Origin of the sequence: Pseudomonas lini (assembly GCF_964063345.1) — a bacterium.
GTDB lineage: Bacteria > Pseudomonadota > Gammaproteobacteria > Pseudomonadales > Pseudomonadaceae > Aquipseudomonas > Aquipseudomonas lini_B.
The window spans coordinates 3,327,530-3,385,200 of the sequence record NZ_OZ061318.1 but is presented as its reverse complement, the minus strand read 5'-3'; the positions used below and the strand labels follow the sequence as shown (position 1 = coordinate 3,385,200).

45 protein-coding genes (1 of these 45 cut by a window edge) are annotated in these 57,671 nt (G+C 60.9%); 23 read left to right on the top strand and 22 right to left on the bottom strand.

All coding sequences use genetic code 11. The features are described from left to right. Positions 1 to 610 precede the first annotated feature (610 nt). The 4 genes from AB3226_RS15420 to AB3226_RS15405 are packed head-to-tail and all read left to right on the top strand — an operon-like array spanning position 611 to position 6,240. A complete protein-coding gene (locus AB3226_RS15420; protein ID WP_367373662.1) occupies positions 611 to 1,387 on the top strand; it encodes a DUF3050 domain-containing protein in 777 nt (258 codons plus the stop codon). Further along, positions 1,384 to 2,313 (top strand): diiron oxygenase, encoded by a 930-nt coding sequence (locus tag AB3226_RS15415; RefSeq protein ID WP_367373661.1) that lies wholly within the window; start codon positions 1,384 to 1,386, stop codon positions 2,311 to 2,313. The genes AB3226_RS15420 and AB3226_RS15415 overlap by 4 nt, the downstream gene beginning before the upstream one ends. 13 nt (positions 2,314 to 2,326) lie before the next feature. Beyond that, positions 2,327 to 5,743 carry an amino acid adenylation domain-containing protein gene (locus AB3226_RS15410; protein WP_367373660.1) on the top strand — a complete coding sequence of 1,139 codons (3,417 nt, stop codon included), beginning with the start codon at positions 2,327 to 2,329 and terminating at the stop codon, positions 5,741 to 5,743. A 29-nt stretch (positions 5,744 to 5,772) separates the two neighbouring features. Then, positions 5,773 to 6,240, top strand: coding sequence for an SRPBCC family protein (locus AB3226_RS15405; RefSeq protein WP_367373659.1), 468 nt, complete (start codon positions 5,773 to 5,775; stop codon positions 6,238 to 6,240). A gap of 135 nt (positions 6,241 to 6,375) precedes the next feature. Here AB3226_RS15405 and AB3226_RS15400 read toward each other — a convergent pair whose 3' ends face one another. From AB3226_RS15400 to tagH, 13 genes are all read right to left on the bottom strand, one after another. After that, on the bottom strand, positions 6,376 to 8,256 hold the full coding sequence (locus AB3226_RS15400; RefSeq protein WP_367373658.1) for a methyl-accepting chemotaxis protein: 1,881 nt from the start codon (positions 8,254 to 8,256) through the stop codon (positions 6,376 to 6,378). A gap of 424 nt (positions 8,257 to 8,680) precedes the next feature. Beyond that, positions 8,681 to 9,610, bottom strand: a complete 930-nt coding sequence (gene tagQ / locus AB3226_RS15395; RefSeq protein ID WP_367373657.1) for a type VI secretion system-associated lipoprotein TagQ — start codon at positions 9,608 to 9,610, stop codon at positions 8,681 to 8,683. An 84-nt stretch (positions 9,611 to 9,694) separates the two neighbouring features. Beyond that, on the bottom strand, positions 9,695 to 11,422 hold the full coding sequence (locus tag AB3226_RS15390; RefSeq protein ID WP_367373656.1) for a formylglycine-generating enzyme family protein: 1,728 nt from the start codon (positions 11,420 to 11,422) through the stop codon (positions 9,695 to 9,697). After that, positions 11,415 to 12,611 (bottom strand): ABC transporter permease, encoded by a 1,197-nt coding sequence (locus tag AB3226_RS15385; RefSeq protein ID WP_367373655.1) that lies wholly within the window; start codon positions 12,609 to 12,611, stop codon positions 11,415 to 11,417. The genes AB3226_RS15390 and AB3226_RS15385 overlap by 8 nt, the downstream gene beginning before the upstream one ends. Then, entirely contained in the window at positions 12,611 to 13,327 is a 717-nt protein-coding gene (locus AB3226_RS15380; protein WP_367373654.1) for an ABC transporter ATP-binding protein, read from the bottom strand. The genes AB3226_RS15385 and AB3226_RS15380 overlap by 1 nt, the downstream gene beginning before the upstream one ends. Then, positions 13,327 to 16,383 carry a serine/threonine-protein kinase gene (locus AB3226_RS15375; protein WP_367373653.1) on the bottom strand — a complete coding sequence of 1,019 codons (3,057 nt, stop codon included), beginning with the start codon at positions 16,381 to 16,383 and terminating at the stop codon, positions 13,327 to 13,329. Before AB3226_RS15375 ends, AB3226_RS15380 begins: the two co-directional genes overlap by 1 nt. Continuing rightward, positions 16,380 to 17,111, bottom strand: a complete 732-nt coding sequence (locus AB3226_RS15370; RefSeq protein ID WP_367373652.1) for a PP2C family serine/threonine-protein phosphatase — start codon at positions 17,109 to 17,111, stop codon at positions 16,380 to 16,382. The genes AB3226_RS15375 and AB3226_RS15370 overlap by 4 nt, the downstream gene beginning before the upstream one ends. Further along, positions 17,112 to 17,765: a type VI secretion system-associated protein TagF gene (tagF, locus tag AB3226_RS15365; protein WP_367373651.1), complete on the bottom strand. Its 654-nt coding sequence runs from the start codon at positions 17,763 to 17,765 to the stop codon at positions 17,112 to 17,114. Further along, positions 17,762 to 21,262, bottom strand: a complete 3,501-nt coding sequence (tssM, locus tag AB3226_RS15360) for a type VI secretion system membrane subunit TssM (RefSeq protein WP_367373650.1) — start codon at positions 21,260 to 21,262, stop codon at positions 17,762 to 17,764. The genes tagF and tssM overlap by 4 nt, the downstream gene beginning before the upstream one ends. Then, positions 21,259 to 22,557 (bottom strand): DotU family type VI secretion system protein, encoded by a 1,299-nt coding sequence (locus AB3226_RS15355; RefSeq protein ID WP_367373649.1) that lies wholly within the window; start codon positions 22,555 to 22,557, stop codon positions 21,259 to 21,261. Before AB3226_RS15355 ends, tssM begins: the two co-directional genes overlap by 4 nt. A 6-nt stretch (positions 22,558 to 22,563) precedes the next feature. Continuing rightward, complete coding sequence (tssK, locus tag AB3226_RS15350) at positions 22,564 to 23,898, bottom strand: type VI secretion system baseplate subunit TssK (RefSeq protein WP_367373648.1); 1,335 nt, start codon at positions 23,896 to 23,898, stop codon at positions 22,564 to 22,566. 15 nt (positions 23,899 to 23,913) lie between these two features. Continuing rightward, on the bottom strand, positions 23,914 to 24,426 hold the full coding sequence (gene tssJ, locus AB3226_RS15345) for a type VI secretion system lipoprotein TssJ (protein WP_367373647.1): 513 nt from the start codon (positions 24,424 to 24,426) through the stop codon (positions 23,914 to 23,916). 75 nt (positions 24,427 to 24,501) lie between these two features. Then, positions 24,502 to 25,908, bottom strand: a complete 1,407-nt coding sequence (gene tagH, locus AB3226_RS15340) for a type VI secretion system-associated FHA domain protein TagH (RefSeq protein ID WP_367373646.1) — start codon at positions 25,906 to 25,908, stop codon at positions 24,502 to 24,504. A 404-nt stretch (positions 25,909 to 26,312) separates the two neighbouring features. Here tagH and tssA point away from each other — a divergent pair, with 404 nt between their 5' ends. The 14 genes from tssA to AB3226_RS15270 all read left to right on the top strand — a co-directional run bounded on the left by tssA (position 26,313) and on the right by AB3226_RS15270 (position 45,203). Continuing rightward, positions 26,313 to 27,332: a type VI secretion system protein TssA gene (gene tssA, locus AB3226_RS15335; RefSeq protein ID WP_367373645.1), complete on the top strand. Its 1,020-nt coding sequence runs from the start codon at positions 26,313 to 26,315 to the stop codon at positions 27,330 to 27,332. An 80-nt stretch (positions 27,333 to 27,412) separates the two neighbouring features. After that, positions 27,413 to 27,928, top strand: coding sequence for a type VI secretion system contractile sheath small subunit (gene tssB, locus AB3226_RS15330; RefSeq protein ID WP_367373644.1), 516 nt, complete (start codon positions 27,413 to 27,415; stop codon positions 27,926 to 27,928). A 15-nt stretch (positions 27,929 to 27,943) separates the two neighbouring features. Further along, positions 27,944 to 29,437, top strand: coding sequence for a type VI secretion system contractile sheath large subunit (gene tssC, locus AB3226_RS15325; protein ID WP_367373643.1), 1,494 nt, complete (start codon positions 27,944 to 27,946; stop codon positions 29,435 to 29,437). Positions 29,438 to 29,595: 158 nt separating this feature from the next. Beyond that, positions 29,596 to 30,084 carry a type VI secretion system tube protein Hcp gene (locus AB3226_RS15320; protein WP_007894494.1) on the top strand — a complete coding sequence of 163 codons (489 nt, stop codon included), beginning with the start codon at positions 29,596 to 29,598 and terminating at the stop codon, positions 30,082 to 30,084. An 82-nt stretch (positions 30,085 to 30,166) separates the two neighbouring features. Next, a complete protein-coding gene (locus tag AB3226_RS15315; RefSeq protein ID WP_367373642.1) occupies positions 30,167 to 30,625 on the top strand; it encodes a type VI secretion system amidase effector protein Tae4 in 459 nt (152 codons plus the stop codon). After that, the gene (locus tag AB3226_RS15310; RefSeq protein WP_367373641.1) at positions 30,622 to 31,062 is read left to right on the top strand and encodes a hypothetical protein; all 441 of its coding nucleotides are present in this window, start codon (positions 30,622 to 30,624) and stop codon (positions 31,060 to 31,062) included. Before AB3226_RS15315 ends, AB3226_RS15310 begins: the two co-directional genes overlap by 4 nt. Beyond that, positions 31,056 to 31,568, top strand: a complete 513-nt coding sequence (tssE, locus tag AB3226_RS15305; protein ID WP_367373640.1) for a type VI secretion system baseplate subunit TssE — start codon at positions 31,056 to 31,058, stop codon at positions 31,566 to 31,568. The genes AB3226_RS15310 and tssE overlap by 7 nt, the downstream gene beginning before the upstream one ends. After that, a complete protein-coding gene (tssF, locus tag AB3226_RS15300; RefSeq protein ID WP_367373639.1) occupies positions 31,565 to 33,424 on the top strand; it encodes a type VI secretion system baseplate subunit TssF in 1,860 nt (619 codons plus the stop codon). Before tssE ends, tssF begins: the two co-directional genes overlap by 4 nt. Next, positions 33,388 to 34,440 carry a type VI secretion system baseplate subunit TssG gene (gene tssG / locus AB3226_RS15295; protein WP_367373638.1) on the top strand — a complete coding sequence of 351 codons (1,053 nt, stop codon included), beginning with the start codon at positions 33,388 to 33,390 and terminating at the stop codon, positions 34,438 to 34,440. Before tssF ends, tssG begins: the two co-directional genes overlap by 37 nt. Then, entirely contained in the window at positions 34,433 to 37,111 is a 2,679-nt protein-coding gene (tssH, locus tag AB3226_RS15290) for a type VI secretion system ATPase TssH (RefSeq protein WP_367373637.1), read from the top strand. The genes tssG and tssH overlap by 8 nt, the downstream gene beginning before the upstream one ends. 172 nt (positions 37,112 to 37,283) lie before the next feature. After that, positions 37,284 to 39,221: a type VI secretion system tip protein TssI/VgrG gene (gene tssI / locus AB3226_RS15285; RefSeq protein ID WP_367373636.1), complete on the top strand. Its 1,938-nt coding sequence runs from the start codon at positions 37,284 to 37,286 to the stop codon at positions 39,219 to 39,221. Positions 39,222 to 39,239: 18 nt separating this feature from the next. Beyond that, positions 39,240 to 39,674 carry a DcrB-related protein gene (locus tag AB3226_RS15280; RefSeq protein ID WP_367373635.1) on the top strand — a complete coding sequence of 145 codons (435 nt, stop codon included), beginning with the start codon at positions 39,240 to 39,242 and terminating at the stop codon, positions 39,672 to 39,674. A gap of 12 nt (positions 39,675 to 39,686) precedes the next feature. After that, on the top strand, positions 39,687 to 44,045 hold the full coding sequence (locus tag AB3226_RS15275; RefSeq protein ID WP_367373634.1) for an RHS repeat-associated core domain-containing protein: 4,359 nt from the start codon (positions 39,687 to 39,689) through the stop codon (positions 44,043 to 44,045). Next, positions 44,046 to 45,203 (top strand): ankyrin repeat domain-containing protein, encoded by a 1,158-nt coding sequence (locus AB3226_RS15270; RefSeq protein WP_367373633.1) that lies wholly within the window; start codon positions 44,046 to 44,048, stop codon positions 45,201 to 45,203. A gap of 155 nt (positions 45,204 to 45,358) precedes the next feature. Here the strand turns inward: AB3226_RS15270 and AB3226_RS15265 are convergent, their stop codons facing one another. From AB3226_RS15265 to AB3226_RS15255, 3 genes are all read right to left on the bottom strand, one after another. Further along, entirely contained in the window at positions 45,359 to 45,634 is a 276-nt protein-coding gene (locus AB3226_RS15265; RefSeq protein ID WP_003213368.1) for an HU family DNA-binding protein, read from the bottom strand. Positions 45,635 to 45,826: 192 nt separating this feature from the next. Further along, positions 45,827 to 46,975, bottom strand: a complete 1,149-nt coding sequence (locus AB3226_RS15260) for an NAD(P)/FAD-dependent oxidoreductase (protein ID WP_367373632.1) — start codon at positions 46,973 to 46,975, stop codon at positions 45,827 to 45,829. A gap of 18 nt (positions 46,976 to 46,993) precedes the next feature. After that, positions 46,994 to 47,161: a rubredoxin gene (locus tag AB3226_RS15255; RefSeq protein WP_007896465.1), complete on the bottom strand. Its 168-nt coding sequence runs from the start codon at positions 47,159 to 47,161 to the stop codon at positions 46,994 to 46,996. A gap of 200 nt (positions 47,162 to 47,361) precedes the next feature. Here AB3226_RS15255 and AB3226_RS15250 point away from each other — a divergent pair, with 200 nt between their 5' ends. Beyond that, positions 47,362 to 47,925, top strand: coding sequence for a chorismate lyase (locus AB3226_RS15250; RefSeq protein WP_367373631.1), 564 nt, complete (start codon positions 47,362 to 47,364; stop codon positions 47,923 to 47,925). Next, positions 47,925 to 48,815 carry a 4-hydroxybenzoate octaprenyltransferase gene (ubiA, locus tag AB3226_RS15245; protein WP_367373630.1) on the top strand — a complete coding sequence of 297 codons (891 nt, stop codon included), beginning with the start codon at positions 47,925 to 47,927 and terminating at the stop codon, positions 48,813 to 48,815. Before AB3226_RS15250 ends, ubiA begins: the two co-directional genes overlap by 1 nt. An 89-nt stretch (positions 48,816 to 48,904) precedes the next feature. Here ubiA and AB3226_RS15240 read toward each other — a convergent pair whose 3' ends face one another. Continuing rightward, positions 48,905 to 49,288 (bottom strand): hypothetical protein, encoded by a 384-nt coding sequence (locus tag AB3226_RS15240; RefSeq protein ID WP_367373629.1) that lies wholly within the window; start codon positions 49,286 to 49,288, stop codon positions 48,905 to 48,907. Between the two features lie 152 nt (positions 49,289 to 49,440). Here AB3226_RS15240 and phoB point away from each other — a divergent pair, with 152 nt between their 5' ends. The 3 genes from phoB to AB3226_RS15225 all read left to right on the top strand — a co-directional run bounded on the left by phoB (position 49,441) and on the right by AB3226_RS15225 (position 52,957). Then, on the top strand, positions 49,441 to 50,130 hold the full coding sequence (gene phoB, locus AB3226_RS15235) for a phosphate regulon transcriptional regulator PhoB (protein WP_007896474.1): 690 nt from the start codon (positions 49,441 to 49,443) through the stop codon (positions 50,128 to 50,130). Between the two features lie 76 nt (positions 50,131 to 50,206). Further along, on the top strand, positions 50,207 to 51,493 hold the full coding sequence (phoR, locus tag AB3226_RS15230) for a phosphate regulon sensor histidine kinase PhoR (protein WP_367375802.1): 1,287 nt from the start codon (positions 50,207 to 50,209) through the stop codon (positions 51,491 to 51,493). Between the two features lie 123 nt (positions 51,494 to 51,616). Next, positions 51,617 to 52,957 (top strand): hemolysin family protein, encoded by a 1,341-nt coding sequence (locus AB3226_RS15225; protein ID WP_367373628.1) that lies wholly within the window; start codon positions 51,617 to 51,619, stop codon positions 52,955 to 52,957. 192 nt (positions 52,958 to 53,149) lie between these two features. Here the strand turns inward: AB3226_RS15225 and AB3226_RS15220 are convergent, their stop codons facing one another. The 5 genes from AB3226_RS15220 to pstA all read right to left on the bottom strand — a co-directional run. Beyond that, positions 53,150 to 54,046: a peptidoglycan DD-metalloendopeptidase family protein gene (locus AB3226_RS15220; protein ID WP_367373627.1), complete on the bottom strand. Its 897-nt coding sequence runs from the start codon at positions 54,044 to 54,046 to the stop codon at positions 53,150 to 53,152. Between the two features lie 153 nt (positions 54,047 to 54,199). Beyond that, positions 54,200 to 55,150, bottom strand: a complete 951-nt coding sequence (locus AB3226_RS15215; RefSeq protein WP_367373626.1) for a response regulator — start codon at positions 55,148 to 55,150, stop codon at positions 54,200 to 54,202. 195 nt (positions 55,151 to 55,345) lie between these two features. Further along, the gene (phoU, locus tag AB3226_RS15210) at positions 55,346 to 56,107 is read right to left on the bottom strand and encodes a phosphate signaling complex protein PhoU (protein WP_007896483.1); all 762 of its coding nucleotides are present in this window, start codon (positions 56,105 to 56,107) and stop codon (positions 55,346 to 55,348) included. Positions 56,108 to 56,178: 71 nt separating this feature from the next. After that, the gene (gene pstB, locus AB3226_RS15205) at positions 56,179 to 57,012 is read right to left on the bottom strand and encodes a phosphate ABC transporter ATP-binding protein PstB (protein WP_367373625.1); all 834 of its coding nucleotides are present in this window, start codon (positions 57,010 to 57,012) and stop codon (positions 56,179 to 56,181) included. Positions 57,013 to 57,231: 219 nt separating this feature from the next. After that, a protein-coding gene (gene pstA / locus AB3226_RS15200) for a phosphate ABC transporter permease PstA (protein WP_367373624.1) crosses the window boundary here: on the bottom strand, positions 57,232 to 57,671 show its final stretch. Its footprint extends 1,231 nt past the window's final position; 440 of the gene's 1,671 nt are visible here — the last part of the coding sequence; its start codon lies beyond the right edge, outside the window; the stop codon is at positions 57,232 to 57,234.

Here is a 57,671-nt window from a genome sequence, read left to right as displayed (position 1 = left end):
CATGCCTGTTCCCCAAAGCCCCCGCCATCTTCAAGCCCGACAATTGCACCTATCAGATCATGCAGGGGGTGATAGCGACTGCCGTGAATTACGCTCACTCTTGGGCAGCCAACAAATAATGACGGACGACGCATCGCACCCGCGAAGCAGTCGACGCACCAAGAACCTACGGAAGGAGTCTTGCCACGGGAAAGGAAGAACCGGCGTCACTCCCAGCCAACTTCCACCCCCTCAGATCACATCAACGAACCCAGTAGAAAGTTGCTTTGAGTGAGGCATTCACTCTTTATTTAAATTTTGGCCTATATAAGTCGAAAGGAGCAACTACGCCCAAATAAAACTTAATACAAAAGTCTTATTGGGACTTGTCGCACTCGAGAAAGTTAAACTTTAAATTAATTAAAAAATAACTTGCCCGGAACTTTATTCGTGTATTAGTTTTTCTCCGCTGCCCATGAACACTTGGCGCCACGTACCACTTAGTGATTACGCACCTGAAAAACATCAATTCAATTGAGGCCCCTGTTCGCCAATAAGAAACTTAAAGCAACCGTCACTTATTGATCAACACCCCCCTCAACGGTATTCCAGATCACTTATAGGCTCGCTCATGAAACCGACTAAAGATCGTCTTAACCAGAAGAAAGCAGAACTTAGTGCGCACCCGATCTTCTCTGAAATACATTCGTTATCGGTCCTTCAACGCTTTATGGAAACCCATGTGTTTGCGGTGTGGGATTTCATGTCGCTGACCAAGCGCCTGCAACAGGAACTGACCTGCGTTCAACTGCCCTGGCTGCCCCCGCGAGATCCTCAGGCCGCGCGGTTGATCAACGAGATCGTGCTCGGTGAAGAGTCCGATGATCGTCCGGCCCAAGGTCACTACAGCCATTTCGAGTTGTACCTGGATGCGATGCGCGAAGTCGGTGCCAGCACGGCCGCCGTCGAACGCTTCGTGGCGCTGCAAAAAGAAGGCGTGAGCTATGACGTGGCACTGCAAAGCGTGGACGTCGACCCGGCGGCTGCGCAGTTCGTGCGCCACACCTTGCACACCGCGATGCATGCACCGGGGCACAGTGTGGCGGCGGCGTTTCTGCATGGCCGCGAGAGTGTAATTCCGCAGATGTTTCAGCGGATTCTCGACGATTGGGGTATCGGCATCGAACAGGCGCCGATCTTCCGTTACTACCTGGAGCGGCACATCGAGGTCGACTCAGAAGACCACGGCCCGGCGGCAGAAAAACTCCTCGCCCGCCTGGTCGATGGCGATCCGCAGCGTGAAGAAGACGTCTACGCCAGCGCCATTGCCGCTGTGGAAAGCCGAATTGCCCTGTGGGACGGTTTGCGCCTGAGCATGAGCGAACCCGTTGCAGAGGTGAACGCATGAACGCCGCCGACTACCAATCCTTCGCCGATGCCTGGGAGAGCCGCGCGACCATTCGCACCCGCCCCCGGCGCGTACTGGAGAACGACGACAAACTGATCTATCCGTTGAGCCGTCAGCCGTTGGTGCTGAGTGAAACCTTCCTGCGCGAATGCCCGGAACAACGGGATTTCGCCTTGGTGCAAACACTCTACAAATTCATCAACGACGTGGTGATTTTCGAAACCGAGATCGTCGACAAGACCGCCCGCAGCATCGCCAAAAACCGCTTCAGCGTGGCGTTCCCGTTCGCCTGTCGCTACGACGCCATGACCGTGGTGGTGGACGAGGATTACCACGCGTTGGTGGCCATGGATTTCATGCAGCAAACCGTCGCCATGACCGGCATCGCGCCGATCGAGTTGCCGGATGAAATCGAACTGAGCCGTGCCATCCCGGCAGCCGTGGCCCTCGCACCGGAACACCTGCGCAGCGCCGTGGAGCTGATCTGCGTGGCCATCGCCGAGAACACCGTGACCGGCGATGTCGCGGCGTTCGCCAAGGACGACACGGTCAAGCAATCGATCAAGGGCCTGATGGCCGACCACTTGCTCGACGAGGGCCGTCACTCCGGGTTCTGGGCGCGGTTGGTGCGCATCTATTGGCACACCGCGAGCGAAGGCGACCGTCAGTGCATCGCGCAAATTCTCCCGGTGTTCATCGGCCATTACCTGACCAACGACATCCAGAAGTCCTTCGACTTCCGCCTGATCGACGCCTTGCAGATCAACGATGTGGCGCGTCGGGCACTCAAGAGCGAAGTGTCGGGGCTGGCCTTCCCGATCAATCGCCATCACCCGCTGGTCGCCAACATCGTGCGGTTTTTTCGCAGCAGTTCGCTGCTCGATTCACCGTGCGTGCAAAACGCCCTGAGCGACTACCTGGTTTAACGAGGAGAACATCATGAGACGTCTCGATATTTTGCTCATAGGGCAAAGCCAGGCCCTGAGCGACCTGGCGCTGGAACTCGAACAACACGGTCATTCACTGGCGCGGCTGGCGAATCTGGAGAAGTTGGCGCCAAGCACGTTTGATTTGCTGATTGACGATGCGAGCCTGCCATTTCAGGACTTCGGCGATGCACCGCGCCTGACGCTGCAGCTGGGTATCGGCGTGCCGGGCGCCTCAGGCCTGCCGGCATTGGACCTGCTGTGCACGTACAACTCGATGCAGTTAAGTCGCGTGCCAGTCGCCGAAGAACTGTCCGGTAACGGCCAGGCATTGCGCCTGCGAGCGGTGGCCGATCTGGTCGATCACGTGGCACTGCTGGTTAGCCGCTTCTCCCGGGATGCCGAGTATTTCCTGCAGGCAGAACCGATGGCTCCCGCGCACTTCGAGCAGGTGGAAAACCTGCTGTTTTTAGAGCACCTGGCCTTCGTCCATCGGCTCAACACCACGGCGCAACCCTGGCTGCTTCAACTGAGTCAGATCCCGATGATCGAGCGGCTTGAACAGCGCCTCATCCAGTCTGCCGAGCGGCCGGCGCTGAACATCGCCGGTACGTCGCTGAGCTATCGGCAATTGCACGCCCACAGCCGCGCCATCCAGCAGCGTTTGCAGCCGTTGCTCGATCAACATCAAGGACCGTTGGTGGTCGGGATCTGTCTGCCAAAATGCAGCGCGTTGTATGCGGGGATTCTGGCTATCCTGGGCAGCGGCGCGGTGTACCTGCCGCTGGAGCCAAGCCATCCGCTGCAACGTCAGCAATACATTCTGGAAAACGCCGGGGCGGTGTTGTTGCTGCACGACGGAGAACATCCGCTCAGCGAGACGATGCCGGGGCTGGACATCAGCGGCATCGACATCGGCGATGTGAATCTCGATCAACCCTTGATGCGCCAACGACCTGATCTCGACGCGCCGTGCATGGCGCTCTATACCTCGGGCACCACGGGGCACCCCAAAGGTGTGTTGCTCAGCCAGGCCAACCTCGCGCACTTCACCGCGTGGTACGCCGACTACGTGCAGCTGACCGAACAGAGCCGGGTATTGCAGTTTTCATCGTTGAGTTTCGACTCATCGCTGATCGATATTTTCCCGACCCTGCTTCAGGGCGCCGAGCTGATCGTGCCCAACGAGGATCAACGTCGCGACCCGTTGCAACTGGTCGAGCTGATCCGCCACCAACGACTCAGCCATGCCTTTTTGCCACCGGCGCTGTTGAGCATCCTGCCGCTGGATCAGTTGCAGGTCCTCGATCATGTGATGACCGGTGGCGATGTTTGCGAACCCTACGTGATCGAGCAACTGACCCGCCAAGGCAATCTCTACAACCTCTACGGCCCGACCGAAGCCACGGTGCTGATCACCGCGCGGCAACTGCGCCCCGGCGACAACAACCGGACACTCGGCGCACCGATTGCCAACAGTCAGGTGCTGATCCTCGATGAGGACTTTCAACCGGTGGCCGAGCACACCGTCGGTGAGTTGTACATCGTCGGCCCGGGGGTATGTCTGGGTTACCTGAACAACCCGCAGCAGACTGCCGAACGTTATCTGAACCTGAGCCTGCCAAACGGCCAGAGCTTGCGCCCCTACCGCTCCGGCGACATGGCCAAGTGGACCTGTGACGGTATCGAGCTGTGCGGACGGCGAGACAATCAGGTGAAGATTCGCGGCTTTCGGGTCGAGCCGGAAGAGATCGAACGCTGCCTGCGCGACAGTCAGCTGTACCGTCAGGTGGCGGTGGTCATCGACCGTCATCGACGGATTCTGGCCTTTCTCGCGCAGCCTCAGGAAGAGCGACCCGGTGCTGCTCGCGAAGCCTTGAAAGCTCACGCGATGCAGTTTCTGCCGGACTATATGCAGCCGACCGTATGGACCGAACTGGCGAGAATGCCGTTCGCCAGCAACGGCAAGGTCGACCGCAAAGCGCTGTTGGAACTGCCCGTCAACGTGACCGAAAACAACCAGCGGCGTTTGCCTGCCAGCGCCGATGAAGCGCTGCTACTGAATATCTGGGCCGAGCTGCTGGAGCTGCCCGCCAGCGACATTTCCACCGACGAAAGTTTCTTCAATCTCGGCGGGCACTCGATCTTGCTGTCACGCATGTTGCTGCGTTTGCGTGAGGAGTTCGGCCGCAGCATCTCGATCAACCGCTTCATCGAACTGCCGACGATTGCGAAGCTGGCGACCTTGGTGCGCGGCTCCGGGACCGAGGAAGTGCTAAGCGAAAAAGCCCTGGCCGATGCCTTCCGTGAACTGGATATCGAGCCGCTGCCGGTCAGCCGAATGGGCGATGTACACAAGGTGATCATCACCGGCGCCAACAGTTTTGTCGGTGTTCATATCGTCGAAGCGCTGCTGGCCTGGGGCGCCAGCGAAGTAGCGTGCCTGGTGCGCGATGGCGGCGGGCAATCGGCGGCGCAACGCTTCGCTGATGCGTTGCGGGAAAACCGGTTGGAGCATCTGGACTTGAGCCGGGTGCGGGTTTACGCGGCGGACATCACTCGTCCGCAACTGGGGCTCAGCGAAGATGTTTACGCACGGCTGGATCGCGAGTTCGGCGCATTGGTGCACAACGCCGCCAACGTCAATCACGTCCTCGATTATGAGTCGTTGGCGCGGGATAACGTCGAGCCGATTTTCGAGTGCCTGCGTTTGTGTGAAGGGCGCAGCAAGAAGATCTTCAACTTCGTCTCGACGCTCTCGGCGTCCAGCACGATTTCCGACGATGGCCGGGTCCTGGAATTGCCCGCCGCGCAGACACCGCCGATCTACATCAAGAACGGCTACAACCTGTCGAAATGGGTCGGCGAGCGGATCCTCGAACGGGCTCGCGAGCGTGGGGTGCGGGTCAATCTTTATCGCCCCGGCAACATCAGTTTCAACAGCCTCACCGGTGTCTGCCAACCCCACAAGAATCGCTTGATGCTGATGCTCAAGGGGTCGATCCAGCTCGGCCAGGTGCCGGAATTCGCGTTGAACTTCGACCTGATGCCGGTGGATTTCCTCGCCCGTTTCATCGCCTTCCACGCCAGCCGTTACCAGGCCGAAAAAGCGGTGTTCAACCTGCACAACCCCGAGCCGCTGAGCTGGGATTGCTACGTGGCGTCATTTCGCGAGGCCGGTCGGGAGTTCGCCATGGTCAGCGTCGCCGACTGGCAGCAGCAACTGGGCCGCGTCGACAGCGATAACGCACTGTTTGGCGTGCTGGGCTTCTACCTCAACGGCTTCGAAGAAGACATCGGCGACATCTCGATGATCGGCCACGACAACGCCCAGGCCGGCGTCCGGCAGATGGGCGCGCACTACCCGGAAAAATCCCCGGCGCTGCTGCGGCGCGGCTGCGACTACCTCAAAGAAATCAATTTCATCTGATTCACCCTACCCCTGCACGGAGCAAAACCATGAAGACTCTGCAACCCGATACCCTGATCAAAAACCCTCACGGCTGCCACGTAACTTCTTCGGTGGAAGTACCGGCCGATGCAACGCAAGTCTGGGCGGTGGTCGGTAATTTTGCCGGCTTCGACCAATTCATTCCGGCGCTGTCGCACATCGAGATGACGGGCGAAGGCGTGTCGTCGCTGCGCAAGAAATTCTTCAAGGACGGCAACCTGGTGGTCGAGCAACTCAACTCCCGGGATGACCTGGCGCTGAACATGACCTGGACGACGATCTACAACACGCTGGGCGTGGCCAATTTGTGGGCGGCGATGAGTGTTGAGTCCTTGGGGGCGAGCAATTCGCGGGCGACTTGGACCATCATCGCCGAACCGGCCCAGGGCGGTGCCGAGGCACTGCCGGGGTTCAAGGCGTTTGTTCAGGGGTTTGCCGATGATGCGATGGGGAATGTGTTGAAGCTGTTTGTGTAAGGCTTCGGTTCAGCGGTGACTGATCTACCGCTATCGCGGGCAAGCCCGCTCCCACATGGTTTGTGTCGTACACACATCCCCTGTGGGAGCGGGCTTGCCCGCGATTGAACGATAACGCGGTAGAACTGACCTCAATCAGATCTTGAAACTATCAACCAACTGCTTCAACCGATTGGCCTGCTGGGACAGTGCATCGCAATCCTTCAATGTTTCATTGAGGTTGGCCACGCTCTGCTGGTTCAGCAGGTTGATCTGGTTGACGTCGACGTTGAGGGTTTCCACCACTGCAGTCTGCTCTTCGGTCGCTGCGGCCACCGACTGGTTCATGCCGTCGATTTCGCCGATGCGCTGGGTCACGCTGACCAGTCGCAGGCCGGCCTGGTTCGCCACTTCGACGCTCTGTTCGCTGGAAACCTGACTGGCGTTCATGGTGGTTACCGCTTCGCGAGAACCGATCTGCAGCGAGCTGATCATCTTGTGAATCTCTTCCGCCGATTCCTGGGTGCGATGAGCCAGGTTGCGCACCTCGTCCGCCACCACCGCAAAACCACGACCGGCCTCACCGGCACGTGCCGCTTCGATGGCCGCGTTGAGCGCCAGCAAGTTGGTCTGCTGGGAGATACCTTTGATCACATCGAGAATGTGGCCAATGTTGTCGGTGCTCGCGTTCAGGGTTTCGATCTGCGTGCAGGACAGGCTGATTTTTTGCGACAGCTCAGTCATGGCCAGGATGGTTTTTTCCACCACCTGACGGCCGTCATCGGCCTGCTCGCTCGCGCCGCTGGCGTGTTGCGAAGCATCGGCGGCGTTGCGGGCGATTTCCTGGGTGGCGGCGCCCAATTGGTTGATCGCCGCGGCCACACTGTTGGTGCGGGCGCTTTGTTCATCGGAGCCGAGGATCGAGGCGTTGGACGATGCCATTACCCGTTGCGACAGGTCATGAACCTGACGGGTCGCCGAGGACACTTCGGAAATCGACGCGTGAATCCGCTCCACGAATTGGTTGAAGGAGCCGCCCAATTCGCCGAACTCGTCTTTGCTTTCTACGACCAGACGACGGGTCAGGTCACCCTCGCCCTGAGCGATGTCCTGCATTGCACGGCCCATTGTGGTCAGCGGACGCATCAGCACGCTGATCAGCAGGCTAAGCAGCACCGCGATGGCAGTCACGGCAATAAACATCGCGATCAGCGCCGAGGTGCGGAACTGGCTCAGTGGTGCGTAGGCCTTGGCCTTGTCGATCGACAGACCGACATACCACTCGGCATTCGGCAAACCACTCACCGGAGCGAATGAGAGGATGCGGTCCTGCTTGTTCAGCTCTACTTCCTGGATGCCTTTCTCGATGCGCACACTGGAACCCGGGTAGATGTCTTTCAGGTTCTTCATCACCTGATCCTTGTCCGGGCTGACGATCACCTGACCGTCGGCGCTGACGAGGAACGCATGACCGATGCCACCGAAGTCCACCGAGTTGATGATCTTCACCAGGGTTTCCAGACTCAGGTCGCCGCCGACGACGCCCAGCAGCTCGCCGTTCTTTTTCACCGGCATGGCGATGGTCACCACCAACCCGCCGACCGATGCCATGTAAGGCGGGGTCAGCATGGTCTTGTCGGCGACCACGGCTTGTTTGTACCAAGGGCGCTGACGCGGATCGTAGCCGTCCGGCATCTTCGCGTCAGGGCGCTGGGTGAACACACCATTGGCCTGCCCGACGTAGGTGAACTGGAAGTTCGAGGTGAGGGCAGGTTGGTCGACCAACCCCGGCAGATCGGCATTGGCGCCTTGATGAGCGACGTTCTGCGCGAGGTTTTCCAGGACCAGCACGCGGCCACTCATCCAGTTCTGCACGCTGCTGGCGGTCAGGTCGCCCGCTTGCTCAACGGAAGATTCAATATTTTGCCGAATGGTGTTTCGCTGCAGATAGTCGTTGTACAAAGTGAACAACGCAAAAGCCAGCACCACGACGCCTGAAGCGGCCAGCAGAATTTTATGGCTGAACTTGAGATTCATTTCATGGGACTTCTTATGCAAAAAGTGGGGATGCGTTCCGGATTGCAACATTCCATGTAACAGCGCAGACGGCCTTCTGGAGCCGCTCTACTTTGGTGCACGCATGTCTCATCAGTCTGTCGGCACGAGTGGGAGAAATCTTAGGGATTTGTACGAAAACCGTCAGATACCCGCCGAACGGCGGTGGCACCGACTCGCTTTATTCGCAAGCAACGGGGCTGGACAAGCAGGAGATTCCCGAACCTGCCCGGGAGATCACGCACATTAGCGTGCAGCAGAATGGCGGATGACCTGCAGTTGCCGGTGTAGCGAGCGCTTGATCATTTGCAAGCGCAGGAGAGGGCGGCGCATGGCGCCAAGGTGTAGCCAGTACAGATCACCCCCACGCAGAGCGTGGGAGTGATCAAGACCTACAGAAACTCAATCAAGCATTCGGGCAAGGCACCGGTGCCCAGTCGCCCAGGTCCGCGTTCTTGCACATGCTGTTGACCTGAGTGGTGCCGGCGCTGGCGACCTGCTTGCTTTCATCCTGTTTGACCTTGGCGGTCTGCAGGGTTTTCTCGGTGCTGACCGCTTCTTTCGGTACGGTTGGCAGCACCGGTTTTTTCGCCGGCTTCACCGCTTTTTTGCTCTTGGTCGGCGCCACGACCGGCGTGGTATCGGCGGTTGCCACAGTGACTACGTCAGTGCGCTGCACGCCTACTTGCTGCAGGTCTTTTTCATAGGCCTGGGTGTAGTTGTTCAGGTCTTCGCTGGCTTTACCGTTAACCGCGACGATCAGGTCGTTGGACTCTTTGAGGCCAGCGACGATTTCTGCCAGGCGCTTGCGGCCTTCGGTGTCGTTGACGGTCTTGGCCTTGCGGTCGGCGACCAGTTTGGTGAACGCGTTCTGGTAGCACTGCTGCGAAGTCTTGGCGTACGCGGTGCTGCGGTCGATGTCGGCGGCACTTTTGTTGACGTCGGAGGCGTAGGACGCGATGCGCTGGTTGTCATCGGCGATCTGCTTCTGGCGCTCGGTGTAGTAACCGGCCGCGCCGCCCGCCACGGCACCACCCGCTGCACCGATGGCGGCGTTGCGGCCACGGTTCTCGGAGTCGGTCAGGGCGCCCAGCAGTGCACCGCCGACAGCGCCGACGGCCGCGCCAGTGACGACCGACTTGGTCATGTTCGAATCAGTGGCGCGCAGGTGTTGCACCGGCTCGTAGCAGTTGGGGTAGTACTCGACCTTGGTGCTCGAGGCGACCTTGGAGGTCGGCGATGTCGCGCAACCGGTCAGTACGGTGCTGAAGCCGACGGCCATCAGCAGCAAGTGACGCTTGGAAAGCGAAGCAAAAGGTTTACGGGAGGAAAGCATAGTTGTGTTCTCTTTTAAGTTTGACCAGCTCAGCACGGCCCACCGCCGCCTGAGTCCCTTCCAAGCTCGCTGTACAACGAATGATCAAGACCGCTGAGCGTTCGATGCGAGCAATTCCTTCAATATCGCCGCTGGGTCGGCTCGTCGTTGCTGACGATAATCACCGACATGGCGAACGAATAACGTTGCGCGCGTTACCAGGCTCTTGCCCAGTACCGGCTTGCGCTCCAACTCTTCCTTGATGCGTTGAAATTGCGCCTGGATCACGGCATCGGTGTAGCGCGTGCCAGTCGCCAGGTTGTCGATATAGATCGCCACCGCGCCGTCCAGCGCGCTGCGGCCATTGTCGATGGCGGTAGCGAACAGCTTGGCGCTGGCCTCGTCCCTGGCGTCCACGGCCTGTTGGCGACTCTTCTGCAAATTGGTCAGGCGAATGTTGTAGTTGTTGATGGTCTCGGCCACCAGGGCCGCCGACTGGATCAGGTTGCCGGCCGCTTCTTCACGCTGCTGGGCGATGAGCGAGACGTTGCGCTTGAGCTCTTCGTTGACCAGCCCCAACTCGGCTTGCAGGCGCGGGTCGACGCTGGCGGCAATGATGCTGTCCAGGCGTTTGGTCGGGTCCTGGGCGTCGTCGATGGCATCGGTCAGCGAAGCCAGCCGACCTTCTTTCTGCCATTGGGCAAACAGCTCCTTGTAGCGCGAACGTGGCGCCGACAACGCGCCAATCGCGACCCGGAACCCGGTAGTTTCGTTGCTTTGCTCGGTGCCGTCGGCGGCGAACAGCGGGTACTCGCGACGCATCCCGGTAAACAAGGTGCCCTCGCCTTCCAGATAGTTACCGCCCTTGACCACGAAGCCGCCATAGGTGCCTTGGCGGCGTCCGGAATGCACAAGCTGGAAGGACTCCTGGACCATCTCGGCGGCGTTGCCGATCACGTCGAACAGGCCGATGGGGTTTGGCAGTTTGGTACCGATCGGCATCAGGCGCGCTGCCTGGCCGGTGCCGCCGGCGACCTGATTGAAGACTGCCCAGTCCGCCAGGGGCCCATCGCTTTCGCTGCCTTCCAGACGCCGGGGAAACAGACGCCCTTCCAGGTCCTGACGGCTAATGGCCTGCCCGCCACGGGCAGCAAATTCCCACTCGACCTCGGTCGGCAAACGCACAAAACCCAGCCCGCCCTCTTCCGCCGAGGTACCACGACCGCTCACCGGTAGCAGGTCCTTGTGGTATTTCATCAGCCAGGCGCTATACACCGCCGAGAAGCGTTCGGCCTCGAAGCGCGACAATTTCACCTTGGGCAAACGCCCGGCCATGCCTTGCGGCGCCTCGGCTTGCAATGCCTCGCAGGCCGGCGCCGGCTCGCCGCTGGCCAACGATTGCGCCTGGGCCATGACCTGGGCGTATTGACGGGCGGTGACTTCGTATTTGCCGATGAAATAGAGCATCGGTTTGAGCGGGGTCTTGGCGTCCGTCTTGGGCATCAACGGCGTGATGGTCTTGCCCCAATCCTTGGGCAGATCCTTGAGGGTGAACTGGCCGTTGATAAAGTCCCGGCGGTAACCGGAGATGAACGACTGTTGATAACCGGCCTCGCCCTCACTGAATGGATAGCCGAGACTGATCTCGCGGTCGTCCAGAGTGCCCTGCGCCAGGATGTAGACGTAACGGAACACCATTTGCCCTTCGCACGGCAGCGGCAGGCTGATGTCATCGGGCAGCGGCTTGGGGTTGTCCAGTTTGTCGGTGCTTTCATCAGCCCAGACCATGCTGGCCAGGCTCAGCGCCACAGCGGCGCCCAGTAACTTATACATCTCGGATTCCTTCAAACGCCTGGATACGCGCTACTCGCCAGCCACCACAGACTGCCGCCACGGCGCTGACGCCGAGCACGGCCGCCAGGGCCAACGCGTAGTGACGCGCCAGCAGATGGCTGGCGTACTCACCCGGCATCTGCGCAAATAAATGGTTCAGACCCGATTGCGCCAGGCCATACAGCCCGGCACTCAACAGGGCAGCAAGGCCGGCGCTGTACAGCGCCTGCACCACCACAAACAACAGCAATGCCGCCGTGGAAAACCCCAGCAGGCGCAACACCGACAACTCTCGGCGCTTGCGCTCGACTGCCGCCAACGCACCAGCAAAAATCGCCGCGAACGCTCCCGCCAAGGCCAACCCGGCGATGATCCAGAACACGATCGACAGGTTGCGGCTCAGCGATTGCACCTGGGCGATGGTCTGGGCCTGGGTCGAGACCAGCAGATTCTGTGCAGCGAAGTACTGACGCAGCGGCTCGACATCCTTGAGGTTGCGGGCATACAGGCGAAACGCCGGATACACCCGCTGCTCCGTCACGCCTACCGCATCACCTGGCCAACCGAACGCTGGCACGGCGCGACCATCCCGGTAATCTTCAGCCGCTTCCAGTAACGTCAATGAGGCGAACAATCCGTCCCGTGCGAAGGCTTCCAGCGGCAGAACGTGCAGCACCTGGACGCGAGTGCGCTGTGCCTCGCCACGACCAGCCACCTGCCGACCGAAACTGGCTTCCAGCCAATCACCGGCCTTGGCCCCGAGCTTTTCAGCGGCGGTCTGGCTGAGCAGCACCTGATCCAGCCCTTGGGGCACCGGCAGACTGCCGAGCAAGGGGTCGTTGGCGGCAGTGGGGATCATTTCGACGGTCACCGTCGAAGCGCCAGTGGTCAGCTCCGCCGTCGCAGCAATCTGCCGGGTGCGCGGCAAGGCGAAAGCCACGTCGCTGCGCTGGCTCAATTGTTCGATAAACGCGGCACTGAACCGACCGCCACCCAAGGGAATGATTTCCCGCGTGGCCGGGTCGTTTTCCAGGCGCTCGGTCAAGCTGCTGACCAGGCCGAATTTCAAGCCGAACAGCACCAGCAGCGGTGCGACCACCGCCACTAGCGCCAGTACCGAACAAGCCGACAGCCACGCATCGTTGCGGTAATCCTGCCAGGCCAGGGAAGCCACCAGCGCGCTGCGCATCAGCAGGCCTCCCCGAGAACGGCGGTGACACCGCCATCGATGTCGCGATGACAACTGATGCGCCGCACCTGCAAACCGCTGGCGCGGGCCAGTGACTCGTCGTGGGTGGCGACGACGCAGCACACGCCATGTTCGCGGGCCTGGGTCACCAGCAACTGCATCACGCGCTCCGCATTCAGCGGATCGAGGGCGGCGGTCGGTTCATCGGCCAGCAGCAGATTCGGTCCATGGGCCAGGGCGCGAGCGCAACTCACCCGCTGCCGTTGGCCGACAGACAAGTCACCCGGTTTTTTGCCCAATTGATCGGTGATATCCAATGCCCCGGCCAAGCGATCCACACTGCCGTCGTCTTTCAAGCCGAGCAGTTTGCGCGACAGGTCGATGTTGCCGCGCACGTCCAGAAAATCCAGCAGGCCACCGGTTTGCAGCACGTAGCCCAAGTGCCGGCGGCGCAGGTCCGCCAAGGCACTTTGCGCCTCTGCGCGCCACAGCCCGGTAATGTCCGTTCTGGTTTGGCCGAGCGCAAAATCAAACTGCCCGGCCTGGTCCGGAGCCAGCACCAGCGCCAGCAAATCGAGCAACGTGCTTTTGCCGCAGCCACTGGGACCGACCACCGCCAATTGTTCACCGGCATGCAGTTGCAGCCGTGGAATCACCAGGCTGTAACGCTGGCTGCCGACGCCCCGGTGTTTGTGCACTGCGCTCATGTTCAGCATCACGGCAGCGTCGACAACGGAACGCGGTACAAGGCATCACCCGGTTCGGCATCGCCGAAACGCACCCAGTTAGCCAAGTCGTTATGGAAGGTTTCGTAGAGGCGGATCTTCGAATCCAGCTCGTCGATAAAGTCCTCCTGCTCGGCCACGCTCAGCGAAAGCCACAAATCCTGGGTCATGTTCAGCGACTTGCTGCGGTAAGGCAGCCCCTCCAGGTACTCACCCAGAACCCCGCCATCGGCCAGGTTGCCACCCTTGCGCAAGGCCGAAGGATCGCGGCTCATGTAGGCACTGGCGCTGGCGATTTCCTGGAAGAAATTCTTCGGCGAGGTCTGGGTCTTGCGGGCGGCATCAACGATCAGTTTCAGCGATTGCTGCAAGTCGTTGAGCTGCAACTTGGTCAGCATCACGCACACCTGGAACGCCGGCAGCGCCGGGTTGGTCAGGTCGCGGTCGGCGGTCCAGGCGCTGACCAGTTGCGGCGCCTGGCTGGCGGCTTTACGCCCCAGAAAATCCATGTGCATCGCGTAACCGACGGCCGCCGATTTGTCAGTCAGGCTCGGCGCGGCGCTCAGCAGCGGCACGGTTTGCGGTTTGTTGCCACGCACCTGATGCACCAGGTCGGCAAACACCGAACCGATCTCGTCCACCCGCTCACCGAACTTGCGCACATCGGCGCCCGGCACCGGAATGTACAGGTCGCCGATCTGCGGGTTGGCGTCGGCGGTCAGGGTGCGATATTGGCTTTGCGCACCGCCATGGGTTTTCTTGCCGGCATCGCTGAGCAGGTGCAAGGCGTAGATCTTGATCTGCTTGCCCAGCGCGGCTTGGCGCACTTCGGCTTCGTTCATTTGCGTGGCGGCATACGGGTCGTTCTTGCGCAAGGCACCGGCATCGGTGACCAACAGGATCAAGCGCCCGCCATAGCCGGACCAGTCCATGCCCTCGACCGCTTCCATCACACCGGCAAACGCATCTTCGTTGAACGAATGGCTGGAGACCGTGGACGCCTTGACCTGCCGTGCCAGGTCCATGAAGCGCTGTGGGTCGCGGCCCTGTTCCAGGGTGATCAAGGTTTTGGCGACGTATTCCAGGCCCGGGGTTTTCTGCGTGCTGCTGCGAAACCCCACCAGGCCGAAGTTGACACTGTCCTGCTCGCCCCGCTCGGCGATGCGGGTTTGCAGTTGGTGTACGACGTCGCGAACCTGATCGATGTAGGGCTGCATGGACACCGTGGTGTCAACGACCAATACCACGGCGGTGCGGAACGCGTCGGCGTTAGCGGTAGTAATTGGCGTGTTGTTGGCAGCGGCCTTCGGAGCATCACCGGGGTCGATGGACGCCACGTTCAGCAACTGCACCGACTGGCCGTTTTCATCGAAACTCTCGCGCGAATCGAAAATCGGCAACAGGTAAAACTGGTTTTGCGGCACCGCGCTCGCAGCCGGTTCCAGGGCCAGTACCTGCTGGTTGTCTTCGCGATTCTGCTGGGCCTTGAGCAGCAGGTTTTTGGCTGCCGACGGATCGGCCAGCAGCTTCTCCACGTCGCCGGGCTGACGCAGGAACATCACCGGCGCACGGCCGGAGCGTTCGGTGAATTTAAGTACCAGGCTTTGCTTCCAGTCGCTGACTTGAGCGGCCGGCAACCAGCCGTCACTGCGCCCGTCGGTGGCGGCGCCGACACGCAACCACGCGCTGCCATCAACCTCTTTGCGCTGATAGACGTAAAGCACCGAAAACGCCGGCAAGGCCTTGTCGGGCGTGCCCCCCGGGTCGCTGGCGAGTTTCGCCCCCGGCTTGCTGAGCACTCGCTGGAACAAGGTTTTTTTGCCGGCCATCAGCAGCGGCCGCTGACCGCCATCGACCTCCGTTGCCACGGGGGGCTTTACGGGTGGCGCCACGGTCGGCGGCGCACTGGCCGGCGGTGCTGAAACCACCGGCACCTTGGCGTCGGCTTCGACGTCACCGGACAGCCACCAATAACCCGCGCCGCCCAAGGCCAGCGCCACGGCCACCGCGACGGCGGCGAGTGCAAACACCGGCCCCTTTCGCTGTTCCGAGACCGTGGACGACGGCGTCGGCTTCACAGTCGGCGGAACAGGCTTGTGTATAGGCTTGGATCGAGGTTGTGGCTGCGCGGGGCCGGTCGGTATATCGATGGACACCGGCGTCAGTCCCGCCAGGTCATTGCTCACCGCAATCGGCGATACCGGAATGGGCAATGGCCGGATGGTGGTCGCTTCAACCGACTCCCGAGGCAGATTATCCAGCGCCTGCAACAGCGCCGCTGCATCCGGAAAACGCTCGGCCGGATCCTTGGCCAACAACTTGCGCAGCACTTCTTGATAGCGACCGTGGTGCACCGGCAACTCCGGCAACGGTTCGGTCAAATGCGCCAGGGCCGTGGAGAGCGCGTCATTGCCGGTATACGGCAGTTTGCCGACGAGGATTTCGTAGAGCACCACGCCCAAGGCATAAAGGTCGGCCCGGCCATCAATATCCTGGCCGCGCGCCTGTTCCGGGCTCATGTAGCTGGGCGTACCGACGGCGAAACCGGCCTGGGTGAACTGGGTGCGGTCATCCATGGACTTGGCGATGCCGAAGTCCGAGAGCACTGCCGTGCCATCGGCACGGAACAGAATGTTCGCCGGTTTGACATCGCGATGAACCAGCCCCAACCCATGGGCGTAGCCCAGGGCCGAGGCGATCTGACGGATATAGATCAGGCCCTGCTCCGGCGTCAGGCCGGCGGCGATGCGCTCCTTGAGCGTGCCGTTGGGCAGGAATTCCATGGCCATGTAATACAGCTCACCGACATGGCCGATGTCATGGATGGTGACCGTATGCGGGTGAGACAGGCGCGCCAGGGTTTTGCCTTCGCGCAGGAAACGCTCGCAGAAACTCGGGTCGGCCGCCAGCGCGGCGGCCATGACCTTCAATGCCACCTTGCGTTCCAGCGAGCGCTGGGTCGCCAGGTAAACGCTGGCCATGGCGCCTTCGCCGATCTCATCGCCGATGTCGTAGCCCGGGATCAGAATGTTCAGGGTGGGGTTCATGAAGGCACCTTCACGACGATGACGGTGATGTTGTCCGGAGCGCCGCGCATCAGGCCCAGGGACACCAGGCTGCTGGCGATTTCCCCGGGGTCGTCGTGGCCCAGCACCTCGGCGATTTCATGGTCCTCGACGGTCTTGGTCAGCCCGTCGCTGCACAACAGGTAGCTGTCGCCGGGCTTCAACAGCAACTCGACCTTCGCCAGCTCCAGCTGTGCCTGGACCCCGATGGCGCGGGTGACAATATTGGACCGCGGATGCACCCGGGCTTCGGCTTCGCTGAGCAGGCCACTGTCCTGCAGATCCTGAACGTAACTGTGGTCCCGCGAGATGCTTTCGAGCAGGCCGTCACGCAGGCGATACAAGCGGCTGTCACCCGCCCACAGGCACACCCCGCGCAAGTCGCGCGCCGCCAGCACCACCACCGTGCTGCCCATCATGGTCACGCCGCGGTTGGCGGTTTCTTCACGCACGGCGGCGTTGACCCGCAGCAGGTCGGTTTTCAGCGCCGCGACGTATTCATCCAGCGAGCGGCCCACGGCAATGCTACGCAGACTGTCGACGATCAGACTGCTGACGTAGTCGCCCGCCGCGTGCCCACCCATGCCATCGGCGACCACCCACAGGCCGTTTTCCGGCCGGTCCAGGCAGGCATCTTCGTTAACCTGGCGGACCATGCCGACATGGCTCTTGCTTGCAGACTTGAACGTCTTTCCAAGGCTTGGACACATCTACACAACACCTTCTTGGCCGAGCAAAAATTGCGCAAAATCAGCGGCGGCCGGCAATCCCTGGCACCGCAACAAACCGGGCGCGATGCGCTCCGAACCCTGACCCCACCACAGGCTTGCGCCTTCGCAGGCCGACTCGGCGAGCGCATACATCCGCCGTTGCGGGTCGCTGCCATCGAAGCGATGCAGGCTGGCGAATCGGCTGCTCGGGGTGCGTGGGAGATACATCGGGCTGCCCAAGGTCTCCAGCTGCGCGCCGAAGGCTTCGAAACTGGCCTCCACGTTCAGCGTACTCAGCAACAGGTTCTCCACCCGCTCAAACCAATCATCCGCTCCGCCGACCACCGATGCCGGGTCCGCATCCGGGTCCAGCAGCACCGCGACGGTCAGCGGAAAATACCGGCCAACCCGATCGATGCTCGGCATCACCACGCCGACCGCAGCGTCCGGCCCGCACACGCCAGGCGCGACCATGAAGCGCCACAAGGGACTGACCAGATAGGCGTCCAGCCAACGCTCGCCGAGGCTCGTCTGGCTGGCGAGCAGGCCAGCCGCGAGCCACGAATCCCAGGGGTCGATAAAACTCTTCGGCAAGCCACGGCTGACAAAGTCCCCGCGACTGGCCAGCTTTCCATAGAAGCCCGGGGTGCTCATAACCGCTCCGGCAGGCTGAAACCGTTGAGCACACGACTCTTGAACGGGTTGAAGGCGCTGTTGGCCCGCAGCTCATAAGAGACGCTGGCGCCATCGACCCGCAGCCGCAGGTTGAAGCGGTCCGGCGAGTTGCCGGCGGTCAGGTCTGATTGCTCCAGCAGACGGAACCAGGCCCAAGGCCCGTCCAGGGTGATGCCCGAACGACCGCTGGCTGAAGGCGGCATGATCGAAATCCGCACCACGCCGATGCTGCCGGGGTTGGGCCATTGCATGGAGGTGGGGCGGCTCGGACCGTGGTCATAGCTCAATTGCTGGCCATCGAGGTCGAGCAAAAACTGGGTGATGGTGGCGTCCATCGCCACGGGCTTGAGTTCGAAGCGCACCATCGGCTGGGTGCCGCCGGAACGGAAAAACGCATCCCGGATGGTCGCTGCCCGCTGGAAGGTTTGCAGCACGCCCGGGGCGATGCCGAGCTTCTGTGCGGCACCCGGTTGCCAGCGCCAGGCCTGGGTCGAGGTATCCACGTACGGCTGCAGGTATTTGCGGAAGTAGTTATCCATCACCCCGCCCACGCCGAAGAACTGGCCGAAGTCGTCCAGGGTTGCGTCCCGCGCACTGCCCGGCGACATCGGGTAACGCCCGGCCAGGGACTGGCGATAGATGTTCACCACTTCGCTGGTCCAGGCCGCGTTCAGTTGATTGCGTACCCCGCCCATCATGCTGTTGGTGGTGGAGTTGACCACCGACTTGACCAGGCCCTGCACCAGCGGCGGCTGACGTTCAGCGTTAAGGCTGACCCGTGTCGCGGCCGCTGCGGCCTGGTTCTTGGCTTCGCCGAGCAAGGCGTCGCCGCTGGCGCCGACCATGGCGCTGACCTGCACATACAGGGCGTTCATGTCGGCCAGCAGACCGTCGATAGCCGCCGGCTCGCCTTCGTTTTTGCTGACGATGCTGTTGAGTTCGGCAAAATGCGCGGTGATGGGATCTTCACTGGCATCCGGGGTGTTTTGTGTCGCCTGCTCCTGGCCGAGCAAGGTGCCCAAGCGCTCCTTGAGCTTGTCGACCCCGCCCTCCACCGGTGCGCCCTTGGCGGCCAGCAGACGTTCTTCCTGTTGCAGGTCGGTTTCCTTCGCCACTGCTACCAGCAGTTTTTTCAACGGCGAGGTCGGGCCGGAAATCACCCGCAGCACATCGGCGGCCTGGGCCACGCTGGTGATCGGCACAAAGTCGATATCAGCCAACAAGGCATCCCACTGGCGCTGGTAATCCTGGAAATACAGACGGCGCACGTCGGCGGCCAGACTGGCGACGTTCTGTTGTTCTGCCTGGTCGCGACCGAGCACCCACTGCTCCTCGGCCAAGGTACCGGTCTGGCTCAGGCTGGTGAGCAAAAACCCTTGGCGGTAACCCTTGGCGGTGAAGAAACCACTCAAGGGTTCGCCCAGCGGCTTGCCGCTCTTGCGGCTGAACACCAGCGCGGCATCACGCCCGGCCGCCTCGTTGATCCGAAAGTCCGGGATGCCGTCCGGCAGTTTCTGCCGCTTGACCCGGTCATAGACGCGCTGGGCCACCGGCAGCTGCTGCAACTGTCGGCGCAGGTCGTCGATCAGGCGCGGGTCCAGACGTGCGGTGGGCGGATGGCGCTCGAACAGTGCCTGCAAATGCTCCCCGAGGGCTGCGCGCTGCTCTGCCGGCAAGTCGCGCGGCAGGCTGCGATCCCAATCCAGGGCGATCCACGCCTTGATGAAGTCGGCATCGTAATGCTCGCTGTCGGCGAGCATCAGGTAGGCCTTCAAGCCTTCGTAAAGGAAGTCCGAATTGCCGCCGCCGTGCAGTTGCTCTTCGATGCGCGTGAGCAAGCGTGGCGCGAAGACCGCGATCAACAGCTTGCGATAGACGCTGCCAGACTCGGCTTCAAGCATGTCGCCCTGATACAGGCCCAGGCCTTCGGCCCAGCTCGGCGCGTCGTCGGCCAAGTGCTTTACCGCGTTGAGCAAGGGCAATACCGCCAGCACCTCCCGTTGTGCCGGGCTGAGGTTCTGCACGGCCTGGCCCAGGGGCGCGACCTTCTGATCGACTTGCGCGATATACGCATGGTTGGCACGGTAGCTGACCCACCACAAGGTCCCGACCACCAGCACCAGAGCCACGGTCGAGGCCAGCACGCCCCGGGCAATCCACTTGCGCCGACGTTCGACTTTCGGGTTGACCCCCACCAGCCCACGCTCGGCAAAAGCCACGGCGCTGAAGAGTTTTTCGATGAAGTAACTGCGCCCGGTGCCGTTCTGGCGCGCCAGGTGCTGGCGGTCCAGGTTCATGCTCTGGGCCATGGAGCCGATCAGTCGGTCAATCGGGCTGCCTTCCTGGGTGCCGCTGGTGAAATACACCCCGCGCAACAGCACCCGCTCTTCAAAGGCGTTGGGTTTGAACACGCCCTCAAGGAAGCTTTGCAGGCAATCCTTCAACGCGCCGAACTGTTGCGGGAAGCCGTAGATCAGATCGCGTCGCGCCGGGTCGCGTTCCTGTTGCAAACGCTCCACCAAACGATCGTTGAGGCGCTGTTCCAGGCCGGTGAATTCGCTTTGCAGATGGGCCAGTGGGCTGTCATTGTTTTTGCCGTCGTCCAGGGCAAAGGTCATACCCCAGACTTGGGCCCGTTCTTCCTTGCTCAGGGTATCGAAATACTCCATGAACCCTGGCACCAGATCGAGCTTGGTCAGCATCAGGTAGATCGGAAAGCGCACACCGAGTTGCGTGTACAGCTCCTGGATACGCAGGCGGATCGCGGCGGCATGGGCGGCTCGCTCGGCGTCGCTGCCCAGCAGCAGGTCGGAGAGGCTGATGGCGATAAACGCGCCGTCGATCGGACGCCGGGCCCGCTGTTTTTTCAACAGGCCGAGAAAACCCAGCCACGCGGCTTTATCGACCGTCGCGTCGCTGTCCTGGGTGGTGTAGCGCCCGGCGGTGTCGAGCAGCACGGCCTGATCGGTAAACCACCAATCGCAATTGCGCGTGCCACCGACGCCACGGACCGCCCCGGCGCCCAACTGCGCCGCCAACGGAAAATGCAGCCCGGAATTGACCAGCGCCGTGGTCTTGCCCGAACCCGGCGGGCCGATGATCACGTACCACGGGAGTTCGTACAGGTTACGACGCTCGTCACCGCCCAGCTTGGCTTTCTTCAACAGCGCCAAGGCTTCGTCCATGCGCTGGCGCAGGGTTTCGAGTTCTTCTGCCGTCGCGATACTGGTAGGGTCCGGCGGGGTTTGCGCCGCCAGGCTGCGCATCACTTCGGCGGCCTGACGGCGAGCCTGGATGATGCGAAACACCCGATAGGCGATCCACACCGCGAACACCAGAATGATCAGCGCCCAGCGCCGGCCTTCGGGCACCAGGAACTCGAGCAGCGGCCCGACAAACCAGATGATCAGGCTCAGGGCGATCAACCCCAGCAATGGAATGACCCAGCGGATGATAAAACTGAAAAACGCCTTCACTCGACCCCCTCCGCCAACACTGTAATTTCGACCCGACGGTTGCGTGCGCGGCCCTCTGTTGTCGCGTTCGAGGCCAACGGTTCGGTGTCGCTGCGGCCTTCGGCGCTGAAGCGTTCCGGCTGGCCGGTTTTGGCCGAAAGGATTTGCAGCACCGAAGTGGCCCGCGCCTCGGACAAGGCCCAATTCGATGGAAACCGCAAAGTGGCAATCGGGCGATTGTCGCTGTGGCCGGTCACCCGGACCTGGCCCTTGACCTTGCGAACGGCATCGGCGATGCGCAGCATCAGCGGCTGAAAATTGTCGACGATGCTGGCGCTGCCCGAAGCGAACAGTTCATCGCCACGGATGGTCACCACTGAACGGTCAACGGCGTCTTCCACCGCTATCCGCCCGGCCTTGATTTCATCGGCAAGAAAGCCCGCCAGGCGCGGACGCTCGATCAGTTTCGGTTGCACCACCGGACGGTCGATGGCCTGCACCGGGATCTCACCCAGCGCATGGATATTTTTAAACACCGGCTCGGCATCGGCGGCCAGTTTCAAGCGCAGGCCAAACAGCAGTGCCAGCAGCAACGCCACGCCGATGGCCACGGCGATCCATGGCGGCATGAATTGCGCCAGCCGGTCGCGGGCCACGCTGACGCCACGCCAATGGGGCGACAGTTCACGCTCATAATCGCCACGGGCACTGCGGATAACCGCACTGGTGCGTTCACGCAAGGCTTCCAGTTGGCTGCGACCGTCGTTCATGACCCGATAACGCCCTTCGAAACCCAGGCACATGCACAGGTACAACAGCTCCAGCAGATACAAACGTTCGCGGGGGCTTTGCAGGCAATGTTCCAACAGCTGGAACACCTTCTCGCCGCCCCAGGCTTCGTTGTGCACGGTGATCAGCAGGCTCTGTTTGCCCCAATCGCTTGCTCCCCCCCACGGCGTACTCAACACCGCTTCATCCAGGGCGGTGCACAAGGCGTAACGGGCCAGCAACACATCGTTGCGCAACACGCCGGCAGCCTCGGCGCGCTCCTCGAACTGGCGCAGGTAGGCCAGTAATTGCGCCCGCAAGCTTGCTGGCGCCGGGTGGGCAATGGTGTTGCGCAAGCGAGTCAGCAAAGCCAGCAACGGGCCAGCGGCGCCCTCCAGGGGGTTGAGACCTTCGGCCGTGCCGATCAAAAGCGGCGCGGCCGGCATCGAAAGTGGCGCGGCCTGGGCGCGACCTGCCTCCGGGCGGACCGGGTCGGCACCACGGCCACCGGGTGTCGGCATGAATTGGGTACGATCGTCGTTGCTCATTGCGGTTTATCCTCGGATCGCCCAGAAAGCCAGGTTCAGCCCCGGGAATTGCCCCGCGATGTAGAACGCAAAACCGCCGGAGTTGGCCAGTTGCTGCCAATGCTCGCTGCCCCGGTCCAGTTCGTAATAAGTGGAGCCGGCGTGATACGGGATTTGCCGTGGCGCCACCGGCAGCGGCAGCAGGCCAATGCCCGGTAATTGCAGATTGACCAGATTGCGGATGTGCTCCACCGAGCCGACCTTGCTCTGTTGGCCGAAGTGGCTGCGCAGGGTTTCGGCGGGCACGTCGGCGCGCACCACCAGGATGAAGCTGGCGCTGTCGAGCAGGGACTTGTCGGCCAGCATCGCCACATGGACGCCGTAGGCTTTTTCGACGATTGGAATCGGCGTGGCCTTACTGTCGATCAGCATCGATAGCGCCTCACGCAGCGCCTGCATCACCGGCGCGAAACTCAGCGCCAAGTCATCGTGCTGGTATTGCGGGTATTCCTGGGGTCGCCGCCCGGAAGCGGTAAAGGTCGAGAACTCGCCGGCCAGACTCACCAGCTCGCTGTAGAACCGCTCCGGGTGCAACGGGCTCAACTGGCTCAAGTGCTGGATCAGCGGCTGGGCACGGTTGACCAGTTGCAGCAGCATGAAATCGGCAATTTCCGAGGCACCGCCGGCACCGGATGCCACCACCCGTCCGGCGAGAGCTTCGCCGCGCTGATGCAGCAGGCCCAACAGTTCGCTACGAAACGCGGCCAGGGGTTTGGAGGCGACCACGTCCAGCAGCGGCGGGATATAAGAGTCGTCGAGCACCAGGGCGCGGTCGGCGCGTTTCTCCTTGATACGCACCAGGCCGATGGCGGCGTAGTCGCTGATGCCATCCTGGGCGACCAATAATCGCAGCGCCCTCGAACCCACGGCCACCGGCGCCTGGTTTTCGAACGGCGCGTTGTCGTCCCGTACTTCGCGCACCTGGCTCACGTAGCGCGCAGCGCCCAGGGTTTCGCCTTCGTCGACGGTGTCTCGCGCACCGGCGCGCTTGAGCGGCAAAGCCAGGTACACCAAACCATCGCGCAGGTTGTCATCGACATTCAGCGGGCTCGGCGCCAGGTCATCCTGCGGAATGTTGAATGGCGTGCCGTCCGGCAACAGGCCCCGCGCCGAGATGATCGCCAGTTTGCCCTGGGCCAGCAGACCCTGGTCGATCAGCAATTCGGAGAAACCCCAGGCGCCGGCCGACAGCGGACGGCTCCGGGCATCGATGAGGTTCTCCAGGTAACGGTCATGCTGCTGGAAGTGCTGCGTTCCAATGAACATGCCTTCCGACCAGACCACACGATTGTTCCAGGACATGGGGGCTCCGATTGCTTATTGGGCAGGGCTGGATGGGGAAACCACGACGGCGCTGCGCACGGCGCGCACGTCGAGGCTGATCTGGTATTCGGTGTATTGGCGCGGCGGGACATTCATCACCGCACGCCACAACGACTGATCCAGCTCGCGATACCCCACCAGTACGCCGATATGGCGGGTGGCCGGGTCGAGGTCGCGTTGCAGGCTCAACTGCTGGCCGGGCTGGATCAGCACTTCGTCCTGATCGATCAAATCTGTGCCGAGCGTCGCCTGGGCCCGTTCGGCCAGTGCGAAATAATCGGAACGGCCGAAGGTGGCGGCGTTTTTCAATTCGAAAATACGCACCCGGACCGGGGCTGGCTGGCCAGTGGCGCCGGGGTTGAGCCCGGCAATGGCGTGAAAGTGCAACTCGACGGCGGCAGTGTCGGCCTCGGCCTCAGCCGCTTCGGGCTGGGGTTTGGCCGCATCCTTGGCACATGCGGTCAGCAGAAGCACGGTGGCGACTGCGAGTAAAAACCTGGGAATCATCCTGCGTCCTCAATGACGTTTCAGCTATCCGTTGTTCCGTTCTTTGCTATGAATGGCGCTATGCGATGGCGATGCTCAGCCGCGGCGCTGCCTTGTACTGTGTTCTTCGTAGGCGCGGCTGAATTCCCGACCGAACAGGTCCTGGAAATCCTCTTGGGCCTCGCGGGAAATATTGCTGTAGAGCTCGGTGAACTGCTGCCAGTACTGGGCCTGTCGCGAGCCACTGAAAATACTCGACAGGCCACCGGGCTTGCCCATGCGCTCTTCAAGTTGCGCCGGCTCGAAGCGCGCCAGCAGGTGCTTGATCGCAGCTTCCACGCCAGCCATCACCGCCAATTGGTGGGCACGCAAGTCATCGAAGCTGTCGCGCACGGCCAGGTCCGGCGCCATGAACGCCTGATTGCTGTGGCGTAACAGCAACAGCAACGCTTCATCGACGTTGGGAGCGAATTTCAGCGGGTTGTTTTCCACCGGTTGAATCATCGTCTGCTGAATGCGGAACTCGCCCTTGAGGCTGCTACGGGCGCGCAAGACATCGATCAGGCCTTCGACCATCAACCGATAGCTGCGGCCGATGCTTTCCATTTGCGCCTCAGCCTGGGCCTTGTCCAGGCGCACTTGATCCAGCCCGGCACCGCGCAGAAAGGCTTGCAACAGGTCGGGTTGAGAATTGTCGGCCGGGCTGACCGGATCGACCAGGCGTTCGACGACGGCCACGGGCGGTTCGCAACGGGGTGCCGGCTCGATCGGTACGCTGATGTGAGGTACGGCTGGCGGCGCAACCTCTGCAACAGGCAAAGGGGCAACAGCCACCGACGCAGGCTTGTCGCTGAACAGGTCCCAATCTTCCGGAATCACCGGGGCCGACACCAGCGGTGCAGGTCCGGCCACGGGCGTTGGGGTGGGGATCGGGGTCGGTGGGCGGAAGTCGTGCAGCTCGGCCGGGACATGGTCCGGCTGGGTGGCTGGCGGAACGCTGGTCGGTGTCAGAAAGTCGAACAGGTCCGGCATCGTGTCCATGGCCGATACGCCCTGAAAATGCGCAGGTGGTGTCACGGGCAACGACGTCGGCGAATTCACGACGGCGCCCTGACGCCCCATCAGGGCCTCAAAACTGCTGGACGAATCAGCGAAAGGATTGCCGTCGGTCACCGGCAGACTGAAATCAATACGCGCCTGGATTTCATAATCACCGATGCGAATAACTTCGCCATCTTGCAATGGCTCGCTGTTTCCCTTGCGCAGACGAATACCGGCCTTGACCAATTCCACACCATTAGTGCTGTTATCGGTTAAGTAATACCGGCCATCTTTATATTGAATACTGCAATGTTTGCCGGAAACCAAGCGCTCAGGGTCGGGCAATACCCAATCATTATCAGAGTTTCGGCCTATCGCCATCACACCCTGATTCATGGATTTCTCAGGGCACTGGCCAGGGGTAATTTTGTGATAACTAGTGATAGTCAAACACAGCGACATCTTGCCTCCTTGCTGAACACTTTGCGCGCGGACGAATCGGGATTCACTCCCGCCAGACTCGGTCCGACAACCTTGCAAACAACCTCGAAAACGGCTTTTTGCCAGCATGTTTGCTGATCTTAACCGGCTTGAATGACAAAAAACCTGCATCAGTGCCTGCCTCGACCCGTCGGTCGCGCGGGTTGTTAAGCACTTCACATCTGTCACACAGGGGAAATAGCTTACCTTGACAAGCCATAAGTACTACACCAAAAATAACAACTTCTTGAATAACAATGATGGCACTTTGAGATCGCTGCGTATCCAAAGGGCCATTACACTCAAGGAAACATGCGTAGTTCCACCTGGCGCTAACGTGTGAACTGCCCGACTCTGTCAGTCGGGCGATAGGGAGATCAAATTCAGTGGAAGTGCCTTTGTTGCTCGCCGCCGTTTCCGCGACTTCGCCCTGTGGCGAAGATCTGGAATACGACGCGGATTTTTTGCGCCTGGAACGCGATTCCCAAGGCCAGCCCGAGCGCAGCATGGGCGATTCGATATTGCCTGCCGCCCCCCCTGAATGGCGCAGCATCCAGCAGCAAAGTCTGGATTTGCTGCAGCGCAGCAAAGACCTGCGTATCACCCACTTCCTTTTGCAAAGCTCCCTTGCCCTCGAAGGCGTCACCGGCCTGGCCCGCGTCCTGACGCTGATCAGCGAGTTGCTCAAGCAGTACTGGGCCGACCTGCATCCGCGCCTGGATGCCGAAGACAACAACGACCCCACCGTGCGCATCAATGCCCTCGCCGGCCTGACGTCCGATACCACCATTCGCCTGCTGCGCGAAAGCATCCTGGCCCGTTCGCGAACCTTTGGTGCTGTCAGCCTGCGCGCCGCCGCCAATGCCAGCGGCCTGCAAAGTTTCCCTGACGAAAACCTCGGCGCCGAACAGCTCGCCGGGGCGTTCCTGGACAGCGATCCCGAACAACTGGAAATCACCCGTGCAGCTTTGCACGAGGCCCGCAGCGTCGCCGAGGCCATCGAGCAACAGATCAGCGAACAAATCGGTTCCGCCCAGGGCGTTGACCTTGGCCCGTTGAAGCAACCGCTAAAAATGGCCCTGCAGATTCTCGGCCAGTTCGCCCCGCAGAGCGGCGACAGCCCCCTGCCCGATTCCATCAGCGACGACAGTGCCGCGCCGGTTGAACACCCCGCCGTGCCGAGCACACCGCGCAGCACCGGCGAAATCAACAACCGCGACGACGTGCTGCGCAGCCTGGACCGGATTCTTGCGTATTACTCCCGTCATGAGCCCTCCAGCCCGCTGCCGGTGCTGTTGAACCGGGCGAAGAATCTGGTGCACGCCGACTTTGCGGCCATCGTGCGCAACCTGATTCCCGACGGCATGAGCCAATTTGAAAACCTGCGCGGACCAGACAGCGAATAAAAGCGAACGGATCACGCAGTCACGTCACCGGTACCACCGATGACGCCAACACCGTCGCTCAAGCGACCAGGAGCAGCAACGTGGCGAAGCAAAGTTCTCAGAAATTCATCGCGCGCAACCGTGCGCCTCGAGTGCAGATCGAGTACGACGTCGAGCTCTACGGCGCCGAGAAAAAGGTCCAGTTGCCCTTCGTCATGGGCGTCATGGCGGACCTCGCCGGCAAGCCCGCCGAGCCTCTGGCGCCCGTGGCCGATCGCAAGTTCCTCGAAGTGGATGTCGATAACTTCGACTCGCGCCTCAAGGCCATGCAGCCACGCGTCGCATTTCACGTGCCCAACGAGCTGACCGGCGAAGGCAACCTGAGCCTGGACATCACCTTTGAAAGCATGGACGACTTCAGCCCGGCCGCCGTGGCGCGCAAAGTCGACTCGCTGAACAAATTGCTCGAAGCGCGCACCCAACTGGCCAACCTGCTGACCTACATGGACGGCAAGACCGGTGCCGAAGAAATCATCATGAAGGCCATCAAGGATCCGGCGTTGCTCCAGGCCCTGGCGAGTGCGCCAAAGCCCCAGGACTCCGAGCCCAGCGCTTAATCAGGACGAACGATCATGACCCAGTTGCAGCAAGATAATCAGCCCGTTGCAGGCAGCTCCACCGAGCCGAGCGAGTTCGCCAACCTGCTGATGCAGGAATTCAAACCCAAGACCGACCGCGCCCGCGAAGCCGTCGAGACCGCCGTGCGCACCCTGGCCGAACAGGCCCTGGCGCAGACCGACCTGGTGTCCAACGACGCCATCAAGTCGATCGAATCAATCATCGCGGCCATCGACGCCAAGCTCACCGCCCAGGTCAATCAGGTCATCCACCACCCCGATTTCCAGCAACTGGAAAGCGCTTGGCGTGGCCTGCACTACCTGGTCAACAACACCGAGAGCGATGAGCAACTGAAGATTCGCGTGCTCAATATCTCCAAGACTGACCTGCACAAGACCCTGAAGAAATTCAAGGGCACCGCGTGGGACCAGAGCCCGATCTTCAAGAAGATGTACGAAGAAGAATACGGCCAGTTCGGCGGCGAACCTTACGGTTGCCTGGTGGGCGATTACTACTTCGACCAGTCGCCGCCGGATGTCGAGTTGCTGGGCGAGTTGTCGAAAGTCTGCGCCGCCATGCACTCGCCGTTCATCGCCGCCGCATCGCCGACCGTGATGGGCATGGGCTCGTGGCAGGAACTGTCGAACCCGCGCGATCTGACCAAAATCTTCACCACACCGGAATACGCTGGCTGGCGCTCGCTGCGCGAATCGGAAGACTCGCGCTACATCGGCCTGACCATGCCGCGTTTCCTCGCGCGTCTGCCGTATGGCGCCAAGACCGATCCGGTGGAGGCCTTCGCCTTCGAAGAAAACACCGACGGTGCCGACAGCTCCAAGTACACCTGGGCTAACGCCGCTTACGCGATGGCGGTGAACATCAACCGTTCGTTCAAACACTTCGGCTGGTGCTCGCGCATTCGTGGCGTGGAGTCTGGCGGTGAAGTGGAAAACCTGCCGGCGCACACCTTCCCCACCGACGATGGCGGCGTGGACATGAAGTGCCCGACCGAAATCGCCATTTCGGACCGCCGCGAAGCGGAATTGGCGAAGAACGGTTTCATGCCGCTGCTGCACAAGAAAAACACCGACTTCGCTGCGTTCATCGGCGCCCAGTCATTGCAGAAACCGGCTGAGTACGACGATCCGGACGCCACCGCCAACGCCAACCTGGCCGCGCGCCTGCCGTACCTGTTCGCCACCTGCCGTTTCGCCCATTACTTGAAGTGCATCGTGCGCGACAAGATCGGCTCCTTCAAAGAGAAGGACGAGATGCAGCGTTGGCTGCAGGACTGGATCCTCAACTACGTCGACGGTGACCCGGCGCACTCCACCGAAACCACCAAGGCCCAGCACCCATTGGCCGCGGCCGAAGTGATCGTCGAGGACGTGGAAGGCAACCCGGGGTACTACAACTCCAGGTTCTACCTGCGCCCGCACTATCAGCTCGAAGGTCTGACCGTGTCGCTGCGCCTGGTATCCAAGCTGCCTTCGGCCAAAGGCGCATAAAAACGACCTTGATGTGATCGTTCCCACGCTCTGCGTGGGAATGCCGCCCGGGACGCTCCGCGTCCCAGTGACGCGGAGCGTCCCCAGATGCGTTACCACGCAGAGCGTGGGAACGATCAACAAAACACAATGTGGTAGAGACCACACAGGGAGAAAACATGGCTGTTGATATTTTCATCAAGATCGGCGACATCAAGGGCGAGTCCATGGACAAGGCCCACAAGGACGAGATCGACGTCTTGAACTGGAGCTGGGGCATGTCTCAGTCCGGCAATATGCACGTGGGCAGTGGCGGTGGTGCCGGCAAGGTGAACATCCAGGACCTGTCGCTGACCAAGTACGTCGACAAAGCTTCACCGAACCTGATGATGCACTGCGCCAGCGGCAAGCACATCGACAAGGTCAAGCTGACCGTGCGCAAGGCCGGCGGCGAAAGCCAGGTCGAGTACATGATCATCAATCTGGAAGAAGTGCTGGTCACGTCCCTGAGCACCGGCGGCTCGGGCAGCGATGATCGCCTGACCGAAAACCTCACCCTGAACTTCGCCAAGGTGCTGGTGGACTACCAGCCGCAAAAGGCCGATGGCACCAAGGAAGGCGGGCCGGTCAAGTTCGGCTGGAACATCCGTCAGAACGTCAAGGTGTAATCGAAGATGCCCCCGGCGTTATACGCCGGGGGTGTTTTAGTGCCTGCTCGAATCCAATCCTTTCCCCTCCGGTATCTGAGTCATGGCCAAGCCTTCGTTTATTAATTTGTGGAAAGCGTATTCCGACCTCTTGGCTACGCACCCTGACGCAAAACCCTGCAACGGGCCATGGGAAAATCAGTGTGCTATCCGCATGAGCATGACACTCAATGCAGAGCTGACCATCAAGGTCAACAAATCCACCTACACCGAACCCAAATGTGCACATGAACACGCCAGGGGTGCCGAATCACTGGCGAACTGGTTGTGGAAGCATCATCTGGGGCGGCCACAGATTCTCGGTGGAAGTGCCGAAGAACGGCGCAAGTTGCAAGACAAGACCGGGCTCATCTTTTTCAAGGATTGCTTCCAGCAGTCAGGGGAGTCTGCTGACAATCGCACAGGCGATCATATCGACCTATGGAATCGTGGCTTGACCATTGGCCGCTACAGCGACCCTGCCTACCGATCCAGGGCCATCTGGTTCTGGGAGCTGACATGATCAGATCCAGCCGAAACCTGGCGGCTCTGTGCTGTGTGTTGTCGAGCCTGTGGGCGTGCGCCGGCCAACAGACTACCCCTGCTTCCGAGGATCAGGTCGTCACTCTGGGCGAACAACGACTGACGCTGGGGAACGATCAGCAGCAATGCGTGTTGCGTAAACCGGATCAGAGCGTGCTGCCCCTCGAGATGCCATGGCCTTGCCAATTTGCTGTCGACCGACAGGGCAAACCTCACGTCGAATCCTTCAACAACGTACCGATCGTGATCGTGCTGCATGTGAGCGTTGATCCTGCGAACAGTCGTGAATGCCGGTCCGAGTACCGCGCCGTACGCCAAGTCAAAGGCCAGCTCGAACCTTCGGTGGTCGCGCGCAGTGCCAGTTGCCTGCGCGGTGCTGGGGATCAGAAAGATTACACGGGTCTTTTCATTTGGTAACCGAAATCGCCACCCGCGATCGCCTGCAACCGTCCCTGCTGGACCGGTTGACCGACGACGATCCGAGCAACCTCAAGGAAAGCGCCGACAAGCGCGTGCTCTCCCTGACCCAATTGAAAGCCTCGGTGCTGCGTGACCTGGCGTGGCTGCTCAACACCACTTCGTTGCTCAGCGCCGATGCGACGTTGCACACCGAGGCCGGCACGTCGGTGGTCAACTTCGGGCTGCCAGCCCTGGCCGGCAATAGTGCATCGAACGTCGATATCGCGGCGCTTGAAGCGCTGATCCACCAGGCCATCGCCACCTTCGAACCGCGGATTCTGCGTAACACTTTGCGCGTGCGGGCCCGGGCATCCGCCGAGATGAACCACAACGCCCTGAGTTTCGAGATCGAAGGCGATCTCTGGGCTCAGCCAGTGCCGCTGCGCCTGGTGCTGCAAACCGACCTGGACCTGGAATCCGGCCATGTGCGAGTGATCAACGCCGAACAACGGAGACGCTCATGAACCCGCGCCTGCTGGAACTGTACAACCAGGAGCTGCACCACGTGCGCGAAAGCGCGGCGGAGTTCGCTCAGGAATACCCGAAAATCGCCAGTCGGCTGACGTTGTCCGGCATGGACTGCGCCGACCCGTACGTCGAGCGTTTGCTGGAGGGGTTTGCTTATCTGACGGCGCGGGTACAGCTCAAGCTCGATGCCGAATACCCGACCTTCACTCATAACCTGCTGGAAATCGCGTACCCCCATTACTTGGCGCCGACACCGTCGATGACCGTGGTGCAATTACAGGCCGACCCCGATGAAGGCTCGCTGAGCAGCGGCTTCCCGCTGCCCCGGGACACGGTCCTGCGTGCCGCCCTGGGCCGCGAAACCCAAACCTGCTGCGAGTACCGCACCGCCCACGCGGTGACGTTGTGGCCGCTGCAGGTCAGCCAGGCCGAGTATTTCGGCAACCCGTCCGCCGTGCTCGGGCGCCTGGCCGCCAGCGAACCCAAGGCCAAGGCCGGTCTGCGCCTGACCCTGCGCACTGGCGCCGAACTACCATTCAACAGTCTGGCCCTGGACAACCTGCCGCTGTACCTCAACGGCGCAGACGAACAACCCTTCCGACTCTACGAACAGCTGCTGGGCAATGTCTGCGCCGTGTTCGCCCGCAAGCCCGGCGGCGATTGGGTGGAACGCCTGCCGCAGGACGCATTGCGCTCCCAGGGATTCGACGATACCGACGCCGCGCTGCCAGTGGTCTCGCGGGCCTTCCAGGGCTATCGCCTGCTGCAGGAATACTTCGCCCTGCCCCAGCGCTTTCTGTTCGTCGATTTCACCCAGTTGAGCCGTGCGGTCAAACGCTGCGACGGCCAGGAACTGGAAATAATCGTGCTGTTCGACCGTCACGATCCGAGCCTGGAAGGCAGCGTCGGAGCCGCGCAGTTCCTGCCGTTCTGCACCCCGGCAATCAACTTGTTTCCCAAGCGCCTGGATCGCATTCACTTGTCGGAACGGGTCAATGAACACCATGTGATCGCCGACCGCACCCGGCCGATGGATTTCGAGATTCATTCCCTGACCACCCTCACCGGCCACGGCACCGGGTCGGAGCAGCCTTTTTTGCCGTTCTATGCGGTACGCGATCCGTCTCGCTACGGCCGCGATCAGGCCTGGTACACGGTGCGGCGCGAACCCCGCGTGCTGTCCAGCGGCCAGCGGCGCAACGGCCCGCGCTCGACTTACATCGGCAGCGAAACCTTCGTCAGCCTGGTGGACAGCCAGCAGGCGCCTTATCGCCACGATCTGCGTCAACTGGGCGTAACAGCGTTGTGCACCAACCGCGACCTGCCGCTGTTCATGAGCGTGGGCAACAGCAAGACCGATTTCACCCTGGCCGACAGCGCACCGGTAGCGGCGGTGCGCTGCGTGGCAGGCCCGAGCCGCCCACGCGCCAGCCATGCCCACGACGCCAAGGCATGGCGGTTGATCAGCCAGCTTTCGCTGAATTATTTGTCCCTCAGCGAACAAGGCCAGGGCGCCGCCGCCCTGCGCGAACTGCTGCGCCTGTACGGCGACAGCAACGATGCGGCGTTGCAATTGCAGATCGAAGGCCTGCGCGAAGTCAGCAGCAAGGCCTGCACCCGACGCTTGCCCATGCCGGGCCCGATCGTGTTCGGTCGTGGCCTGGAGATCACCCTGGAATTCGATGAAAACGCGTTTCGCGGCACAGGAGTCTTCTTGCTCGGTGCAGTGTTCGAGCGCTTCCTGGCACGCTACGTGTCAATCAACAGTTTTACCGAGACGGTGATCCGTACCACCGAACGCGGCGAGATCATGCGATGGAAAGCCAAGCCCGGACGTCGTCCGACCCTGTGAGTACCCTGGACGCGATGCACCAGGAGCCCTGGGAATACGACTTCTTCCAGGCGTTGCGGCGCATCGAGTGCGAATCGCCTGAACTGCCGCGCCTGGGCCATTCGTTGCGCCTGGCCGATGATCCGCTGCGCCTTGGGCAACAGGCCGATTGCACCTTCGCCCCGGCGACCCTGGCGTCGGTACAGCCGGGCATCGACGGTGCGCCGGCGCGTCTGGAGCAGTTCTTTTTCGGCCTCGGCGGCCCCAACGGTCCATTGCCGCTGCACATCACCGAATATGTGCGCGAACGCCAGCGCAACAACGCCGACAGCACCAGTAAACGCTTCCTGGATGTGTTCCATCACCGCCTGCTGAGCCTGTTTTACCGGGCCTGGGCCGAAGCGCGGCCGACGGTCAGCCATGACCGCCCGGACGATGACTACTGGTCGGCACGCCTGGCAGCACTGAGCGGCCGGGGTATGCCGAGCCTGCTCAAACAAGGGCGGATCCCCGACACGGCGAAGTTGCATTACAGCGGTCATCTGTCGGCACAAACCCGCTACCCGGACGGTTTGAAGGCCATTCTCAGCGAGTACTTCGGCCTGCCGGTGGAAATCGAAGAGTACGTCGGCCAATGGCTGGAGCTGCCCGAACGCAGCCGCGTGGGTGTCAGCGCCCATCAATTGGGCGTGGATTTTTGCCTGGGTCGCTACGTCTGGGATCGCCAGCACAAATTCCGTATTCGCCTGGGCCCACTCAAGCTGGATGACTACATGGGCATGTTGCCCGGCAGCCAACCCTTCAATGAGCTGGTGGCCTGGGTGGCCGAATACCTGGGCCATGAACTGGACTGGGACCTGAACCTGATTCTGAAACAGCCCGAAGTACCGGCGTTGCAACTCAATGGGCGCTTCCGCCTGGGTTTCAACACCTGGCTGGGACGTCCTGAAAAAGATGCCAACGATCTAATACTCGCCCGGCATTACGCCGAGCAAGCCAACACCTCACAGACCTCAAGGAGCCAAGAGCATGGGTGAAATCAGTCGCGCCGCGTTGTTCGGTAAACTCAACAGCGTGGCTTACAAAGCCATCGAAGCCGCCACCGTGTTCTGCAAGTTGCGCGGTAACCCTTATGTGGAGCTGGCCCACTGGTTTCATCAGTTGCTGCAATTGCAGGACTCAGACCTGCACCGCATCATCCGTCAGTTCAACATCGAGCCGGCGCGCCTGGCCCGTGATCTGACCGAAGCCCTGGACCGTTTGCCACGCGGCTCGACTTCAATCACTGACTTGTCCTCCCATGTGGAAGAAGCCGTGGAACGTGGCTGGGTCTACGGCAGCCTGATGTTCGGCGAAAGTCAGGTGCGCACCGGTTACCTGGTGCTGGGCATTCTCAAGACGCCGAGCCTGCGCCATGGGCTACTGGGGCTGTCGGCAGAGTTTGACAAGATCAAGGTCGAAGCCCTGAGCGAGCGTTTTGACGAATACGTCGGTGACTCGCCGGAAAATGCGCTCAGCGCCAGCGATGGTTTCAACGCCGGCAGCGTGCCCGGTGAAGCCAGTGGCGCCATGGCTCCAAGCGCCATGGGCAAGCAGGAAGCGCTCAAGCGCTTTACCGTCGACCTCACCGAGCAGGCCCGCAGCGGCAAGCTAGATCCGATTGTCGGGCGTGACGAAGAAATCCGCCAACTGGTGGACATCCTCATGCGCCGCCGGCAGAACAATCCGATTCTGACCGGTGAAGCCGGCGTCGGTAAAACCGCCGTGGTCGAAGGCTTTGCCCTGCGCATCGTCGCCGGTGACGTGCCGCCAGCGCTCAAGGACGTGGAACTGCGCAGCCTCGACGTCGGCCTGTTGCAGGCCGGCGCGAGCATGAAAGGTGAATTCGAACAGCGCCTGCGCCAGGTCATCGAAGACGTCCAGGCCTCGCCAAAACCGATCATCCTGTTTATCGACGAAGCCCACACGCTGGTAGGTGCCGGTGGCGCCGCCGGCACCGGGGACGCGGCCAACCTGCTCAAACCGGCCCTGGCCCGGGGCACCCTGCGCACCGTGGCCGCCACGACCTGGGCCGAGTACAAGAAGCATATCGAGAAAGACCCGGCCCTGACCCGCCGTTTCCAGGTGGTGCAAGTCGCCGAGCCGTCCGAAGACAAGGCGCTGCTGATGATGCGCGGCGTGGCCTCGACCATGGAAAAACACCATCAGGTGCAGATCCTCGACGAAGCCCTGGAAGCTTCGGTCAAGCTCTCCCATCGCTACATCCCCGCGCGCCAGTTGCCGGACAAATCCGTGAGCCTGCTGGACACCGCTTGCGCCCGGGTCGCCATCAGCCTGCACGCCGTGCCGGCCGAAGTGGACGACAGCCGTCGCCGCATCGAGGCGTTGGAAACCGAACTGCAAATCATCGCCCGCGAGCACGCCATCGGCATCGTCATCGGCGCCCGTCAGAGCAACAGTGAAAACCTGCTGGCCGCCGAGCGCGAACGCCTGGCCGAACTCGAAAGCCGCTGGGCCGAAGAGAAAACCCTGGTGGACGAACTGCTCGCCACCCGCGCCACCCTGCGCGAAAGCGTCGGCGTGGTAGACAGCGACGTTGGCAGTAACGACAGCCACGCCCTGCGCGAGAAACTGGTGGACCTGCAACAGCGCCTGACCGCCCTGCAAGGTGAAACCCCGCTGATTCTGCCGACGGTCGATTATCAGGCCGTGGCCTCGGTGGTCGCTGACTGGACCGGGATTCCGGTGGGCCGCATGGCCCGTAACGAACTGGAAACCGTGCTCAACCTCGACCAGCACCTGAAAAAACGCATCATCGGCCAGGACCATGCCTTGCAGATGATCGCCAAGCGCATCCAGACCTCCCGCGCCGGCCTCGACAACCCGAGCAAACCAATTGGCGTGTTCATGCTCGCGGGCACCTCCGGCGTGGGCAAGACCGAAACCGCCCTGGCTTTGGCCGAAGCCATGTACGGCGGTGAGCAGAACGTCATCACCATCAACATGAGCGAATTCCAGGAAGCCCACACCGTGTCCACACTCAAGGGCGCGCCACCGGGCTATATCGGTTATGGCGAAGGCGGCGTGCTGACCGAAGCCGTGCGGCGCAAACCGTACAGCGTGGTGCTGCTGGACGAGGTGGAAAAAGCCCACCCGGATGTGCATGAGATCTTCTTCCAGGTGTTCGACAAAGGCGTGATGGAGGACGGCGAAGGCCGGGTGATCGACTTCAAGAACACCTTGATCCTGCTGACCACCAACGCTGGCACCGAGTTGATTGCCCGGGTCTGCAAAGACCCGCAAAACGTGCCCGAGCCCGAAGAGATCGCCAAGGCCTTGCGCCAGCCGCTGCTGGAGATTTTCCCGCCGGCATTGCTGGGCCGCCTGGTGACCATTCCGTACTACCCGCTCAGCGACGAGATGCTCAAGGCCATTACCCGCCTGCAACTCAACCGCATCAAAAAGCGCGTGGAGAACACCCATAAAGTGGCCTTCGATTACGACGACGCGGTGATCGACCTGATCGTCTCCCGCTGCACCGAAACCGAAAGCGGTGGGCGAATGATCGACACCATCCTGACCAACAGCCTGCTGCCGGACATGAGCCGCGAGTTCCTCACCCGCATGCTCGAAGGCAAAGCGCTGGCAGGCGTGCGGATCAGCGCCCGGGATAACGAATTGCACTACGACTTCAGCGACGCCGCATAGCCCCTGAAGGAATGCCGTCAGTGTGGGAGCTGGCTTGCCTGCGATAGCGATGTATCAATCGGCATCAATGCTGAATGTCACACCGCTATCGCAGGCAAGCCAGCTCCCACACTTGATCCGGTTACGGCAGGGAAAAAGCGGCGCGGCGATTACAACGTTTACGGGATAACTGATGCTATTCAAGCAACTCTCACGCCTGGCAAAAATCACCAGCCCCCTGGGGCCGGATGTGCTGTTGCTCAAGGACATGGGCGGCGGCGAAGAGCTGGGGCGGCTGTTCAACTATGAGCTGCAATTGCACTCGCTGGACAACGCCATCGACCTCAACCAGTTGCTGGGCAAACCCATGTGCCTGAGCCTGCAACTGGACGGCGGTGGCGAGCGCTATTTCCATGGCATCGTTGCCCGTTGCAGCCAGAACGTCGACCAGGGCCAGTTCGCCAGTTACCAGGCCACGCTGCGGCCCTGGCTATGGCTGCTGACCCGCACCTCCGATTGCCGGATTTTCCAGAACCTGACCATCCCGCAGATCATCAAACAGGTTTTTCGCGACCTGGGTTTTTCCGATTTCGAAGATGCCCTGAGCCGGCCCTATCGCGAGTGGGAATACTGCGTGCAGTATCGCGAAACCAGTTTCGATTTCGTCAGCCGCCTGATGGAGCAGGAAGGGATCTACTACTTCTTCCGCCATGAACAGGGTCGTCACGTGCTGGTGTTGGCCGATGCTTACGGTGCTCACACCGGCGCGCCCGGCTATGCTTCGGTGCCCTACTACCCGAAGAATGAACAGCAGCGCGAACGCGATCATATTCACGATTGGCACCTGGCCCAGGAAGTCCAGCCGGGCTCACTGGAACTCAACGACTACGACTTTCAGCGCCCCAGCGCGCGAATTGACGTGCGCTCGGCCATGCCGCGTCCGCACACCGCAGGCGACTATCCGCTGTACGACTATCCGGGCACCTATGTGCAAAGTGCAGACGGCGAACATTACGCCCGCACCCGCATCGAAGCCTTGCAGACCCTGCACGAACAGGTCGAGTTGGCCGGCAACGCCCGGGGCCTGGGGTCGGGTCATTTGTTCAGCCTCACCGGCTTCAGCCGCCAGGACCAGAACCGCGAATACCTGATCGTCGGCGCCCGTTACTACATTTCCCAGGAAAGCGGGGAAAGCGGCGGCGCTGGCGCTTCGGCGCAGTTCGAAAGCAGCCTGACCTGCATCGACGCGCAACAAAGCTACCGCCCCCTGCCCAACACCCATCGGCCTATCGTCAAAGGCCCGCAGACCGCACTGGTGGTTGGCCCCAAGGGCGAGGAAATCTGGACCGACCAATTCGGCCGGGTGAAGGTGCACTTCTATTGGGACCGCCACGACCAGTCCAACGAAAACAGCTCCTGCTGGATACGTGTGTCGCAATCCTGGGCCGGAAAAAACTGGGGCTCGATGCAGATCCCACGGATCGGCCAGGAAGTGATCGTCAGCTTCCTCGAAGGCGATCCGGACCGGCCAATCATCACCGGCCGCGTCTACAACGCTGAACAAACCGTGCCCTACGACTTGCCGGAAAATGCCACCCAAAGCGGCATGAAAAGCCGTTCGAGCAAGGGCGGCACACCGGCGAACTTCAACGAAATCCGCATGGAAGACAAGAAAGGCGCCGAGCAACTGTACATCCATGCCGAGCGCAATCAGGACATCGTGGTCGAGGTGGATGAAAGCCACTCGGTGGGCCACGACCGCAACAAGAGCATCGGGCATAACGAGACGGTGACCATCGGCAACAACCGCCTGCGTATCGTCAAACAGGAAGACATTCTTTCGGTGGGTCAGCGCAAGACCGACAGCATCAGCCAGAGCTACGTCATTGAAGTGGGTGAGAACCTGCGGCTGGTCTGTGGTGAAAGCATCCTGGAGCTCAATGCCAGCGGCCAGATCAACCTGACCGGCGTGCAAATCAGCTTCTATGCCAGCGGTGATGCCGAGTTCAACACCGGCGGCGTGCTGCATCTGAACAATGGCGGCGGCGCTGGCGCCACGCCTGATGGCCAGGGCATCAAGGCCAGTATCGACGCCAACATCAATGCCGCGTTTCCCAAGCCCAAGGGCTAATCACGAGATTTGTGTTCCATGACTTACCGAATCAATGAATTCCAGTTCCAACTGCCGGCAGGCGAACTGCAAGACGCGTCGATCAACATCCTCAAGTTCCCTGAACTGGGCACGTCGCTGATTGTCAGCCGCAGCTTGCTGGCCGAGGGCGAAACCTTGCAAAGCAACTTCGACGACCAGCTCAAGCGCCTGGAAAAGCAGGTGCAAGACTTGCGTTTTCAACCGGGCGTCGCCGTGCGTCTGGGCGCCAGCCAGCAAGTCGAAGGCATCGAGTTGCGCAGCCAGTTCAACAAGGGCAACGACAAAGTCTTCCAATACCAGTTGGCACTGGTGTTGCCCGGCACCCGCAAAATGCTCGCCCTGAGCTACGTGAAGGCCGAAAAACTCGGCGATGCCGAAGCCGCGCATTGGGCGACTATCAAGAGTTCGCTATTGTTCGACGTTACGGCCTGATGAGCACCTTGCATGTCTGACGCGCTCTGGGCCGCCCGGCTGGGTGATGCACTCAACCACACCTCGATGATGGCCGACATCCTCGGCGGCGTGCTCGAGGTGGCAGCCAACATCGCGATCACCGCGCTGGCCACCGCCGCCGTGGTGGCGGCCACGGGCATCACGGTCGTCACCGGCGGGTTGGGTTGCGTCGTGCTCGGCTTGGTGGTGGGCACGATCGTCGGCCTCGCCATGAGCAAGACCGGGGCCGACAAGGGCCTGAGCAATTTATGCGAGAGTTTCAGTAATTCGCTGTTTCCGCCCACGGTACAGGCGAACATTCTCACCGGCTCCACCAACACCCTCACCAACAACATTCCCGCCGCCCGGGCCGCCGGGGCGATCCCGTCCCATGTCGCGCCGGCCGGCACCGAGCTGGAAATACCCGAGCCGGAAGCCGAAGCCAGTTACCTCGACATGGCCGAGAGCTTCTTCTCGCAGATGTGGCGCCCCACCGTTGCCACCCCGGCACCTGGCGCCGTGCCCAAGCCGCTGGACCTGCTCGTCTGCATGAAGCATCCGCCGATGCCGCCGCAGTTTCTGGCCGAGGGCTCGGACAAAGTCACCATCAACGGCCAGCCCGCCGTGCGCAGCGGCGATCGCAGCACCTGCGATGCCAAGGTCGTATCGTCCGGGCTGATTTCCTCCAATGTGACCATTGGCGGCGGTTCGGTGGTGGTGCGCGAGATCCGCAGCGGCAAGACCCCGGGCGTGGGCCTGGCGGTCACCGCGTTGCTGATGCTCAAGGGCGGCAAAGGCAAGTTCTTCAGCAAATTGCCGTGCATGCTGGTCGGTGGCGCGACGTCGATGGCCGTCAGCAGCGCGATGGGCGCCATGGCCAACGCCGCCATGGGCTCGTCGAACCCGGTGCACGCCGCCACCGGGGCCAAGGTGTTGGGCGGTGACGAAGAGCTGGATTTCGTGTTGCCGGGGGTGCTGCCGATAGATTGGCAGCGCTTCTACAACAGCCGTGACGAGCGTCGCGACGGCTTGTTCGGGGCGGGTTGGAGCGTGTCCTACGAGGTGCGGGTTGAAATCCTGCCTCATCCGGAGGGCGGTGAAACGCTGGTCTACACCGATGAACAGGGCCGGCGCATCGACATGGGTTCGATTCCGTTGGGCGGCGCGGTGTTCAGCGCGGGTGAAGGGCTGAGTGTCCGGCGGCACGTTAATGGGCAGTTGCTGATTGAAAGCGATGACGGTGTGTACCGCTTGTTCAATCCAACGCCGGGCAATACCGCGCTGCTGCGCCTTGATCAATTGGGTGACCGCAACGACAACCGCATCCATCTCGACTATGACGACGTCGGACGCCTTGTAAAACTGCGCGACACCTTTGACTTGGTTCAGGTGGAATTGACCTACCTTCAGACACGGGTCAGTCAGGTGGAGCGGGTCTACCCTGACCAACACCGCGAAGTGTTGGTGAGTTATGGCTACGATCAGTCAGGCAACCTGACCGAAGTGCGTGACGCCACCGGCCAGGTGCAACGGCGCTTCAGTTACGACGCCGGACAGCGGATGGTCGAGCACCAGTTGCCCACGGGGCTGCGTTGCTTCTATGAATGGGCTTACATCGAGGAAAAAGAATGGCGCGTGGTCCGGCACTGGACCGACGAGGGCGATGCTTACCAGTTCGACTATGACCTCGACGCCGGTGTTACGCGCATTACCGATGATTTGCAGCGCATTAGTACACGACGCTGGAACAACCAGCACCAGATCACCGAATACACCGACAACCTTGGCCAGACCTGGCAGTTCGAGTGGAACGACGAGCGCCAATTGCTCAGCGCCACCGACCCGCAGGGTGGGCACTACGAATACAGCTACGACGACGCCGGCAATCTGATCGGCGAAACCGACCCGCTGGGTCGCAGCGACTCGACCTTGTGGCTGGAGCTCTGGGCCTTGCCGCTGGTGGAAACCGATGCCGCCGGCAATAGCTGGCAATACCGCTACGATCAGCGCGGCAACTGCATCGCCGAAACCGATCCGCTGGGCCACATCACCCGATACCGCTACGACACCCACGGCCAGGTCGTCGAGATCATCGACGCCACCGGTAAAAGCAAAAAGCTACGCTGGAACCCGTTCGGCCAATTGGTCGAACACATCGATTGCTCGGGTTATCCGACGCGGTTCACTTACGACAACCGGGGCTATCTGCAAACCATCACTGATGCCCTCGGCGAGCGCAGCCAATTCAGCTACGACGCCCAAGGGCGGTTGCTCAGCAGCCAATTGCCGGACGGCCGTACCGAGCACTATCAGCGCGACGTCAGCGGCCAATTGACCGGTTATACCGACCCGGCCGGGCACACCACGCTCTATCAACACAACCGTCGCGGCCAGGTGCGTCAGCGCACCGACGCCCACGGCCGGCAAGTGCAGTTCGGGTATGACAGCTATGGGCGGCTACAAGCGCTGACCAATGAGAACGGTGAAAGTTATCGGTTTGCCTGGGATGCGGGAGATCGGCTGACCGAACAACAGGATCTGGATGGCAGCGCCAAGCGCTACATCTATGACCTGCTGGATAACGTCGCGGCGGTAACGGCTGTTCCGGCGCCTTACGGCAACGGCTTGGCCATCGTCCCCGAGACGCCCCCGGCCCCCATCGTTCATCGACTGGAGCGCGACGCCGTCGGCCGGCTGATCGCCAAAATCACCGACGATGGCCGCACCGACTACACCTACGACCCACTGGACCAGCTCACCGCCGTCACCTTTACCGACCACCACGCCAACGCACAAACCCTGAGCTTCGCCTACGATGCCCTCGGCCAATTGCTCGAAGAACAAAGCGCGGCTGGCAGCCTGCAATATCACTATGACGAACTCGGCAACCTGATCCAGACCCAACTGCCCGACCGCCGCTGGATCAATCGCCTGTATTACGGCAGCGGCCACCTGCACCAGATCAACCTCGACGGCCAGGTCATCAGCGACTTCGAACGCGATCGCCTGCACCGCGAAGTGCTGCGCACCCAAGGCCAGATCAGCACCCGCAGCGAATATGACCGCTGCGGACGTTTACGCTCACGCCAGCGCCGACACACCAGCCAGCCATCGCTGATGCCGGCAGCCGTGCAGAAACATTTCGAATATGACCCCGCCGACAACCTGATCGGCAAACTCGACCAACAACCCGCCGCGCAACATCGCCAACTGCTGCACTACGACGCCACCGGCCGCATCATTGCCAGCCAGGACAGCCTGCACGGCCAGCGCGAAACCTTCGCCTACGACGCCGCCGCCAACCTGCTGGACGGCCCACAACCCGGCGCCGGACTGGTGGTACACAACAAACTGCTGACCTACCAAGACAAGCGTTACCGCTACGACGCATTTGGCCGGATGATCGAAAAACGCAGCGCTAAACGGGGCCTGCAGCGCTTCGGTTACGACGCCGAAAGCCGATTGATTGAAGTGCGCAATGAAAACGGCAGCGTGCTCAGGATGACCTACGACCCACTGGGTCGACGCATTAAAAAAACCGAGCACGACACCAACGGCTACCCGCTCGGTGAAACCCGCTTCACCTGGGACGGTCTGCGCCTGTTGCAGGAACATCGCCATCAACAGACCAGCCTTTACCTCTACGAAGACGACGGTTACGAACCCCTGGCCCGCGTCGATGGTATCGGCCCGCTGCGAAAAATCCGCTATTACCACAATGACCTCAACGGCCTGCCGGAACAACTCACCGAAGCGGACGGCCACAACGTCTGGCAGGCGAGTTATCGGGTGTGGGGCAACACGTTAGAAGAGGTGCGCGAGCCGTATTACATCGAAGAGCAGAACCTGCGGTTTCAGGGGCAGTACCTGGACCGGGAGACGGGGCTGCATTTCAATACGTTCAGGTTTTACGATCCGGATGTGGGGCGGTTTACGACGCCGGATCCGATTGGGTTGATGGGGGGATTTAACCTCTATCAATACGCACCGAATCCGATTGGGTGGGTGGATCCGTGGGGGTGGGAAGTTTGTCGACTCAGCGCCTCACAGAAGAGAGCGATGGGGCCTGCACCTAAGGGTATGGTAAAGCCGCATTACCATCATATCGTCCGCGAAAAAGCTCCGAAAAGCTGGAAAGCTCAAAATCAAAAGTACATTACCGACTCGCAAAAAATTCTGGCCAAACACAAAATTGGCCTAAACAACGACCCGCGCAACTTCACTTGGGCCCAAAATGGTGGAGGGAATCACTCGATAGCCAGCGCCAAAAAAGTCAATGAAATACTTCAGAAAGCGGACGTCGGCGGGCTGGCCAGTGTCCAAAACGCATTGAAAAAAATGGGTGCTCAAATGACAAAAGGTATTTTTTAAATGAACAACCCAGAAGAAATTTATGAAAAGAACATCAAGACTTTATTAGCCATTCACGCAGACATCGCGTCGGGAAATGCAGCCTCACTAAAAAAGCACCTAGAGAAAAATTCCGTTCTATTGCACCTGCCCATGTATGGTCTTGATGGGCATGAGACCCTGCTGCACATGGCTGCCGAACAGGGTCAAACCGAAATTTGCCGCTTATTGGTGTCTTTAGGTATTGCGCTGGACCAGCCTGCTGCCAGTTCCGGCAATAGCACGCCACTTGCCGCAGCCGCTGGCAATGGACATCTACAAACATGCCAATGGTTTCTTGAGGCCGGTGCTCTGGTGGATGGGTGGCCTAACAGCATAACCACCCCGCTGATTGACGCGATTACCTTTGGGCATGAGGACGTCGTCAATCTTCTTATAGAACACCATGCCAACATCAATCGACTGCACACCAGGCTGAATACCGCGCCATTGGACATCGCCAATACTTGGGGATTTACAGATATTGCGTCCACCTTAAGAAAATCGGGGGCGGTCAGTATCATGGACGTTGTTGAAAGCCAGCCCGAGGAATTTGGTGGTTCTATAGTCACTTTCGTGCACAACACCGCTGGCTGGGTTTTACCCGCGCAACTGAGTCCCTTCACTAATGAAGAGGGTCTGGAGCTGCGTATCAGCTGTATTGACGGCAAAAACAAGTTCAAGTTGCTCTTCACCATCGGACTTTTTGCCGAAAGTCCTCATACGGAATTATTCGTATGCTTGCCTGGCGACTGGCCTCTTACGCAGCAAGGTTTTACCCCGCACAGTCCTTGGGTTTTTCCGGTTGAGTTGCTGTCTCTGCTCGCTCGCCACACGTTCGATGATTGCCCCTTGTCGGAAGGCTTCTTGATTCGTCGTTCCGATGCCATGTATGCCAACCTGGCCTGGCCAGATGAAGTGGATGCTTTCGTGGCCGTGGATAAAGCCTGGGATACGAAAACCGAACAAGAGACGATCCCCGACGAGGAAAAGGTGATGCTCTATGTTTTGGCACCTGTCAAATTCACGAAAAAAGGCGAACCTGACGCAGAAGCATTGCGTGCTCTGACACAACGCAAACGTACAGCCAGTTGGGCGAGTGTGGTCATTCCGGCTCCGGATCCAGAGACAACGCAGTAGAAAAGTGGAGCGGTTTCTGTGCCTCCGTCCTCACCCCAGACTTGAGAAACAAGACAATAATTCAGTTCCGGAAAGCAAAAAAATGAGCACCCGATTCAATCGGCATGCCCATTTTTCAATACGGTCCTCCCCACTATTCAGGGAATTCGCCGCAATTATGGATTAACGCTGTCTTTCAACGATTTGCCTGGCTTGAACGCAACAGTGTTGCTGGCCTTGATTTTGACTGGCTCACCGGTCTGCGGGTTTTTGCCCGTACGTGCACCGCGATGGCGTTGCAGGAAGGTCCCGAAGCCCACCAGCGTGACGCTGTCTTTGCGGTGCAGAGCGCCGGTGATTTCTTCGAGAACGGCGTTGAGAACGCGGTTGGCCTGTTCTTTGGTGAGGTCTGCTTTTTCCGCGATTGCAGCGGCGAGTTCTGGTTTACGCATTAGTGAAGCCCCTTTGACGGTTTTTTGTTGTTATGTCCGTGCTGTTCTCGTTGGAACAGCGCCTAAGGCGCCGCAGGTGCTCTACTCTGCGGCAGACGGGAGTGAGAATGGCACGCGCTTCAGAGCGGCGCCAGTCTCCCCGCGACCTTTGTGGGGGCAAAAGCGGGGTGATTCCGACAGAACGTCCGGTATTTACGCCAGCAGAGCTGGAAGCTCTTTGTTCAGGGCGAGTTTTTCCATCACCGCCGCGCCTGTCAGGGCATAGCCCAGCAATTTGCCGGCGCTGTCGCGGCACAACACCTTGACGTCCGCGCCCTGCCCTTCGACCGTCCAGACGCCCTCCGCGCCCCGTGGCGGCGGCGAAACCACCAATGGGCAGACCGGGGTTTTCACGGTGATTGGCATCGGGCCATAACTCACTGCTACAGGGTTGCCGGCGAGGGTTTGGGCCAGCGCTCTCGCACAGCTCATGAGGGGCATGACGTACAACAGATTCAGCCCATCGACCTCGGCGCAGTCGCCCAAGGCATAGATGTTGGCATGAGAAGTTTTCAGATGACGGTCGACCACCACGCCACGGTTGACCTGCAGCCCGGCAGCGGCCGCCAGGTCGATGCGCGGACGCAGACCAATGGCCGACACCACCACATCGCAAGGGATGACTTGGCCATCGGACAGATGCGCTTCCAGGCCATCAGCCACTCGTTGCAGGCGATTGAGCACCGGCCCGAGGTGGAAGCGCGCGCCCAGGCTTTCCAGACCGGCTTGGATCGCAGCGGCCGCCGCCGGGTGCAGCAAAGTCGGCATGACCTGTTCGCACGGTGCAACCAGTTGCACCTCGTAACCACCGAGGATGAGATCGTTGGCGAATTCGCAGCCGATCAAACCGGCGCCCAGCAGCAACACCCGACGCTTGCCGTCTGCGGCCGCGCGAAAGCGTGCGTAGTCTTCAAGATCATTGATCGGGAAAACGGCATCCGCCGCGTCGCCTTCGATGGGCACCCGCACGGTTTCCGCGCCCCAGGCCAGGATCAGGTCACGGTAGATCACCGCTTCCTCACCAATCCACAGGCGTTTATGGCCCGGATCGATACCGCTGATGCGCGTGTGGGTGCGCACTTCGGCCTTCAATTGCTCGGCCATGGCGCCAGGTTCGGCCATGCTCAGGCCATCGGCATCTTTATTCTTGCCGAAGCCGGTGGAGAGCATCGGCTTGGAGTAGGAGCGTCCGTCATCTGCGGTAATCAGCAGCAGCGGGGTTTCGCCATCGAGTTTGCGAAACTCCCGGGCCAGGTTGTAGCCAGCCAGCCCAGTGCCGACGATCACGACAGGTGCGTTCATTCCTTGCTCCTTTGGTTCTTAGTTGATTTCGATCATTTCGAAATCCATCTTGCCCACGCCGCAGTCCGGGCACAGCCAGTCTTCCGGCACGTCCTGCCACGGCGTGCCCGCTGCAATACCGTCGTCCGGCCAGCCCTCGGCTTCGTTATAGATCAGGCCGCAGACCACACATTGCCACTTTTTCATTCAGGTACTTCCTCAGGATTCAGGCTTTTGCCGGCACGAACGGTCGATAGGTGAAGTGTTGCCGTCCGGCTCAGGGGCGTTTTGTACTGATCGGGCCGTGCAGATGCAAGCCTGTTCGGCGTAACGGCAGGCCGGTCAATCAAAATCGGTGCCTGACATGGTAAGCTCGCCGCCTCATTTGCTGCCAATAATGACTCACTGTGCCGCACTCAAAAGCTCCCTTCCCGACGCCGGTCTGGCTCCCTCGAAGCCAACTGACGCCCCTCCCCGACACGTCTACGCTTGATTGGTTGTTCGATGAAGGGTCGCTGACCCGGCGCCTGATCCGCCTGTCGAATGACAGCTTCAGCGTCACGCCGCTGTTCGAGGGCTGGCAATCGCTACGCGCCGATGAATGTGCTGCGCTGGAGTTGGCCGAAGGCAGTGAAGGCTGGGTGCGCGAGGTGTATCTGCGCGGTCACGGAGAAGCCTGGGTGTTTGCCCGCAGCGTGGCGGCGCGTAGCGCGTTGCAGGGGGATGGATTACATATGGACGAACTGGGCAGCCGCTCTCTGGGCGAATTGCTGTTTTGCGATCAGGCGTTTCAGCGCCGGGCTATCGAGGTTTGTCACTATCCTCAAGCATGGTTGCCGATGGAGGCTCAGACCCCTGAACTGTGGGGCCGGCGCTCGCGTTTCGACCGCGGTGCCTTGAGCGTGCTGGTGGCCGAGATCTTCCTGCCGACCTTGTGGAACGCCACCCGCGCCCATCCGGAGAATTGCTGATGTACCAGAGCCTGCTCAGGTCCCTGAACCGCTTGAACCCTCGGGCCTGGGATTTTATTCAGCTGACCCGCATGGACAAGCCGATCGGCATTTATTTGCTGCTGTGGCCAACGTTGTGGGCACTCTGGATTGCCGGTGAAGGTTCGCCGTCATTGGCCAATATCGTGATTTTCGTGCTCGGCGTGGTACTGACCCGTGCCGGCGGTTGCGTGATCAACGACTGGGCGGACCGCAAGGTCGATGGCCACGTGAAACGCACCGAACAGCGGCCATTGGTAAGCGGTAAGATCAGCTCGAAAGAAGCCCTGGTGTTCTTCGCGGTGCTGATGGGTGTGAGTTTCCTGCTGGTGTTGTGCACCAACGCGGCGACAGTCTGGCTGTCGCTGGGCGGTTTGGCCCTGGCATTCACTTACCCGTTCATGAAGCGCTACACCTATTACCCACAAGTGGTACTGGGCGCGGCATTCTCCTGGGGCATGCCGATGGCGTTCACCGCCGAAACCGGTGAACTGCCGGCGGTGGCCTGGTTGCTGTGGATCGCCAACCTGTTGTGGACCGTGGGTTACGACACCTATTACGCCATGACCGACCGCGACGACGACCTGAAGATCGGGGTGAAATCCACTGCGATTCTGTTTGGCGACGCCGACAGGGTGATCATTCTGACCCTGCAGGGACTGGCGCTGGGGTGTTTGTTGCTGGCGGGTTCGAAATTCCACCTCGGTGGCTGGTTCCACCTCGGGTTGCTGGCGGCGGCGGGCTGTTTTGCGTGGGAGTTCTGGTACACCCGCAGCAAGGACCGGATGCGCTGCTTCCAGGCGTTTTTGCATAACCATTGGGCGGGGTTGGCGATTTTTGTCGGGATAGTGCTGGATTACGCATTGCATTGACCGTTGGAAAAGATCGCAGCCTGTGCAAGCTCCAACAGGGGGATGGAGCGACTGCAGGCTGCGAACTGTTTACGGCGCAGGCGAATCGCTTACTTATGCTCGCGCATGATGTGCCAGACGTCCTTCATATTGTCGCCTGCCATGTCACCAGGTTTTTTGTCCTTCATGAACGTGTAAAGCGGCTTGCCGTCATAGGCCCACTGCATCTTACCGTCGTCACGCTTGATCGTGCTCCACTTGCCTTCGGGCTTGGCTCCCGCCGGCGCCATCATTGGCGGCCAATATTCAACGCACTCGCCGTTGCACATCGACTTACCGCCTGAGTCCTTGTCGTATGTGTACACCGTCATGCCCTTATGATCGACCATCATCCCGTCTTTCATCATCGCCGGCTCGGCGGCGAAGGCCAGGGACGGCAGCGTTAGCGCAGCCGCGACCAGCAGGGCCTTCCAGGATTGAGCAATGTGATTCATGGAAACCTTCCTCTTGTGGTTGTCAGGATTCGGACTTAGAGCTTAGTTCAGGATCGCGACAATCGCAGGGCGGCTAAAATACTGTCACACGACTGCAATAATTCCGTTATCTAATGCGGCGCAAGACAGTTAAATGACAAGAGGATTAACGCATGGTTGGCAGGAGCATTCTGATCGTCGACGACGAAGCGCCCATTCGCGAAATGATCGCCGTTGCGTTGGAAATGGCCGGCTACGACTGCCTGGAGGCAGAGAACTCGCAGCAGGCCCATGCCATTATCGTCGACCGCAAACCGGACCTGATCCTGCTCGACTGGATGTTGCCCGGCACCTCCGGCATCGAGCTGGCCCGCCGCCTCAAGCGCGATGAGCTGACCGGGGATATCCCGATCATCATGCTCACCGCCAAGGGCGAAGAGGACAACAAGATCCAGGGCCTGGAAGTCGGCGCTGACGACTACATCACCAAACCGTTTTCCCCGCGTGAGCTGGTGGCGCGCCTGAAAGCCGTGCTGCGCCGCGCCGGCCCGACCGATGGCGAAGCGCCGATCGAAGTCGGCGGCCTGCTGCTGGACCCGATCAGCCACCGCGTGACCATTGACGGCAAACCTGCCGAGATGGGCCCGACCGAGTACCGTTTGCTGCAATTTTTCATGACCCACCAGGAACGTGCCTACACCCGTGGCCAGTTGCTGGATCAGGTCTGGGGCGGCAATGTCTATGTCGAAGAGCGCACTGTCGATGTGCACATCCGTCGCCTGCGCAAAGCCCTCGGCGATGCCTACGAAAATCTGGTACAAACCGTGCGCGGCACTGGCTACCGGTTTTCCACCAAGGCCTGAGCCGACTGCGCCAGACTCGCTGACAAGGACGCAATTTTCCGTGAACCAAAACTGGCATGGCACCCTGATTCGCCACATGCTGTTGCTGGTCACCGCCTGCCTGGTGATCGGCCTGATTTCCGGCTACTACGGCTGGAGCCTCGCTGTGGGCCTGGGCCTTTACCTGGCCTGGACCCTCAAGCAACTGCTGCGCTTGCACGAATGGCTGCGCCTGCACCAACCCGATGAAGCACCGCCCGACGGCTACGGCCTGTGGGGTGAAGTGTTCGACAGCATCTACCACTTGCAACGCCGCGACCAACGGGTGCGCGGGCGCCTGCAAGCGGTGATCGACCGGGTTCAGGAATCCACCGCTGCGCTGAAAGACGCGGTGATCATGCTCGACAGCGACGGCAACCTGGAATGGTGGAATCGCGCCGCCGAAACCCTGCTCGGCCTCAAGACCCCTCAGGACAGCGGCCAGCCCGTGACCAATCTGGTGCGCCATCCGCGCTTCAAGGAATACTTCGAGCAGGACAGCTACGCCGAGCCGCTGGAAATTCCTTCGCCAATCAATGATCGCCTGCGCATTCAGCTGTACATCACCCGCTACGGCAACAACGAACACCTGATGCTGGTGCGCGACGTGACGCGTATCCATCAGCTGGAACAGATGCGCAAAGACTTCATCGCCAATGTGTCCCACGAACTGCGCACGCCGCTGACGGTGATCTGCGGCTACCTGGAAACCCTGCTCGATAACGTCGAGGAAGTGAATCCGCGCTGGACCCGTGCCCTGCAGCAGATGCAGCAGCAAGGCGGGCGCATGCAGACCTTGCTTAACGACTTGCTGCTGCTGGCCAAACTGGAAGCCACCGATTACCCGTCGGACAATCAACCGGTGTCCATCGACAGCCTGTTGCAATCGATCAAGGGCGACGCTCAGCAACTGTCCGGCCAAAAAAACCAGCACATCAGCCTGGAAGCCGATCCGACGATTCTGCTCAAGGGCAGCGAAGCCGAATTGCGTAGCGCGTTCTCCAACCTGGTGTTCAACGCAGTGAAATACACCCCGGCCGAGGGCAATATTCGCATTCGCTGGTGGGGTGACGATCAAGGCGCGCATTTGAGCGTGCAGGATTCGGGGATCGGCATCGACAGCAAACACTTGCCGCGTCTGACCGAGCGCTTCTACCGTGTCGACTCCAGCCGCAACTCCAACACCGGCGGCACCGGGCTGGGGCTGGCCATCGTCAAACATGTGTTGTTGCGCCATCGGGCACGTATGGAAATCAGCAGTGTGCCGGGCCACGGCAGCACGTTTACCTGCCATTTTTCGCCAGCCCAGGTCACCAAATCCCGGGTTATCAGCGCCGCCGATTGATACCGGCCAGCACTCGCCACTAGGCAAGCCCCGAGTCAGCCGCTACATTGGCTGACTTGTGCCTGCCCTTCAGGCGCACTTTTTTCTTTCCTTTCGAATACACGGAACCCGCAAAACTCCATCATGGACCCTTCCCCTGGCTTGACCCTCGCGACACTCTTCGCCGATTTCGGCATGATTCTTTTTGCTCTGATCCTGGTTTTGCTCAACGGCTTTTTCGTTGCGGCGGAATTTGCCATGGTCAAACTGCGCTCGACCCGGGTCGAAGCCATCGCTGAACAACACGGCTGGCGCGGGCATATCCTGCGCACCGTGCACAGCCAGCTCGATGCGTACCTCTCGGCCTGCCAACTGGGTATCACCCTCGCCTCGCTGGGCTTGGGCTGGGTCGGCGAACCGGCGTTCGCGCATATTCTCGAGCCGGTGCTCGAAGCGGTCGGCGTAGAGTCCGCCGAAGTGGTCAAAGGCGTGTCGTTCTTCACGGCGTTCTTTATCATTTCGTACCTGCACATCGTGGTCGGCGAGCTGGCCCCGAAATCCTGGGCCATCCGCAAACCCGAGCTGCTGTCGCTCTGGACGGCCGTGCCGCTGTACCTGTTCTACTGGGCCATGTACCCGGCCATTTACCTGCTCAACGCCAGCGCCAACCAGATCCTGCGGATCGCAGGCCAGGGTGAACCCGGCCCGCATCACGAGCACCATTACAGCCGTGAAGAACTGAAACTGATCCTGCACTCCAGCCGTGGCCAGGACCCGAGCGACCAAGGCATGCGTGTTTTGGCCTCGGCGGTGGAAATGGGCGAGCTGGAGGTGGTCGACTGGGCCAACTCCCGGGAAGACCTGGTGACGCTGGAGTTCAACGCGCCGCTCAAGGAAATCCTGGCGATGTTCCGTCGCCACAAGTTCAGCCGCTACCCGGTGTACGACAGCGAGCGCCAGGAGTTCGTCGGCCTGCTGCACATCAAGGATTTGCTGCTTGAATTGGCCGCACTGGATCACATTCCCGAGTCGTTCAACCTCGCCGAGTTGACCCGCCCGCTGGAGCGTGTATCTCGCCATATGCCGCTGTCGCAGTTGCTGGAACAGTTCCGCAAGGGCGGTTCGCATTTCGCTGTGGTCGAGGAAGCCGACGGCAACATCATCGGCTACCTGACCATGGAAGACGTGCTGGAAGTGCTGGTCGGCGACATTCAGGATGAACACCGCAAGGCCGAACGCGGGATCCTCGCGTATCAGCCGGGCAAGCTGCTGGTGCGGGGCGATACGCCGCTGTTCAAGGTGGAACGCCTGTTGGGCATCGATCTGGACCACATCGAAGCCGAAACCCTCGCCGGGCTGGTCTACGAAACCCTGAAACGGGTGCCGGAAGAGGAAGAAGTGCTGGAAGTCGAAGGCTTGCGGATCATCATCAAGAAGATGAAAGGACCGAAGATCATTTTGGCCAAGGTGTTGATGCTCGACTAGGTGTGATACCGGTGGTGAGCGGGTTCTTGTGGCGAGGGAGCTTGCTCCCGCTGGGTCGCGAAGCGGCCCCAATCCTGCAGCCGCGCTTACCCAGGCACACCGCATTCACCGGTTTACGACTGCTGCGCAGCCGAGCGGGAGCAAGCTCCCTCGCCACAAAAAGCCCCTCGCTACAGTAGATTTCCATCGCGTTCATTTCTTGCCCAACGCAAAGTTGGGCAACGCGCCTACCGGCTGATTGAACTGGTATGGAATCGACACCAGCCCCAACCCGGTATTGCGCTGCACCACGAAGTGCAGGTGCGGGCCGCTGCTGTTGCCGGTATTGCCCGACAGCGCCAGCGCACTGCCCACCACCACTCGCTGACCTTCCCGTACGCTGACCGAACCTTTCTTGAGGTGCAGGTACACGCCCATGGTCCCGTCATCGTGCAATACCCGCACGAAATTGCCCGACGGGTCATTGCCGCGCCCGGTCTGGCCATTCTCGGTTTTCACTACCATCCCGCCGCGCGCCGCGATTATCGGCGTGCCTTCGGGCATGGCGATGTCCATCGCATAACGGTTCTTCGGCCCGTAGTGGCTGTATTGGCCATTGGCGCCCTGACTCAGCCGAAACGGCCCGCCACGCCAGGGCAACGGATATCGATAGGCCATGGCGGCCCCTGCGGGGTCGCCCAGGGAATATTCGAACCTTGGGGTATACGCCAGCGGCCTTCCGACCTTCGTCGCCTTGAGCAGCGCCAGACGAATGTTACTGCGCGCCGGCAAAACCCGACGGATCGGTCGGCTTGGCGCACCGCTGACGTTATTCAGCCCAGAAAAACTGAGCTCGATCTCGACCGGCGCATACAGATCGTTGCGCACGAACACACTGTCCATGCCCCTCTGCTTCTTGATATCGAGGTACACCTGCCGCTCAAGACGCTCGACCATTCGGTCCCGAAAAACGAACACCTTCGCGCCTTTGGTGGGGCGGTCGCTGTAAGAGACCACGCCACTGGCGTCGGTGGACCGGTAAATCGTCATGGCCACAGCCGAGGTGGAGGCCATGAACAGACCACAGAAAAACAGCAGGCGCGCGAGCATGGGCAAGATTCTGTCGAGTAAGGCCTGGAAAGGAGCCTAGCAGCTGAAATGGACCCGCGTAGTCGACAGATGTTTCAAGATGGGGTGGTTCAAGGGATGTGCGGTGAGCTTGATCGTTCCCACGCTCTGCGTGGGAACGATCAGCGGTACACGTTACGCGCCGGGTACGAAATGCTTCTGCGCCGTGCCACGGGCGATCAGGCGGGAGATGTAGTCGAGCTTCTGCGCATCCTGGTCAACAAAGCGGAAAGTCAGTTGCAGCCAGTCGCTGTCAGGTTTCGGCTCATAGGCGACGATGGCATGCAGGTAGCCGTTGAGGCGGGCGATTTCAGCGTTGTCGCCCTGCTCCAGGTCGAGCACGGCGCTATCGAGGACTTGCGGCAGGGTGTCGGTGCGTTTCACCACCAGCAGCGCTTCCTTGATGCTCAAGGCCTTGATCACGCATTGCTGGGTGCCGCTGGGCAGGCGCAGTTGGCCTTGGCCACGACCGCCAGCCGATGCGGCGGAGGCGGCAGGTGCCTTGACTGGCGGGCTATTGAGTAGGCCGCGGGACGGCGCGGCAGCCGGGGCTGGCGCGGCGGCGACAGGTTTGGCGAACGGATTGACGATGGCTGCCGATGGGGTAGCCACGGCAGCCTTGCCGCCGGTCAACGCGCTGAGGGAATCATTGCCGAACGCCGAGTTCATTTTGGTCGGCGCGCTGTTCATCAAGGTGTCGAGCTTGCCGACCTTGTTCAGCGCCTGCTTGACCTTGGTCAGCAGCTGCTCATTGGTGAACGGTTTGCTGACGTAGCCGGAAACGCCGGCCTGAATTGCCTGGACGACGTTCTCTTTGTCGCCACGGCTGGTGACCATCACGAACGGCATGGTCTTGAGGTTTTCCTGCTCGCGGCACCAGGTCAGCAGTTCCAGACCAGACATTTCCGGCATTTCCCAGTCGCACAGAACCAGGTCGAACGCTTCTTTGGCCAGCATGGCCTGGGCCTTTTTGCCGTTGACTGCATCTTCGGTCCGGATCCCCGGGAAGTAGTTGCGCAGGCACTTCTTCACCAAGTCACGAATGAACGACGCATCGTCCACGACCAACACACTGATCTTGCTCATCCAACACCCCTTTAAAAATCCCGGCAAGCATAACGCTGGCTGATGGCACTTTGCCAAAACTCTTCAGTCACGCCGGGACTTTTCGTTCGCGGGTGCTGCTTTTCTATTCGGTTTTTCAATTCAGCTTTTCAATTCGAGAGCCTCACGCAAACAAAAACGCCCGGCCAAAGGGCCGGGCGCTTTTCTTGGGCAATCTTACTTATCGTCAGCTTTTCCCGGAACATTAGCGGTTTCGGCACTTGTGCCTTCAACTTCTTCTTTCATGCGCTTGAGGCCCAAGTGACGCACGTCGGTGCCACGCACCAGGTAAATCACCAGTTCCGAGATGTTGCGCGCGTGGTCGCCGATCCGCTCCAGCGAGCGTAGCACCCAGATAATGCTCAAGACCCGCGAGATAGAGCGTGGGTCTTCCATCATGTAGGTGGCGAGTTCACGCAGTGCGGTCTTGTATTCGCGGTCGATGATCTTGTCGTATTGCGCCACCGACAACGCCAGGTCGGCGTCGAAGCGGGCAAATGCGTCCAGGGCATCGCGAACCATGTTGCGCACCTGGTCGCCGATGTGGCGAACCTCGACGTAACCGCGCGGTGCTTCGCCTTCTTCGCATAACTGGATGGCACGACGGGCGATCTTGGTGGCTTCGTCGCCGATACGCTCCAGATCGATCACCGATTTGGAGATGCTGATGATCAACCGCAAGTCCGACGCCGCCGGCTGACGACGGGCCAGAATGCGCAGGCATTCTTCGTCGATGTTGCGTTCCATCTGGTTGATCTGGTCGTCGATCTCACGCACTTGCTGGGCCAGGCCGGAGTCGGCCTCGATCAGCGCGGTGACCGCGTCGTTGACCTGCTTCTCGACCAGCCCGCCCATGGCCAGGAGGTGGCTGCGCACTTCCTCGAGCTCAGCGTTGAACTGCGCGGAGATGTGATGGGTAAGGCCTTCTTTACTAATCATGTTGGCGTCCTTGGAGCGTCCGGTAAGGTGCGGTGGACCGCAGCGTCAGTTCAGTGAGTAACAACCGCTTGCTAGCCGTAACGACCGGTGATGTAGTCTTCGGTCTGCTTCTTCGCCGGATTGGTGAACAGGGTGTCGGTGTCGCCGAATTCCACCAGTTTGCCCATGTACATGAACGCCGTGTAGTCGGAAACCCGCGCGGCCTGTTGCATGTTGTGGGTCACGATAACAATGGTGAACTTGGATTTCAGTTCGTAGATCAGCTCTTCGACTTTCAGCGTGGAGATCGGGTCGAGTGCCGAGCACGGCTCGTCGAGCAGCAGCACTTCCGGCTCCACGGCGATGGTGCGGGCAATCACCAGACGTTGCTGCTGACCACCGGACAGGCCAAGGGCCGACTCGTGCAGACGGTCTTTGACCTCATCCCACAACGCCGCGCCTTTCAATGCCCACTCGACGGCTTCATCAAGAATGCGTTTCTTGTTGATGCCCTGAATGCGCAAACCGTAAACCACGTTTTCGTAGATGGTTTTCGGGAACGGGTTGGGCTTCTGGAACACCATCCCGACGCGACGACGCAGCTCGGCCACGTCCTCGCCCTTGCGGTAGATGTTGTGACCGTAGAGGTTGATCGCGCCGTCGACGCGGCAGCCGTCCACCAGGTCGTTCATGCGGTTGAAGGTGCGCAGCAGCGTGGACTTGCCGCAGCCGGACGGGCCGATGAAGGCGGTCACGCGCTGTTTCGGGATGTTCATGCTGACGTCGAACAGCGCTTGTTTGTCGCCGTAGAACAGGCTCAGGCCCGGCACTTCGATGGCCACGGTTTCCTGCTCGAGGCTCAGGCTCTGTTTGTCGCGGCCCAAGGCCGACATGTTGATGCCGTGAGTGTGTGCTTCGTGCTGCATGGGAGGCTCCCTGTGCTAACAAATTCGGTTCGTTGAACCGCTGGCTTTGTTCAGGCCAGCGGCTTACTCAAAATCTCTGTCTGACGCCGGTCCCTGTGGGAGCTGGCTTGTCGGATCGCCGCACCGCTGCGATGGCATCACTGCGGTGCCTCTGATACACCGCGTCGTTCGCCTCGCAGGCAAGCCAGCTCCCACAAGGGACAGCGGCGACCCATTAACTTAGCTATCCAGTGCTTTGTATTTTTCGCGCAGATGGTTACGAATCCATACCGCCGACAAGTTGAGCGTGGCAATCACCAGCACCAGCAGCAATGCGGTGGCGTACACCAGCGGCCGCGCGGCTTCGACGTTCGGGCTCTGGAAGCCGACGTCATAAATGTGGAAGCCCAAGTGCATGATCTTCTGGTCCAGGTGCAAGTACGGGTAGTTGCCATCCAGCGGCAGCGACGGCGCCAGTTTCACCACCCCCACCAGCATCAGCGGCGCCACTTCACCGGCGGCACGGGCCACGGCGAGGATCATGCCGGTCATCATTGCCGGGCTGGCCATTGGCAGCACGATCTTCCACAAGGTTTCAGCCTTGGTTGCACCGAGGGCGAGCGAGCCTTCGCGAACGGTACGAGGAATCCGCGCCAGGCCTTCTTCGGTGGCCACGATCA

Excerpts from the sequence above, each read along its gene's own strand:
- AB3226_RS15420 (WP_367373662.1), top strand. The coding sequence starts at position 611 with ATGAAACCGACTAAAGATCGTCTTAACCAGAAGAAAGCAGAACTTAGT.
- AB3226_RS15415 (WP_367373661.1), top strand. The coding sequence starts at position 1,384 with ATGAACGCCGCCGACTACCAATCCTTCGCCGATGCCTGGGAGAGCCGC.
- AB3226_RS15410 (WP_367373660.1), top strand. The coding sequence starts at position 2,327 with ATGAGACGTCTCGATATTTTGCTCATAGGGCAAAGCCAGGCCCTGAGC.
- AB3226_RS15405 (WP_367373659.1), top strand. The coding sequence starts at position 5,773 with ATGAAGACTCTGCAACCCGATACCCTGATCAAAAACCCTCACGGCTGC.
- AB3226_RS15400 (WP_367373658.1), bottom strand. The coding sequence starts at position 8,256 with ATGAATCTCAAGTTCAGCCATAAAATTCTGCTGGCCGCTTCAGGCGTC.
- tagQ (WP_367373657.1), bottom strand. The coding sequence starts at position 9,610 with ATGCTTTCCTCCCGTAAACCTTTTGCTTCGCTTTCCAAGCGTCACTTG.
- AB3226_RS15390 (WP_367373656.1), bottom strand. The coding sequence starts at position 11,422 with ATGTATAAGTTACTGGGCGCCGCTGTGGCGCTGAGCCTGGCCAGCATG.
- AB3226_RS15385 (WP_367373655.1), bottom strand. The coding sequence starts at position 12,611 with ATGCGCAGCGCGCTGGTGGCTTCCCTGGCCTGGCAGGATTACCGCAAC.
- AB3226_RS15380 (WP_367373654.1), bottom strand. The coding sequence starts at position 13,327 with ATGCTGAACATGAGCGCAGTGCACAAACACCGGGGCGTCGGCAGCCAG.
- AB3226_RS15375 (WP_367373653.1), bottom strand. The coding sequence starts at position 16,383 with ATGAACCCCACCCTGAACATTCTGATCCCGGGCTACGACATCGGCGAT.
- AB3226_RS15370 (WP_367373652.1), bottom strand. The coding sequence starts at position 17,111 with ATGTGTCCAAGCCTTGGAAAGACGTTCAAGTCTGCAAGCAAGAGCCAT.
- tagF (WP_367373651.1), bottom strand. The coding sequence starts at position 17,765 with ATGAGCACCCCGGGCTTCTATGGAAAGCTGGCCAGTCGCGGGGACTTT.
- AB3226_RS15355 (WP_367373649.1), bottom strand. The coding sequence starts at position 22,557 with ATGAGCAACGACGATCGTACCCAATTCATGCCGACACCCGGTGGCCGT.
- tssK (WP_367373648.1), bottom strand. The coding sequence starts at position 23,898 with ATGTCCTGGAACAATCGTGTGGTCTGGTCGGAAGGCATGTTCATTGGA.
- tssJ (WP_367373647.1), bottom strand. The coding sequence starts at position 24,426 with ATGATTCCCAGGTTTTTACTCGCAGTCGCCACCGTGCTTCTGCTGACC.
- tagH (WP_367373646.1), bottom strand. The coding sequence starts at position 25,908 with ATGTCGCTGTGTTTGACTATCACTAGTTATCACAAAATTACCCCTGGC.
- tssC (WP_367373643.1), top strand. The coding sequence starts at position 27,944 with ATGACCCAGTTGCAGCAAGATAATCAGCCCGTTGCAGGCAGCTCCACC.
- AB3226_RS15320 (WP_007894494.1), top strand. The coding sequence starts at position 29,596 with ATGGCTGTTGATATTTTCATCAAGATCGGCGACATCAAGGGCGAGTCC.
- AB3226_RS15315 (WP_367373642.1), top strand. The coding sequence starts at position 30,167 with ATGGCCAAGCCTTCGTTTATTAATTTGTGGAAAGCGTATTCCGACCTC.
- AB3226_RS15310 (WP_367373641.1), top strand. The coding sequence starts at position 30,622 with ATGATCAGATCCAGCCGAAACCTGGCGGCTCTGTGCTGTGTGTTGTCG.
- tssF (WP_367373639.1), top strand. The coding sequence starts at position 31,565 with ATGAACCCGCGCCTGCTGGAACTGTACAACCAGGAGCTGCACCACGTG.
- tssG (WP_367373638.1), top strand. The coding sequence starts at position 33,388 with ATGGAAAGCCAAGCCCGGACGTCGTCCGACCCTGTGAGTACCCTGGAC.
- tssH (WP_367373637.1), top strand. The coding sequence starts at position 34,433 with ATGGGTGAAATCAGTCGCGCCGCGTTGTTCGGTAAACTCAACAGCGTG.
- tssI (WP_367373636.1), top strand. The coding sequence starts at position 37,284 with ATGCTATTCAAGCAACTCTCACGCCTGGCAAAAATCACCAGCCCCCTG.
- AB3226_RS15280 (WP_367373635.1), top strand. The coding sequence starts at position 39,240 with ATGACTTACCGAATCAATGAATTCCAGTTCCAACTGCCGGCAGGCGAA.
- AB3226_RS15275 (WP_367373634.1), top strand. The coding sequence starts at position 39,687 with ATGTCTGACGCGCTCTGGGCCGCCCGGCTGGGTGATGCACTCAACCAC.
- AB3226_RS15270 (WP_367373633.1), top strand. The coding sequence starts at position 44,046 with ATGAACAACCCAGAAGAAATTTATGAAAAGAACATCAAGACTTTATTA.
- AB3226_RS15265 (WP_003213368.1), bottom strand. The coding sequence starts at position 45,634 with ATGCGTAAACCAGAACTCGCCGCTGCAATCGCGGAAAAAGCAGACCTC.
- AB3226_RS15260 (WP_367373632.1), bottom strand. The coding sequence starts at position 46,975 with ATGAACGCACCTGTCGTGATCGTCGGCACTGGGCTGGCTGGCTACAAC.
- AB3226_RS15255 (WP_007896465.1), bottom strand. The coding sequence starts at position 47,161 with ATGAAAAAGTGGCAATGTGTGGTCTGCGGCCTGATCTATAACGAAGCC.
- ubiA (WP_367373630.1), top strand. The coding sequence starts at position 47,925 with ATGTACCAGAGCCTGCTCAGGTCCCTGAACCGCTTGAACCCTCGGGCC.
- AB3226_RS15240 (WP_367373629.1), bottom strand. The coding sequence starts at position 49,288 with ATGAATCACATTGCTCAATCCTGGAAGGCCCTGCTGGTCGCGGCTGCG.
- phoB (WP_007896474.1), top strand. The coding sequence starts at position 49,441 with ATGGTTGGCAGGAGCATTCTGATCGTCGACGACGAAGCGCCCATTCGC.
- phoR (WP_367375802.1), top strand. The coding sequence starts at position 50,207 with ATGCTGTTGCTGGTCACCGCCTGCCTGGTGATCGGCCTGATTTCCGGC.
- AB3226_RS15225 (WP_367373628.1), top strand. The coding sequence starts at position 51,617 with ATGGACCCTTCCCCTGGCTTGACCCTCGCGACACTCTTCGCCGATTTC.
- AB3226_RS15220 (WP_367373627.1), bottom strand. The coding sequence starts at position 54,046 with ATGCTCGCGCGCCTGCTGTTTTTCTGTGGTCTGTTCATGGCCTCCACC.
- AB3226_RS15215 (WP_367373626.1), bottom strand. The coding sequence starts at position 55,150 with ATGAGCAAGATCAGTGTGTTGGTCGTGGACGATGCGTCGTTCATTCGT.
- phoU (WP_007896483.1), bottom strand. The coding sequence starts at position 56,107 with ATGATTAGTAAAGAAGGCCTTACCCATCACATCTCCGCGCAGTTCAAC.
- pstB (WP_367373625.1), bottom strand. The coding sequence starts at position 57,012 with ATGCAGCACGAAGCACACACTCACGGCATCAACATGTCGGCCTTGGGC.